Origin of the sequence: Streptomyces sp. NPDC002018, from assembly GCF_042890865.1 — a bacterium.
Taxonomy (GTDB): Bacteria; Actinomycetota; Actinomycetes; order Streptomycetales; family Streptomycetaceae; genus Streptomyces.
On the sequence record NZ_JBIASO010000023.1, the window covers coordinates 71,674 to 129,344 of the forward strand.

A 57,671-nucleotide genomic window follows, 5' to 3' on the forward strand; every position below is an offset into this window, starting at 1 on the left:
GGACCGCCCGGCCTTCGCCGGACCGCCCGGCCTTCGCCGGACCGCCCGGCCTTCGCCGGACCGCCCGGCCTTCGCCGGACCGCCCGGCCTTCGCCGGACCGCCCGGCCTTCGCCGGACCGCCCGGCCTTCGCCGGACCGCCCGGCCTTCGCCGGACCGCCCGGCCTTCGCCGGTCGGGTCGGCCCTTGCTGGGCCGCTCGGCCCTCGCCGGTCGGGTCGGTCGCGGGCGCTCGTTCACCGGGACCGCTCGGCCTCGCCGCTCAGCCCTTGCTGACCGCCGTCAGGATCTCCGGGAGCCTGGCCGCCGTGCGCGGGGCCGCCAGCCGCAGACCCCCGGCCGCCGTCAGCGCTCCGTACACCGTGCCCACGGGGAGCAGCAGCCAGGTCCACCCGTCGGCACCCGCGACATGGAGCCAGATCGTCGTCGCGATCACGGGCGCGCAGAGCAGGGCCGCGCCGAGCATCCCGCCGAAGACGGAGATCCAGGCCAGGCCGGCCTGGCCCGGCGCGACATTCTTGAAGCCGCCGTCCTGCGGGATCGAGTACGGGAAGCGGGCCGACGCCACCGCGCCGGTCGCCAGCATCGCGCCGAGCAGCGCGAACGACAGACCGAGCGCCTCGGGCAGGGACTGCCAGTCGCCCAGCAGGGCGGCCGTCGACACGGTCACCAGCGCCGAGTACGGCAGGGTGATCACCAGCAGCGCCAGGGCCCGCGCGCGCAGTTCGAGATAGGCGTCCCGCTTCGAGGAGATCGTCAGCGCCACCATCCAGAAGGCCGAGGTGTCCTGGCCGAACTGGTTGTACATCTGGATGCCGAGCATCCCGGCCGCGAAGCACGCGAAGTAGATCGTGCCCCGGCCCTGGAGCGCGTTGAACAGCGGCACGATCAGACCGATGGCCAGCGAGGTCACCCAGGCCGCCTTGGTCTTCGGGTCGCGCCACACATAGAGCAGACTGCGCTTCATCACCGTGCCCGTACGCCCCTCGGGCAGCAGCCCTCCCAGCCGCCCGGGCGCCGACGCCGACTCCTTGCGGGACGGTTCGGCCGCCGCCAGTGTCGAGCCGTCCGGGGCCGTCATCAGCTTCGCGAGCGAGCCCTGCCACAGATACAGCAGCGCCGCCAGCGCGCCCGCGGAGAGCAGCAGTTGCGCCCCGGCCGCTCCGTACGCGCCCTCGCTCGCCGAGTCCACCGCGCCGATCGCCGACGCGGGCGGCACCCACCGGAGGATCTCCGCCGAGGGGTCGAGCGCCGAGAGCCCGCCCGCCTCACTGAGCCGCTGCGCGCCGAAGTTGACGATCTGGATGCCCACCGCGATCACCAGACCGCTCAGCACCGCCAGATCGCGGCCCTTGCGCGAGGTCAGCAGCCTGATGTTGGCGGTCGCGAGGGTCCGCGCCAGCGCCACACAGATCAGCAGCGCCAGCGGTACCGCGACGACCGCCACGACGACGGCGACCGCGCCGTGCGCCACCGCGATCACCGAGCCGGCCGCCAGACAGAGCGTGAACAGCGGCCCGATGCCCACCAGTGACGCCACCAGCAGCGCCCTGACCAGCGGTCGCGGGCGCAGCGGGAGCATCACCAGCCGGGTCGGGTCCAGCGTCTCGTCACCGCCGGGGGAGAACAGCGGCATCACGGCCCAGCCCAGCGCGAGCACGGCGGTGAGCAGGACTACGAGCGTGCCCGCGTGCTCGTTCCCGCGCAGCAGCACGAGTCCGAGGAGCTGGCCGGCCGCGACGAGCAGCGCGAAGGCCGCGGAGGCCACATACGCGGCGGTACGGCCCGACGACTGGCGCAGCCCGTTGCGCAGGAGGGAGAGCTTCAGCCGCACGAACACGGGCGTGAGCGGAGCGGCGCCCGGCGGCGGACCGCCCCCGGGGGCTCCGGGGATTCCGGGGGTCCCGGCGGCCGCCGTGGTCCCGGCGGCCGTGGTCCCGACGACCGCGGCTATCGCCCCGCCCGTCGTCTCCGTCGCGCCCGCACCGCGCGAGGCGTGCGTCGCGCCCGTGCCGCTGAGCTGAGCCGAAGCGTCCGTACCGCGCGGCTCGCCCGTGCCGCTCAGCTCAGCCGTACCGCCCGAAGCGTCCGTACGGCCCGGCTCGCCCGGCGCACCGTCCGTCCCGGTCATCGGGAGCCGCCCAGCCAGTCCAGGGTCTCGCCGGAGTCACGGCCCCGCGCCCCGACCAGCTCCAGGAACGCGTCCTGGAGGGACGGCGCGTCGCCCCGTACCTCCGCGAGGGTGCCCCGCGCGCGGATACGCCCCGCCGCCATCACCGCGACCCAGTCGCAGAGCGACTCGACCAGCTCCATCACATGGCTGGAGAAGACGACCGTCGCGCCCGAGTCCGTATAGCGCTCCAGGACACCGCGGATCGTCTGGGCCGAGACCGGGTCGACGCCCTCGAAGGGCTCGTCCAGGAAGAGCACCTGAGGGTTGTGCAGCAGCGCCGCCGCCAGACCGATCTTCTTCCGCATACCCGTCGAGTAGTCGACGACCAGCTTGTGCTGGGCGCCCGCCAGGTCCAGCACGTCGAGAAGCTGGGTGGCGCGCTTGTCGACCTCGGCACCGGGCAGCCCCCGCAGCCGCCCGGTGTAGCCGAGGAGTTCCCGTCCGGAGAGCCGCTCGAAGAGACGGAGTCCCTCCGGCAGGACGCCGATCCGCGCCTTGACCTCGGCGGGATCCCGCCAGACGTCGTGCCCGGCGACCTGGACCCGTCCCTGGTCGGGCCTGAGCAGGCCGGTGATCATCGACAGCGTCGTGGTCTTGCCGGCGCCGTTCGGGCCGACCAGACCGATGAACTGGCCCGCGGGCAGTTCGAGATCGATCCCCGCGACGGCGATCTGCTCGCCGAATCGTTTCCACAGTCCCTCGACCCGGACGGCGGGCGGTGACGCCCCCGCCCCGCCCGTCACCGCGCCCGCCCCGCCCGTCACCGCGCCCGCCCCGCCCGTCACCCCGCCCGTCACCGGGCCCGTCACTCCGTCCGTCCCCGTGGGCCGCTCCGGCGGTCCTTCCGGGGTCTGTTCCCGCGTCTGGTCCGGCATGCGTACAGCCTTTCGGTGTCCGTACAGCTACGGCACCACCCTATGTACGGCGCGTACGCAGCGCGGCGGCCTCCCGTCCGCACGCATATGCCAGCGGACTCATCAGCTCGTCCACATCCGGCAGCCAGCGGTTCGCGAGCGTGGGCCGGCGGGCCCACTGCACCGCGCCCCTGCCGCCGATCCGGGTCGGCGGGGCCGCCACATACTGCCCCTCGCCCCGTGCGACCAGATCGATCGCCTCGGGCGCCCAGCCCTGCCGCCGTACCAGCTCGTCCGTCTTCGGCGCCGCTCCCGGCAGGACGAAGAACACCATGCGCCGGTCGGGGGTGAAGGTCACCGGGCCGAGCGCCAGATTCATCCGCTCCATCCTGGCCAGCGCGAGGAAACCGGCCGACTCCGGCACGTCGAGCGCGTCGAAGGTACGTCCCGTCGGCAGCAGGATCGACGCCTTGGGCTGCGCCGACCACAGGGCGCGCACCGCGGCGGCACTGCCCGTCGCCCGTGCCGCCCACTCCGGTCCGGCCGCGTGCGCCCCCGGCGCGTGGCAGTCGGTCCGGCCGCACGAACACCTCTCCGCGCCGTCCACCGCCTCCAGCCATGTGCCGGGGAACACGTCCCAGTGCCTCTCTTCCGTGTACCGCACCGCGCTGTCCAGCAGCAGGTCTCCCCGCTGCTGGGGGATCTGCGCGGCGTCCCTGACTCCGATCGTCTCTTCCACGCACAGCACAACTCCCGCCACCACCACGGGTTACGGGCGCACCGCGCGGCGCCGCGGAGCGCCGAACCCGCATGTGGGGCGCATCGATGCATGGGCGGGGGCGCGCGTGAAGGGGTGCGGCGGTATCCGGGTAGCCACCCCCGCGGGTCGGACACCATGGGGGAGACGGTGGAAGCACAAGAACGGCCGGACCGTGTTTACCGCTGTTCCTGAAGTTTCGTCGAGTATTTCCGTTATCGCCGAACATGCGCATTCTCAGCAGATCCGCCGGGCAGTGATCACTACCTGATCACTGCGGCCACAGGGGGTATCCAAATTGGCAGCCAGGCCTCTCGTCGCGCGCCAGCCGAACGAACGGCTCCAGGCGCTCATCCAGGAAGCCGGGTGCTCCAACGCCGGGCTCGCCCGCCGAGTCAACATGGTGGGTGCCGAGCGTGCGCTCGACCTGCGGTACGACAAGACATCGGTGGCACGCTGGCTGCGCGGACAGCAGCCACGCGGCCGGGCCCCGGGCATCATCGCCGAGGCACTCGGCCGGAAGCTGGGCCGTACGGTCACGATCGACGAGATCGGTATGGCCAACGGCAAGAATCTCGCCTCGGGCGTCGGCCTCCAGTTCTCGCCGACCGTCCTCGGCGCGATCGAGCAGGTCTGTGAGCTGTGGCGCAGCGATGTGGGCCGCCGTGACTTCCTCTCCGGCTCCGCCGTGGCGTCCTCGGCGCTCGTCGAGCCCAGCAGGGACTGGCTGATCACGGGCGCCGACCCGGCCGTGGCGCGCAACACCGGGGCGCGGGTGGGGGATTCGGATGTCGAGGCGGTGCGGGCCATGACCCGCGCGCTGATCGATCTGGACCACCGCTTCGGCAGCGGCCATGTCCGTCCGGTCGTCGTCCACTATCTGAACAGCGTGGTGGCGGGCCTGCTCTCCGGCTCGTACCGCGAGGCGGTCGGCCGCCGGCTCTTCGCGGCCGTCTCCCGGCTGACCGAACTGGCCGGGTACATGGCCGTGGACACCGGACAGCCGGGGCTCGCGCAGCGGTACTACATCCAGGCGCTGCGGCTGGCCCAGGCGGCGGGGGACCGCGGCTACGGCGGCTATGTGCTGGCCGCGTCCATGAGCCATCTCGCGGCGCAGCTCGGAAACCCGCGGGAGATCGCGCAGTTGGCGCGGGCGGCGCAGGAGGGCGCGCGGGGGCAGGTGACGCCGCGCGCGCAGGCGATGTTCTACGCGGCCGAGGCGCGCGGCCACGCGCTGATGGGCGACGGTCAGACCTGTCGGGTGGTCGCGGGCCGGGCGGTCACCGCGCTGGAGCACGCGGACGCCGCCGGCGGGGACGACCCGGAGTGGATCACCCACTTCGACCAGGCCTATCTCGCCGACGAGTTGGCGCACTGCTACCGCGATCTGGGACAGCCGGAGGCGGCCGGCCGGTATGCCTCGGAGTCCCTGGAGGGCCATCCCGACTCGCGGGCGCGGCGCCGGGCGATCGGACTGGTCCTGCTGGCCACCGCCCAGGTCCAGCAGCGTGAGGTGGAGCAGGCGTGCCACACCGGGACCCGCGCGGTGGAACTGCTCGGTACGCTGCGCTCCAGCCGGGGCGCGGAGTATCTGGACGATCTCCAGCAGCGGCTGGAGCCGTACGCGGACGAGCCCGCGGTACGGGAGTTCGGGGCACGGCTGGAGATCCAGGCGGCGTGAGGGTCCTGTGAGGACGTCCGACGGGCGCGTGTCGCGAAAGGGGCATCCGTGAGGAAGCGGTGCGGACGTCGTGGGCGTTCCGTGTCGAGGGTGTGGCTGTGACCAAGTCCGGGACGGCAGAGGCGAATTCGACCCCTGTATCAGCGTCTTGGGAGGACGGGCCGTTACTGGATCCGGGCGCGTGGCAGAGGCCGCGATTCACCCGGTAGCGTGAACCGACGTTCGGTAGGTCCACACGTTCCACAGTAGGAGTCCCGGTGACGCACAGCGGACAAGGGAACGAGCCGCAGCACCCTGCCGCTCGGCCCGCGCACGAAGGCGTTGTGCTGCCCGGTGACGGCAGTGCGCCCTACATCCCCGGCCAGTCCGTGGACCAGCCCGCGCAGGGCCCGGCGGGCGGGCAGCCGTGGGGACAGCCCTGGGGGCCGCAGGACGGCTCCCAGGAGGGGCCCGGGTACGGCGGGGCCCCGCACGGCGGCCAGCAGTCGTACGGGTCCCAGCCGGGTGCTCAGCCGTACGGTCCCCAGCCGGGCGCTCAGCCGTACGGGACGCAGGAGGACGCGCAGTCGTACGGGCCGCAGCCGGGCGCCGCGTACGGCGGTCAGCTCCCGGGGGCCCAGGGGCAGCCGTTCCCGCAGGAACAGCCGTTCGCGCAGGGCGGGCCGTATCAGCAGCACGGGCAGCCGGTGCACGGGCAGCCGCAGCATGGGCAGCCTCAGCACGGGCAGCCGCAGCACGGGCAGCCGTTGCCGCTGCCCGCGGAGGCGCCCCCGCAGGGCAGCGCGGACGCCACGCAGTATCTGCCGCCCGTGGCGCCCCTGCCGGGGCCGGGGATGCCGGCCGGGGGCGACGCGGACGCCACCCAGTTCATCGCCCCGGTGCCGTCCGGCCCCGGCACGGGCCCCGGCATGCTGCCGCCGGAGAACGCCGCGGAGGCCACCCAGTTCCTGCCGTCGCCCGTCCCGGGCCCGGACGCGGACGCCACGCAGTACATCGCGCCCGTACCGGCCCAGCAGGCCCCCGCGCAGGGCGCTCCGGCCGCGCCCGCCGGCCCTCCGTACGGCATCAGGCCCGGCGCCCCCGGTGACCGTCAGCCGCCCGCGGAGTTCGACAGCCTCTTCCGCAGCGACGCGCCCGCCGGCCCCGTCGCGGACTCGACGCAGCCGCTGCCCCAGTACGAGGCGGGCCGCGCGCCCCAGCCGCCGCACGGCCGCCGGGCCGCCCCGGCCCCGTACCCGCCGCAGCAGCAGACCTCCTACGATCCGCCGGGCCGCGCGGCGCGGGAGCCGCAGGGCCGTTCCGCCGGACGCCGCAAGTCCTCGCCCGTCCCGGTGATCGCCGCCGTCGTGATCGGCTGCGCCGTCCTCGGGCTCGGCGCGGGCGCGCTGATGAGCGGCGGGGACGACAGCCCGGCGCAGGACGACAGCAAGAATGTGGCGGCGGCGAGTTCGCCCCCCGCCGAGTCCCCCGGTCGGAGCGCACCCGACGACCCGGCGAAGCCGCAGGCCGAGGCGCTCGACAAACTGCTCGCGGACAGCGGGAGCAGCCGGGCGACGGTCATCAAGGCGGTCGAGTCCATCAAGTCCTGCGACAACCTGGACCAGGCGGCCACCGATCTGCACGGCGCCGCCGAACAGCGCCGGGACCTGGTGACCCGGCTCAAGGACCTCACGCTCGACAAGCTGCCGGACAACGCCGCGCTGACGTCGTCCCTGACCGACGCCTGGCAGGCGTCCGCCTCGGCGGACGACCACTACGCCAACTGGGCCAGGCAGGCCAAGGGCAAGCGGAACTGCAAGGGCGGCCAGGCCCGCGTGACCCAGCAGACGGCCGAGGGCAACCGCGCGAGCGGCGAGGCCACGGCGGCGAAGCAGAAGGCCGCGAAGCTCTGGAACGGCATCGCGTCCAAGTACAACCTCACCGAGCGCACCCCGACCCAGCTCTAGAGCTGGGCCGCCCGCCGCCCGCCGCCCGCCGCCCGCCGCCCGGCCCACGGCTCCGGCCCGGCCGCCAGGGATGTCGGGGGAGACCGTTTCCGGGGCCGCCCGCACCGTGGCGCCGGTTCGGTGGCCACGGGTGGGCAGGACCGTGCGACGTCGGGGGTGTCCGGGGCTACGGCAGCGGCAGTTCCGCCAGCATGACGGCGTACACCGGGGAGTCCGGGAAGGGGCGGCGCTCACCGACCTTGCGGAAGCCCCAGGACTCGTACAGGGCCTGGACCCTGGGGTGTTCGGTGTCCACCAGGAGGACCGCGAGGTCCTCGTCCCTCTTCTCCAGCAGCGCCCGGGACAGCCGCTCGGCCACCCCCTTCTTGCGCCACTTCGGGCTGACGGCCAGCTCCGAGTAGGAGAACGTACCGGTCTTCTCCGGCGCCGGGTCGAGGTGCTCACGCCACCACTCGCGCCGAGGGGTGGCCGGGGCCCCGTACGCGAAGCCCACGGCCTCCGCACCGTCGAACGCGATCACGCAGGTGAAGTCCGGGCTGCCGCCCCAATGGTCGACGAACCAGGGGAAGCGCTGCTTGAACTCGTCGTCCGTCCGGTCCGCGTAGGCATGGGCATGCACCTCGATCAGCGTCTGCCTGATCCGCGGAAGATCGTCGTGGGCGAAGTGACGGATATCCAGGTCGGTGTCGATCAAAGTCGGCTCCATTCGGATCGGTAGCGGTCTCCCCATTCCTGGGCCACGGTCGTATCGGGCGCGAGGGTGATCAAGTCCCGGTAGAAGTCTCCGAGCCGGGACCGCATGCGGCCGGGAATCGGGCTCCCTGACATCAGCCCGAAGACCGTCTCCGCCGTGGCGCATGCCTGATCGATCTCGCGCTGGTGGAGCTGGGCGAGGGCGAGCTGTGACGTGGCGAGGGCCCTGTTCCTGCGGAACTGGACGGGGATGCCGGACAGCGCCCGGTGAGAGGCCGCCTCGGCTTCGGCGAAGTCCCCCGTGCCATAACGGACGATGGCTGTGATGGCGGTCAGCTCCGCTGTCCCGTAGAAGGCCACCCAGCTCGGCCGGGGCTGGGCCGAAGACGCCTTCGCCAGGGTCTCCTCCGCGTACCCCAGGGACCGCAGGGCGGCCTGCCGGTCGCCGAGATTCGAGTGGCCGATGGCGGTACGGGCGTGGGCGAGCGAGGCGAACAGGGGATCCCGCCGGGTGACGGCGGTCGCCTGTGCCGCGTATCCCGAAGCCACGGCTTGGGTGTGTTCGCCCCGCTGGCGCGCGAGCATGGCGTACGCGTTCCATACACAGATTTCGACCACTGGATCCTTGGCCATGCCCGCCAGATACAGGGCTCGGTCGAGATGCCGCTGAGCCAGGCCGAGCCGGTGGGCGTCGATGGCGGACCAGGCGGCGGTGGCGGTGTAGTCGGCCGCCACGCTGAACAGACGCCGGCGGATGCGCTGGGAGGCGGCCAGTTTCTGCTTGTCCAGGGCGTTCCTGGCCCCGGCCAACGCGGCCTGCTCCAGGCCCTCGTGACCGCCTCGGGAGTTGTCCAGGGTCGTCAGGGCGTGCAGACCGCTCCGGAGCCGGATGACGTCCGACGTGCCGACAACGGTCGGTCGGCTGGAGAGGACGGGTGCCACGACGGCGGCCGTCGTGCCGGTGGTGGCAGTGATGAAATCACGTCGCCGCACGGGTTGCTCCTGGGATGTGGTGGGGGCGCGTCCGGCCGCCGGGGGAACGAAGCCCAGGTCCTCGGCGGTACGTCCGAATACTGCCTCCAAGGCTTCCCGCTGCCGAGGGTGAGGCCACCGCGTTTTTCCGGTGAGCCAGTTGCGGACGGTCCGGTCGCTCACCGTTCCCTCGTGGCCGCGCCTCCGCAGATGACCGTTCACCGCGTCGGCCAGCCCGGTCTGGGTATAGCCGCGCTCGTGCATGGCGCCGCCGAGGCGCCCGCTCCCTTCCATCCACCCACCGTAACCACTCGGTTCCCTTCGGTAGGGCCGGACGGTGAGATTTTCCGGGTGGCCGCGACGCACCTCCGGCCGGCTTTTCCTCACTGCGTCCGGCGGGAGGTCGTTCACTGAATCAAGGCCACTCACTCACACCCCCCGAGGTCCTGATGACCGTGACCGCCATTCCGCACCCCACGGGGCACCCCGGATATTCGGAAATCCTCCCCTGTGAACCGCGGAGCGCCGCGGTCGCCCGAAGGCTCGTACGCACCGCGTTGCGTGCCTGGGGCCAGGAGGGCTTGATCGACGACGGTGCCCTGATCGTCACCGAGCTGGTGGCCAACGCGGCCCGGCACTCGGGCAGTCGCCTGATCCGGGTCGTGATCTCACCGTCCCCCGGAGGCTTCGTCCGGCTGGGAGTCGTGGACAGGTCCCGCACCCTGCCGATGATGCGGGCGGACTCCGACGCGGGGAATACCCGTGGCCGGGGACTCCTGCTGGTCGACGCGCTCACCGACCGCTGGGGAACGGACCTGTACCGCTGGGGCAAGCAGGTATGGGGCGAGCTGAGGTGCGAGGTACGGCCATGACCCATGACCCATGACCCATGACCGCCGGACCGCTGGACCGCGAGGACCGTGACGGCCGCGCCGGAGAAGGTGTGACCGTACCGTTCTCCGCCGGGCCCGCCGTCGGCCGGCGCACGCACCGGTACGGCTGTGCCCGGACAGGGCCCGGGTGCCGGCCCGGCGGCTCCCGGGCGGGTCAGTGGGTGGTGCTGCCCAGGGTTCGGCCCACGTCGGTGAAGCCCTTCTTCTGGGCCACCAGGCGTCCTTCGCGGACCACCTGGAAGGTCACGTCCCCGTTCACGATCCTGGGCCAGCCCGGGGCGCCGAGCATGTCCTCGTACCGCCAGCGCAGGGGCGGGGTGAGGCCGCCGGTGTCCACCTGGACACCGCGGTCGAGGGCGTCCGCGATCTTGCCCGCCGTGACGGTGTCGTCGTTGACCGCCTCGATGACCGCCTTCAGCGCGGTGTACGCGATCCAGGTGGTCTGCGGCCCCGGGTCCGCCGGGTCGATGTCGTTGTCCCCGAAGGCGTACTTGTCGATCACGTCCCGCATCGGCTGCCACGCCCGGTCGGCCGCCACCGGGTACCAGCCCGTCAGGAACGCGCCCTCGAAGGGGCCGTTCTTGCCGCCCGTGCTGTCGATGAGCGGCTGGCCCACGCTGCCCAGGACCGAGGAGACCCTGATCTCCCGGTCGTCCTCGGGCACCCGGCGGTAGGAGTCGAAGAAGGTCTCCGTACGGTCGCCGAGCACCGCCGTCACACAGCCGCCGTCGCCCGCCCGCTCCCGTGCCTGCTCGGCCTGCCGGGTGTAGTCGGTGGCGTCCTCCGCCGCGCGGATGTCACGCGCGGCACTCCGACCGCCCTGCCCCAGACCGGAGTTGAGCAGCTCGGGCAGATCGTCGCCGGTGATGGTGTCGGGCCGTACCAGCGCCGTCCGCTCGCACTCACGGGCCAACTGCCTGCCGTTGCCCGCCATCAGCGTCGCCTGGCCGCCGTTGACGGGATAGGACAGGAAACTCGTGAACTCCTCCTCGGTGAGCCCGTATCCGCCCAGGAACGGGATGGACGCGGCCTCCAGCGGCGCCATGAACTCCCGGCCGTGCTGGCTGTACGAGCCGACGACCGCGACGGCCTTCTCCTTCACCGCCCGGCGGGCACAGGCGGCGGCGCCCGCGGTGTCGTTGTTCTCGTTGCAGGTGAGGACGCGCAGCGAGTGCCCGTCGATACCGCCGGCCGCGTTGACCCAGCGCGCGTACGCCTTGGCCATCGCCGGCATTCCGGGCTGATTGGTGGCGTTCGTGCCGACCGGCGCCCAGGTCATCACCGTGACGGGCTCCCTGGAGCCCCCCGAGCCGCCAGGGAGGACACCGCAGCCGGTGAGCAGTGACGCTCCCACCACCGCGGTACAAACGGCGCGAACCGCACCGGACTGGAAAGGGCGGGAGGAGGATGAGCGTCGCCAACCGGTCATAGTCATGCAGGCTGCCGCCCTCCAGGTAACGGCGGAGTGTGGAAGGTTCAACGTTCGGTGACTCCGGGGTGAATTGCGGGGGCCCTCCGGGCCGCCCCGGGCGGACCGTAGAGTCAAGGACTGTGCAGCAAGGTTCCGAGAACTCTTCCCGTCGTGCCCGTCACTCCCGCACCATGGGCGGCATGCCGCTCAATGACATGCCATGGTGGCGCTGGCGCAGCAATGTGCGTTCGGCGCTGCACATGCTTTCCGATCCCGTCTTCCACCAGGAGTACTGGCTGGCCGGCCGCGAGGGGTACGGCGACGTCACCGACGCCGTGTACCGGCTGGTCGAGGACACCTGGCTGGACAACTGGTCCGCCGAGAAGTACGTCGGCACCATATTCCGCGACTCGGGCGAGGCCGCCCTCGTCGATCTCGCCGTGCTGCGGGTGCTGCGCATCATGCACCAGGTCGGCGCGGACGCGCCCGTCTCGGCCTATCTGGAGCATCATGGCTGGCCGGAGGCGGTACGGGCGGCCCGTGAGGCCCATGTACGGCTGGCGACGAGCGACGGGGACGACCCGGACACGGTGCCGAAATCGCTGGATGTCCTGCGTATCATGACGCGATCCGTTTGACCGCCGCGGGGCCGCGGTGTGCGATCCTCTGAGGTCATGAGCACCGCCCCGCAGCAGTCCTCAGCGACTGCGTCAGCGCCGTCAGCGCCGTCCGAGCCGTCAGCGCCGTCTGCGCCGTCCGTGCCGCCGGCGTCGTCCGTGCCGTCCGTGGCGTCGTCGCCGTCGGCCGATCCGTCCTCGTCGCCCGAGCAGTACGTCCTGACGCTGTCCTGCCCGGACAAGCAGGGGATCGTGCACGCCGTGTCGAGCTATCTCTTCATGACCGGCTGCAACATCGAGGACAGCCAGCAGTTCGGGGACCATGACACCGGTCTCTTCTTCATGCGGGTGCACTTCTCGGCCGGGGCGCCGGTGACCGTGGAGAAGCTGCGGGCCAGCTTCGCCGCCATCGGGGACGCCTTCTGGATGGAGTGGGAGATCCACCGCGCCGAGGAGCGGATGCGGATCGTGCTGATGGTCAGCAGGTTCGGCCACTGCCTCAACGATCTGCTCTTCCGGGCCGGGACCGGCGCACTGCCGGTGGAGATCGCGGCGGTCGTCTCGAACCACACGGACTTCGCGGAGCTGGCGGCCTCGTACGGCATCCCGTTCCACCACATCCCCGTGACCAAGGACACCAAGGCCGCCGCCGAGGCGGAGCTGCTGGAGCTGGTCCGCGCGGAGCGGGTGGAGCTGGTGGTGCTGGCGCGCTACATGCAGGTGATCTCCGACGATCTGTGCAAGCAGCTCAACGGGCGGATCATCAACATCCACCACTCCTTCCTGCCGAGCTTCAAGGGCGCGAAGCCGTACCACCAGGCGCACGCGCGCGGGGTGAAGCTGATCGGCGCGACCGCGCACTATGTGACGGCCGATCTCGACGAGGGCCCGATCATCGAGCAGGAGGTCGAGCGCGTCGGGCATCAGGTCACGCCCGAGCAGCTCGTGGCGATCGGCAGGGACGTGGAGTGCCAGGCGCTCGCGCGCGCGGTGAAGTGGCACGCGGAACACCGGATTCTGCTCAACGGACACCGCACGGTCGTCTTCGGCTGACCCGCTGACCCGCTGACCCGCTGACCGGCCGACCCGTTGGCCCGCTGACCTGTTGGCCCGCTGACCGGCTGACCGGCTGGCCCGCTGACCCGCCGGCCGCCCCGGCCGGGCTCGCCGTTGGCCGCTCAGCGGCCTTACGTGCTCACAGGCGGCTCATCGAGGCCGCCGCGAACAGGACGTCCCTGATTGCCTCGCGGTCGCCGTCCTGTCCGGCCGCCGCTTCCTCCGGCGAGACATGGCCCGCCACGAGCTGGCAGAACTCGACCGCGTCCAGGGCGATCTGGCCCACGGAGCGCTCCGGGCTGCCGAGCGCGGCCGGGGAGTCCAGGGCGATGTACCAGCTCCCGCCGCCCGCGCCCTCGACCTCCAGCCGCAGGGACCGTCCCGGCGCGCCCGCCGCGACCAGGTCCCTGGCCGGTCCCGCGAGTCCGTTGCGGCGCCGGGTGGCGAGGGCGGACGGCAGGACCCGGGCCGCCAGGTCGACCATCCGGTGCAGATGCGCCCCGCTGGGCGGCTCGTACGGATAGTCCACCGCCTCCGCGATGTCCGCGCCGTGCACCCAGCACTCGAAGGCGCGGTCCAGCAGCGCGTCACGCAGCGGGAGGGCGAAGAAGTCCCCGTACGAGACGGAGAGTTCGGCGACCCCGCGGCCGGCGAAGGACACCGTGCGGATGAGGGTGTGGCTCTGCTCGCGCCAGGGTTCGTGGACGGCACGGGTGGGCGGGGCCGGCGCGGTGCGCCAGAAGACCTCGGTCCGGTCGGTGGGGTCGTCGGGGGCGGCGGAGCCGAGCGGGTCGTCGAGGCCGAGCGAGGCGACGACCAGACCGTCCACGGTCATGAGATGGCCGATGACCCCGGCGACGGTCGTTCTGCGGGAGACGGGCCGCTCCTGCTCGAACCATCTGAGCCGTACGGGCGCGTGCCACTCCGCGTCGCCGATGTCCCGCAGCAGCGCGTCGAGCCGCGCGGTCTCGGCGTCGTACGGAGCGGCCCAGGCGGGCACGGGTATCCGCGCGGGCCTGCGGCCGAGACAGCTCTCCAGCACCCGGGAGCGCAGCAGCGGATCGAGGTCCAGGCTCCGGTCGGCGTGCAGCAGTCCGACGGCGTCGCGGAGCCGGAGCGCCTCGTCGGCGCAGGGAGCGCACTCGGTGAGATGGTCCTCGACGAGCGCGGTCTCCTCCGCCGAGCAGGCGGCGAGCGCCCAGGCGCCCAGCAGCGAGGTGAGGACCTTGTGGGGCAGCTTGTCCGTCGGGATCTCGGGCTCCTCGGCCGTTCGCGCTTCCGCCTCGGCTTCCGGTTCCGCTCCGGCTTCGGCTTCCGGTTCCGCTTCCGCCTCCGGCCCGGATGCCGGGTCCGGCGCCGGACCCCTGCCCGCTTCCGGGTCGCGCCGCTGGTGCGCCGGGTCGCGCGCCGGATCGCGCGGCTGGTGCGCCGACGGCGTGAGGTCGTCCGCCGCCGGTCTCGGGCCCGGTATGCGCGGGAACGCCGGGCGGCCCTCACGGCCGTGGTCCTGGGGACCGCCGTCCAGGGGCCCGCTCACAGGGAGCGCCTGTCGCCCGGAGGCCCCGGAGGCCCCGGAGGCAGGGAGCCGTCCGCCGCCTGGGTGTTGGCCGTGGACAGGAGCTGGAGGCCGAGCCGGAGCCGGCGGCGTGCCTCGTCCTCCGAGACCCCGAGATCCGCCGCGGTCTGGCGGTAGTTCCTGCGCTGGAAGTACGCCAGCTCCAGCGCGGCCCACAGCGGCGTCGGCATCGATCTGACGATGTAGTCCGCGCGGGCCGCCGCCGAGGCGCGGCGTATCTTCTGCTCCCGCTCCTCCGCCGTGCCCTCGCCGCTCGCCTCGTAGGCCTCCGCCTCGGTCCGCCGGAATCGTTCCACCGCCGTCTCGCGTGTGATGTCGGCCACCCAGGACCTCATCGAGCCCTGTTTGGGGTCGTACGCACCCGGGTTGTCCCAGACATGGCAGAAGACATCCCGCGTGACACGGTCGGCCGCCTCGTCGTCGTCGAGGACCCGGTGGGCGAGGCTGTGCACCAGCGGCGCGAACCGGTCGTACAGTTCACCGAGCGCGGCGGCCTCGCCCCGCGCGAGCCGCTGCTGCATCCTGCGGTCCCAGCGGGGTGGTGTGTCCTTTGCCATGCGACCCCCAGCCCTGTTCCTGCGCCTGTCCGTCCGCCTGTGCCTGCCACCATCATGTCGAAGCCCGCCTTCCCTTCGAATGTAGTGGGCGGCGCCGAGGACACACGCCCCTTTGTGCCAAGTGCGCTTCCGCAGCGCTCATCACGTTTCGGATGTGCACAGCGGGGCAGCCGCGACAGGGAACGACGACTTCCGGGTCGGGCACGGCACAGCGGGGCCCGGTCGGCAGGCCGGATCAGCCCGAGGAAAGGTCCAGGCACGTGACGCTCACGGTGGACGAGTCCGAGCAGGGTCTGTGGACGGTGCTGCACATCAACGGCGAACTGGACATCGTCACCTCGCCCGAGGTCCGCCAGTGGGTGCATGACGCCGTCGCGGAGGGCCGCCATGAACTGGTGCTCGATCTCTCGCAGGTGTTCTTCTGCGACTCCAGCGGCGTCGGGGTGCTGATCGCCTCCCGCCGGCTGCTCCACTCCTGCCGGGGCCGGCTGCGGCTCATCCTGCCGGCGGGCGGATCCGAGGACGGCTCCCACGTCAACCGTGTTCTGGCGGCCCTCGGTATACGCCGTCTGTTCGAGGTCTTTCCCGATGTGCGCACGGCCGTGGACGACGAGGCACAGCCGCTCTCCGCGTAACGCGACGCACATGAGCGGCCGGTCGTCGTAGTAACGCAACACACAAGAGCGGCCGGTCGTCGTACCCTCCGGGAATGGACAGCGCAGAGTACGAGGCCAAGATCGCCTCCCGGTTCGCAGCCTTCGACCAGGACGGCAGTGGCTATATCGACCGTGAGGACTTCAGCGGGGCGGCGGCGGCCCTGCTCGCCGAGTTCGGCACGACCGCACGTTCCGACAAGGGACAGGCGCTCTACAACGGTGCCGAGGCGTTCTGGCAGGGCATGGCCGGGATCGCGGACGTGGACGGCGATCAGCGGGTCAGCAGGCAGGAGTTCGTGACGGGCGCGGCCAAGCGGCTGCGCGACAACCCCCAGCGGTTCGCCGAGATCGCCCGGCCGTTCCTGCGCGCGGCGATCGCCGTGGCCGACGAGGACGGTACGGGAGTGACCCCCGCGGCGGCCGAACGCGCCCTGCGTGTGCTGGGAGTCGCCGAGGACGCGGCGGCGCGGGTCGCGGTGCGGCTCGACACGGACGGCGACGGCAGGATCCACGAGGAGGAGATCCTGACGGGCTTCGCCGCGTACTACGTCACCCCCGAACCCTGACCGTGCCCGGGGCCGGTGATCCGGCCCCGCTCGTCCGCTCTCGCCGGGAAAGTCCTGGCCTCGGCCTGCTGCTGCGTCACCGTGCGTGGCGGGAGATACCGTCCCGCGGCCGATACCGGGTTGTGTCCTTGCGGCGGGCCGTCACAGGCCGGAGTCGTCTGTGCCCTCCGGTACGCTCCATGAGGTGCGAGAGGGTGTGAGGCGCGAGGGTTGCGGTGTCGCCAGGACGGCGGCTCCGGGACCGGGAATGTGCGCCGCTCGCGCGGTACGGAGGCGCCGTGCGCGCCCGTGTTCGACTCCCCGCGGCGCGCGTCGCACAGTATGCACCACGCGTACTCCTTCGCGCTGGAATATGCCCGAAGCGCTTGTTGCGGTGACTGTACGTCAACCATGCTGTCTCGCAAGGGCATCACGTTCAGTGATCCTGTCGAGGACCTTGTCGAGGCGCGAGGCGATGTGTCCGCCGGTTCGGATGGTGTGAGCGGTGCAGGTGCTTCAGGTTCAGTTGGAGGTCGGAGCCGATCCGGCCGAGGTGGGGCGTGCCAGGCGATGGGCTCGATCCCGGCTCGTCGGCTCCGGTATAGGGGACGACGAACCGGTCGCCGAGACCTTGATCCTGCTCATTTCGGAGCTGGTCACCAACGCCGTGGTGCACACCGGCTGTCCGGCCGTGCTGCGGATGCTCTTCGGAGCCGGGACGGCCGACGCGGGCACCGTACGGGTCGAGGTCACCGACACCAGCGCCGCGCCGCCCCGCCCGCGCCACGCCGACGGTGAGGACACCAACGGCCGCGGTCTGGAACTGGTCGACGGTCTCGCCGACCGATGGGGCTGGCAGCCGGAGGGCGCGGGCAAGCGCATCTGGTGCGAGGTGGACCGGCGTGCGCCAGAGGTCGCGTCGGGCGCGTACGCCCCGGTCTCCTACGAGGCGTCCTGCGTGGTGCCGCGTCCCGCGTGACGCGGGGCCCCTGAAGCGCGGGGCGCGCGCCTGTTTTCCAGGCCCTGTCCGGTCGATCTTCGTGGGCCCGGAGCGCCTGGCACGGCACCTGGGCCTGGGCCCCGTCCTAAGCGCCGGGCGCGAATCCCGCTCCCGCGCGGAACGTACGCCGGTAGACCGTCGGCGGCACACCCAGCGCCGACTGGAGATGCTGGCGCATCGACTGCGCCGTGCCGAACCCCGCGTCCCGCGCCACCTGGTCGACGGAGAGATCGGTCGACTCCAGGAGCTGTCTGGCCCGTTCGACCCGCTGCTGCGTCAGCCACTGACCGGGGCTGACCCCCGCCTCCTCACGGAACCGGCGCGTGAACGTCCGTACGGACATGGACTCCTGCTCGGCCAGGTCACGGAGCTGGATCGGCTCATGGAGCCGGGTGAGCGCCCAGCTCCTGGCGGTGGCGGTGGTCGCGAGCTGCGGCTCCGGCACCGGGCGCTGGATGTACTGCGCCTGGCCGCCGTCCCGGTGCGGGGGAACAACCGTACGGCGGGCGACATCGTTGGCGACCGCCGTGCCGTGGTCGCGGCGGACGATATGGAGACAGAGATCGATCCCGGCGGCGACCCCGGCCGAGGTCAGGACGTCCCCGTCGTCGATGAACAGGACGTCCGCGTCGACCTTGATCCGGGGGAACAGCCCCTGGAAGTGGGCGGCGTGGGCCCAGTGCGTGGTCGCGGGGCGGCCGTCCAGGAAACCGGCGGCGGCCAGCACATAGCCGCCGGTGCAGATGGAGACCATCCGGGTGCCGGGCCGCAGCAGGGTGAAGGCGGCGGCCAGTTCCTCGGTGAGCACGCCCTCGGTGTGGACGGGGCCGATGTCGTGGGAGGCGGGCACGATCACGGTGTCGGCGGTGGCGAGCGCCTCGGGGCCGTTCTCGACGAGGATCGAGAAGTCGGCGTCGGTACGGACGGGGCCCGGCGGCAGGACCGAGCAGGTGACGATCTCGTACAGCGGCCGGCCCTCGGCGTCCCGGGCACGGCCGAAGATCCGCTGGGGGATGCCCAGTTCGAAGGGGATCAGCCCTTCGAGCGCGAGTACGACGATCCGGTGGCGCGGGGGGCGCGGGCCGGGCGGATCCTGCATGGGTGCGCTCCTGTCGGTGTTCCGTGGTGGGTTTCCGTGATCGGATTCGTGATCGGATTCCGGGGCGGGCCGTGCGGTGGGGCCGTGCGGTGGGGCCGTTCGGCGGTGCGGTGCGGTGGGGCGGTGCGGTCGGATTCGTCAGGTGGTCGTCAGGTGGTGGTGCGGCGGTGGTGGCGGGCTCGGCGGTGGTGACGGGACGGGTGACGGTCCGCTCCGTGGATACCCCCTGGTGGTCCAGACCACCACTTGATAGGTGTCGCTCCTGTGACACAGAAGCGCGTGGCGGCACAGCCCATTCCCGGGTCCGGCATCTCCGGTGACCTCCCGGATGGGGATGTCCCGGAGGTGGCGGGACGCACCCTCTGGAATCCCAACTTCCGGCTCTTCTTCCTCGCCCGTACCGTCGCCCGCTTCGGTGACGGCATGGTGCCGGTCGCCCTCGCCGCGGGGCTGCTCGACGCCGGGTACGGCGCCTCGTCCGTCAGCTTCGCGCTGGGCTCGTGGATGGTGTGCTTCGCCGGGTTCGTGCTCGTCGGCGGAGTGCTGGCGGACCGGTTCACCCCGCGCCGGATGATGGTCCTCGCGGACGGTGTACGGCTGGTCGGTACGGCCGTGCTGGCCGCCGCGTTCGTACTGGGGCCGCCCTCGCTCTGGCTGGTGTACGCGCTCAGCGCGCTGAGCGGGCTGGGCGCGGCGATCTTCCAGCCGGGGGTGGCCAGCATGCTGCCGCTGATGGCGCCGGACGTGCAGCGGGGGAACGCCGTGCTGCGGGTGGCCGAGTCGCTGACGGCGATGGCGGGGCCCGCGGTCGCGGGCGCGCTGGTCGGGTTCGGCGGTCCCGGCGTGATCTTCGGGGTCAACGCGGCGACCTTCGCGGCCAGCGGGGTCTGTCTCTTCCTGATCCGGATGCCCTCGCTCGCCCCGGTGGCCGGCGGGTCGATGCTCACCGAACTGATGGGCGGCTGGCGGGAGTTCCGGGCCCGGTCCTGGCTGTGGGGGGTGATCGCGGTCTGGTCGGTGTACGGCATCACGGTCCTCGGCCCGATCACCCCGCTGGAGGCGGTCGTCGTCACCGAGCGGCACGGCTCGGCGATGTTCGGGGTGATGATGACGGTCACCGGCGCGGGCAATGCCGTGGGCGGGCTGCTGGCGATGCGGCTGCGCCCGCGCAGACCGCTGTTCGCGGGGGCGTTCGCGCTGCTCGGGGTGGTCGCGAATGTGCTGGTGCTGGCGTACGACGTACCGGTGACGCTGCTGGCCGGGGGCTTCTTCGTCGGAGGGGTGTCCCTGGCGTTCTGGCTGGTCATGTGGTCCACATCGGTCCAGACGCAGGTGCCGCCCGAGGCGCTGAACCGGCTGCACGCGTATGACGTGGCGGGCTCACTGATCATGCTCGCGGTCGGACGGGCGCTGGCGGGGCCGGTCGCGGAGACGGTGGGGGTGCGCGAGGTGCTGGTGGCCGGGGCGGTGATCAATGTGGCCGTGTGCGGGGTGCTGCTGGCGGTGCCGCCCATCAGGGGGCTGCGCCGGGTGGAGTAGCGGCGCGCGGGACGGCGGCGGGGGGCGCGGCGGGAGCCGCCACGGGGACACCGGAGGAGCGCATGGCCCGATCCTAGCGAACGCTGTCCCTCGGGCCACTCGTAAGGACCGTCCCGCCCATCGATCCTGTCTGACGTGACACAGTCAACCGAACTCCCCGCCGAGGACGACGCGGCGCGGGCCTCCGCCCTCCCCGGTGCTTCCCTGACGCCTGGCACGCCCGGCACACCCGGCATATCTGGCACACCCGGTACGCCCGGTACGCCCGGCACTTCCGGTGCTTCCGGTGGTTCCGGTGGTTCCGCCGTGCCCGGCGTTCTCCCCGCCCCCGGCATGCCTCGGGCGCCTCGCGCACCCGGGCGTATCCACCGGGCCTGGTACGTCGCCGTCGTCACCTTCGTGACGATCATCGGCGCCGCGGCCTTCGCCTCGCTCCCCGGTCTGCTGATCGATCCGCTGCACACGGAGTTCGACTGGTCGCGCGGGACGATCGGCTTCGCGGTCTCGGTCAATCTGGCGCTGTACGGGCTGACGGCGCCGTTCGCGGCGGCGCTGATGGACCGGTTCGGCATCCGCCGGGTCGTCGCGGTGGCGCTGACCGTCATCTCGGTCGGCTCCGTGCTGACGGTCTGGATGACCGCGGCCTGGCAACTGGTGCTGTACTGGGGCGTTCTGGTCGGCCTCGGCAGCGGCTCGATGGCCCTCGCCTTCGCGGCGACCGTGACCAACCGCTGGTTCGTGGCGCGGCGCGGGCTGGTCACCGGGATCCTCACGGCGGCGGGCGCCTCCGGGCAGTTGGTCTTCCTGCCCCTGCTCTCCTGGCTGGTGGAGCACCACGGCTGGCGGCCGGCCGCGGTCACGGTCTCACTGGCCGCGCTGGCGGTGGTCCCGTTCGTCTGGCTGCTGCTGCGGGACCACCCGGCCGACGTGGGCCTGCCCGCCTACGGGGCGACGGAGTTCGTGGCCAAGCCCGCGCCGGTGCCGGGCGCGGCGCGGCGGGCCGTCTCGGTGCTGCTGTCGGCCGCCCGCACGGGGCCGTTCTGGCTGCTGGCCGGTACGTTCGCGATCTGCGGCGCCTCCACCAACGGCCTGGTCAAGACCCACTTCGTACCGGCCGCGCACGACCATGGCATGCCCATCACAGCGGCGGCCTCGCTGCTCGCGGTGATCGGTGTCTTCGACGTGGTCGGCACGATCGCCTCCGGCTGGTTCACCGACCGGTTCGAGGCGCGCCGGCTGCTGGCGGTCTACTACGCCCTGCGCGGTGTCTCGCTGCTCTTCCTGCCGATGCTGCTGGCGCCCTCGGTCCATCCGCCGATGCTCTTCTTCATCGTCTTCTACGGCCTCGACTGGGTCGCGACGGTCCCCCCGACGATCGCCCTGTGCCGTGAGCACTACGGCGAGGACAGCGCGATCGTCTTCGGCTGGGTCCTCGCCTCCCACCAGGTGGGCGCGGCGGTCGTGGCCTTCGCGGGCGGCCTGGCCCGGGACGTCTTCGGCTCCTACGACGTGGTCTGGTACGCCTCGGGCGCCCTCTGCGCGGCGGCGGCCCTGATGGCCCTGATCATCCGACGCTCCCCGGCCCCGGCCCCGGGTCCGGTGGCGGTGTAGCGGCGGCCCGCGAGGAACGGGCCCCGGCCGACCGGCGCGACGTGCCCCCTCCCGGCGGGACGCGGCGGGCGGGAGGGCGGCGAGCGGGCCGGGGGAGCGCGGCGGGCGGCCGGGGAGCGGGCCGGGGGAGCGGGCCGAGGGAGCGCGGCGGGCGGGCGGCGAGGGGTCAGCGGGAGATGGCCTTGGCTATGCGGCGGGCGTCGATCGAGAGTTCGCGGAGCATTCCGCTGATCGGGTTGGTGAAGCCCGTGAAGTAGAGGCCCGGGGCATGGGCCGGGGAGCGGGAGCCGCGGGTGAGGGGGCGGCCGGCGGGAGACAGGACGTCCAGCGAGCCCAGCAGGGGCTCCAGGGCGCGTTCGTAGCCCGTGGCCGCGATCACCACCTCGGGGGCGATCGCGGTGCCGTCCGCCAGCAGGACCTTGTCCTCCTCGAAGGACTCGACCGCCGCCACCGGCTCGACCCGCCCCTTGCGCACCGCGTCGATCAGACCCACGTCCTGCACCGGGATCGCGCCCTCGCGGACCCGGGTGTAGAGGCCCGTGTCCGGGCGCGGCAGCCCATGGGCCGAGAGATCGGGGACCGCGACCCTGGCCAGCACCCGGCCCGCGCCGTCCACCAGCCGGGCCGGCAGCCGGCGGACCAGGATGCCCGTCGACTGGGCCGGCCAGCCCGCCGTGGAGCGGCGCACGATGTGCGGGGCGGTCCTGACGGCGAGGCGTACCCGCGCGGCCCCGCCCTCGGCGAGATCGACGGCGATCTCCGCGCCCGTGTTGCCGACGCCGACGACCAGGACGTCCTTGCCCACGTACGGCCCGGCGTCGCGGTACTCCCGCGCGTGCAGCAGTTCGCCGCCGTAGGTCTCCCGGCCCGGCCAGGCGGGCACCCTCGGTGTGTGGCTGTTGCCGGTGGCCACGACGACCGCGCGCCCGGTCAGCTCCCGCCCGCCCGTCGCGTGCAGCAGCCAGCCTGAGCCGTCCGGGGAGCGCTCGATCCGGGTGACCTCGACACCGGTGACGATCTCCAGCCGGTGGTGCTCCGCGTACCGCTCCAGATAGCGGACCACATCGGCGCGGGCCACCCACCGTCCGAAGGAGCGCGGCATCTTCAGCCCCGGCAGGGAGGACCGGCGCCGGGTCGTATGCAGTCGGAGCCGGTCGTAGTGGCGGCGCCAGGAGGCTCCGACGGCGTCGGACTTCTCCAGGACGACGGCCCGTACGCCCCGTTCACGCAGTGCGGCGGCGACGGCGAGCCCACCCGGGCCGCCGCCGATGACATACACGGGACGGTCCTCGGTGCGGTCGAAATCGTCGGGCATGAAAGCTGAGCGTAATCGGAACATCACTTGGTGGGTCTCGGTCAAGAGGGGAAATCGGTTGCGAATCGATCACGCTCCCCCGGACGGCGGGCCCGGGACGCCGGCCCACGAGATCCGCCGGACAGGGCCTACGGCCAGAGCAACTCCCGCACCCACCCGTCGCCTTCGCGCCGGTAGCGCAGCCGCACATGGCGTCTGCGCGTGTCCCCCTGGAAGAACTCGACCTCGTCCGGCACCAGGACATACGCCGTCCAGGACGCCACCGGCGCCTCCGGTTCACGCCGTGCCCGCTCCCAGGCCGCCTCGCTCGCCCGTGCCAACTCCTCGACCGAGCCGAGCACTTCGCTCTGCCGTCCCACCAGCGCGGAGGCCAGCGCGCCCGTCGAGCGCACCCGCAGATCCGTCTCGCTCTCCTCGCGGCTCGCGCTGTGGACGGCGCCCCTGACCCGTACCGCGCGTGCCTGGGCCGGCCAGTAGAAGCCGAGCGCGGCCTCGGGGCGGGCGGCCAGATGGCGGCCCTTGCGGCTGGTCGCGTGGGTGGCGAAGTGCCAGCCCCTGCTGTCCGCGTCATGCAGGGTCAGGGTCCGCAGATCGGGCCGCCCGCGCTCGTCGGCGGTCGCCAGCGTCATGGTGTGCGGCTCGGGCTGACCGGCCCGCGCCGCCTCGGTGAACCATCGCCGGAACAGCGCCAGCGGCTCCCCGGGCGCGGTGTCCGGGTCGAACACGGGCAGGCGCTCCAGGTCCCAGACCCGCTGGGCGCGCAGCAGGGCCCGGAAGGCCTCCTGCTCGCGGTCCTCCTGCTCGCGGTCCTCCCGTGGACGGTCCGTGTGTCCGTGGGGCCGCCCGGCACCGGTACCGGCACTGTTGTCGCCGTTGCCGTCGCTGTCGTCGCTGTCGCCGTGGGCGTGGTCGTCATCGTGCATGGGGGCCATTCAATCCCTGCTCTCCGCACGTCCGGACCCGAGCGGCGCGCGGCCCGGTGGTGGAGCGGGGTGTTCCTGATACGGGAGCGCCGACAGGGATCGCTGGTGATCCGCCGTCGGCGTGACAGGACAGAGTGGGCACGCCCGTACGTGCCCGCCGGCCGATGCGCCGGCTCGCTCGCCGGGCTACCTCGTGGGCTTCCGGCCGGTGATGCCGAGATGGACCAGGAGCGCGAGGTTCGGCTTCAGTTCGGCCTGCTTCACGCCCCAGCTCTGGAAGTTCTTCTGGTGCGAGGCCACCGAGGTGAGCATGACGACCAGCGAACCCGCCACCGCGGCGGGGCTGATGTCCTTGTCGACCCGGCCCTTGGACTGGAGCTCCTTCACCGCCTCCGTAAGGGAGTTGGTGACGGTGTTGAGGATCTTCATACGGATCTTGTTGAACCGCTTGTCGCCCTCCGCCGCGCCCAGGTCGACGACCCGGAGGATGGCGTCGTGTTTGCGCCAGAAGTCGAGGAAGCCCTCGACCAGTTCCTCCGATGTCTGCCAGCCGGCCTTGCCGGTCCAGGAACGGCCGGAGACCAGCGCGGTCAACCCCGTGCCCTCCTTGGCCATTTCCTCGGCGATTTCGAGGACGGCGCCCTCGACGTCAGGAAAGTACTGGTAGAAGGTCGCGGGTGACGTGCCCGCCTTCCGGGCCACGTCGATGACTTTGACGTCCCGGTACGGCGAGGAGCTGAGCATCTCGCCGAGACAGTCGAGCAGCTTCTGCCGCGTCGCCTGCCCGCGCCGACCAGCCACTCGGCCGTCGACGGTGCGCACTTGTCCTGTCATGCCGTCAGCTTACCGAGGGGGGGTCGGAGCGCGATTTGGCCGAGTGCAAATGGGGAACCGGCCATCGCGCGCACGGCCCGTGCGCGCGGAACGTCATCCCCAGGGGTGGACCGTCCTCCCCAGAAACCACTCCCGGGTGAATAGTGTTATCAACAGCCTGTGGATAACTTCGGTGGACAACTCGGGGTGCCGAGGGGTTCACGCTGCGATTATCGATCAAATGTTCCCATTCTTCCTCTGCGGGCATGGCCCCGGCCCGTTAGTTTGACTGTGACGGGCACCACACAGGAAGGATCCGGGCCATGGCCGCGTTCGCGGAAGGCACGCCGTGCTGGGTGGATGTCTCGCTCCCCGATCTCGCGGCGGGCAGGCGCTTCTACGGGGAGCTGTTCGGCTGGACCTTCGGTGAGGAGGGCGGCGCGGCATCCGGGCACTACACCGAGGCGTTCAGCGACGGCAGGCGCGTGGCCGGTCTCGTCGCCAAACGCGACGGCAGGATGCCCACCGTCTGGGGCGTCTACTTCGCCACCTCCGACGCGGTCGCCCTCGGTGAGCGCATCACGCGCGCGGGCGGGCAGCTCGTACGGGCGCCGACAGCCGTGGGGCCGTTCGGGGTGATGGCGCAGGCCGCGGACCCGGCCGGGGCGGTCTTCGGGTTCTGGCAGGCCGGCGAGGAGTGGGGCTTCGAGAAGAGGGGTCTGCCGGGATCCTTCTGCTGGACCGAGGTCTACACGAGGGACAAGGAGCGCGTGGACCCCTTCTACGAGACCGTCTTCGGCTTCCGGGGGACCGATCTGCCGGACGACTCCGTCGACTTCCGCGTATGGTCCCCGCCCGGCGCGGAGCCCGGTCCGGAGCCCGGCGCGGAATCCGGCGCGGTGTCCGGTCCGGAGTCCGGCGCGGAGTCCGGGACGGCCGGGGCGATCGGCGGACGCAGCGTCATCACGGACGCCTTCCCCGCGGAGATGCCGGCCCACTTCCTCGTCTACTTCTGCGTCGCCGACTGCGACGCGACCGCGGGCACGGCCGTCCGGCTCGGCGGGCGGATCACCGCGCCGCCCTTCGACATCGAGTCCGGGCGGATGGCCGCCCTGATGGACAATCAGGGCGCCGCCTTCGCCGTCCTGGCGGAGACGGGAGGACCGCGTGACCCCGCGTCCGTGGCGGGTTCCGCGCCCGGAGCCATGCCGGGAGCCATGCCCGGATCCGCGCCGGGATCCGCGCCCGGATCCGCGTCGGAGCCGGGCTCGCAAGCGGGTTCGGAAGCAGGTCCGGAAGCAGGTCCGGAGTCGGGGCCCGCGTCCGGATCCGGACCGGGCCAGGAGGCGGCGTCAGGTCCCGCGCGGGACACCGGCCGACACCGGGGACGGCGGTGGATGGGCCGCCGGGGAACGGGAGATCGGTGATAAACGGGCGATGAGCGATGAAGGTGTGACACATGTGGTGTCCGGATCGAGGGGAGACACCCCGATCCGCCCCCGGGTTCGCAACCGTTGCCTCAGGCAGGAAGAATCAGGGGGCACGGGGCCGTACCTTGGTGGCCCGTACGGGGAGGTGGCAGGCAAGTGGAGCAGCTTACGCAGCACGATCCGAGACGCATCGGCCCTTTCGAGGTGCTGGGGCGGCTCGGGGCCGGCGGCATGGGGCTGGTCTATCTCGCGCGCTCGGCGTCGGGCCGCCGGGTGGCGATCAAGACCGTACGTACCGAGCTTGCCGAGGACCAGCTCTTCCGGGTCCGCTTCACGCGTGAGGTGGAGGCCGCGCGGGCCGTCAGCGGGTTCTACACCGCGGCCGTCGTGGACGCCGATCCCCGGGCCGCGGTGCCCTGGCTCGCCACGGCGTACGTGCCCGCTCCCTCGCTGGAGGAGATGGTCAACGAGTGCGGCCCGATGCCCGCCCAGGGCGTGCGCTGGCTGGCCGCCGGCATCGCCGAGGCGCTCCAGTCCATCCACGGCGCCAGTCTCGTCCACCGCGATCTGAAGCCGTCGAACGTCCTGGTGGTGGAGGACGGGCCCCGGGTCATCGACTTCGGTATCGCCTCCGGTGTCTCCAACACCCGGCTGACGATGACCAATGTGGCCGTCGGCACCCCCGCGTACATGTCGCCCGAGCAGGCGCGGGACTCGCGGAGCGTGACGGGCGCGAGCGATGTCTTCTCGCTCGGTTCGACCCTGGTCTTCGCCGCCACCGGCCACGCGCCCTTCCACGGCGCCAACCCGGTCGAGACCGTCTTCATGCTGCTGCGTGAGGGACCGGACCTGGAGGGGCTGCCGGACGAGCTGAGGCCCCTCATCGAGTCGTGTATGCAGATGGAGGCCACCCGGCGCCCGTCGCCCGCCGACCTCCAGGCCCAGCTCGCGCCCCATCTCTTCGCCTCGGGCAGTGACGACAGCGGTACGGCGTCGGCGTGGCTGCCGGATCTCGCCACCGCGATGATCGAGCGGCGCAGGGCCGGCGGCCGGGTCCCTCCGCCGCCCGTACGCCCCGCGGAGCCCGCCCCCGTACCGCCCCCGCCCGCGCATCAGCCGCCCCGGCCCGCGCGGGCCCCGGACTGGGACGCCGCGTGGCGCCCCGACGGCGCGCGGCACGGCGGACAGCGGGACGACGGGCAGCACGGCGGCCACCCCGGCGGCGGCCACCCCGGCGGCGGCCACCCGGGCGGCGGTCGTCACGGCGGACGGCCCGAGTCGGTCCCGTCGGCCGCCCTGCCGGCCGCACCGCCCCGTACGCCCCAGGACGGCCCCGTACGGCTGCCCGGCTCCCCGGTGCCGATCGGCCCGGGGCCCCGGGTCGTGGACGCGCGCGGCACGGTCGCCGCCGGCCGGGGCGCCGCCGCGGGTCCCGCCACCGGCTGGATCCGCCCGCCGGCCGGGCTGAACGGCGGGGAGGCGTCCCCCGGCGGCGCCCAGCCCCCGGCGGGCCCGCCGGCCCTGCCCGCGCCCGCGCAGCCGCCCGACGGGGCCGGCGCTCCGCCCCGCTGGCGGCCCTGGCGGTTCCGGATGTCCAACGACGTCTGGGGCACCCCGGTCGTCGACGGCGATCTGCTCTACGTCACCTCCTTCGAGGTGCACGCGCTGGACGTGGGGACCGGACGCCGCCAGTTCAAGACCCGTGACGTGGCCTGGGCGATGGCCGTCGCCGGGGGCCGGATCCACGCCTCCGACGGGCCGACGCTGTACGCGCTGGACGGCAAGGACGGCAGCGAGCGCTGGCGGCTGAGGACGGACGCCTGGGTGTACTCGCTCAAGGTCGACCGGGGCACGGTGGTCACCGGCACCCGCGGCGGCGGTGTCCAGGCCTGGGAGGCCTCCACCGGCGAGAGGCTCTGGGAGACCGGCGGGGCGCAGACGGACTTCGAGACGCCCGAGGCCGGGCCCGCGATCTTCGACGGCACCGTGTACGTGTGGAAGGAGGCCCGGCTGCTGGCGCTGGACGCGCGCTCGGGCGCCGAACTGTGGTCGTACCCCATCGGCGACGCCGCCTCCTGCGGGGGTGTGCCCGTACGGGTGCGGCCCGCCTCCGACGGCCATCTCTATGTCTCCGCCGGTACCCGCGTCCTGTCGGTGGACATCGGGACCGGCCGGGTGCGCTGGCACTTCGAGGCGCCCGCGGTCTTCCTCTCCCCGCCGGCCTTCGCGCCCGGTCCCGCCGTCACGGGCGGCGGGGTCTATCTCGCCGACTATCTCGGCACGGTGTACGCCCTCGACGCCGCCACCGGCAAGGACCGCTGGCGTATCGCGACGGAGTCCCGTCAGTCGATCGAGCCGGTGCTCGTCGCCGACGGCAATGTGCATGTGGGCAGCGGTAGCGCGCTGTACACCCTGGACGCGGTGACGGGCACGCCCAAGTGGCGCTTCGCGGCGGGCGGCGAGGTCATCGGCGCCCCGGTCGTCGCGGACGGCAGGCTGCACTTCGGCTCGGCCGACCATGTGCTGTACACGCTGGACGCGAGCGGCGGACAGCTCCGCTGGAAGCTGGCGACGGGCGGTGAGATCACGGGCTCGCCGGTGGCGCGGCGGGGCGTGGTGTACGCGTGCAGCAAGGACCGGTGCGTGTACGCGCTGGACGCGGTGAAGGGAACGGCGACGGGCCGCGGCTCGCGGTAGCCGGCGGGGCGGTCGGTGTCGGCGCGGGCGGTCAGCGGCGCGGGGGTTCGTCGTCCCGGGGGGTCCACCCCTCGTCGACGGGCAGGGACTGGGTGTCGCCGTCCTGGGGGTCGCCGGACGGGGGCCGGTCGCGCCGGGGCTCCTCGTACGGCTGCGGGGGCCCGTACTTGTGCGGCCCGTGCTCCGGATGCCCGTACACCGGGGGTGTGTACGGCTCGGCCGCCGGGGGCTGCTCCGCCCCGTACCGCTCACCCTGGTCGTACGGACGCGGGCCCTCGTCGTACGGATACGCCCCGTACGGTCCCCAGTCGTCCTGGGGCGCGGGCTCCGGGGGCGGGGGCGGGGGTTCCCGGGTGACCGGAGGCGGATACGCGTACGGCGCCTCCGGCGGGGCCGGGGAACGCGCGCGACCGCTCATCACCAGCGAGGCCAGCAGGAGTACCAGCCCGCCGCCGACGGCGTACGCGACACCGAGGCCCAGCCCGGAACCGTCGCCGTTGACGCCGATCCCGTCCGACAACTGGCCCTGGCGCACCATCCACAGGACCGTGAACCCCAGGACGATCACCCCGGCCGCCGCCACCAGCAGCCGGGAGCGCAGCACCAGCCCGACCAGGGTGACGAGGGCGGCGAAGGCGAAGGGCAGCAGCAGCGAGACCACGACCGCGGAACTGGCGGAGGTGATGCCGCCGAACAGGTCGGCGACCCGGTAGTCGTGCCCCCTGCGGCCGTCGAACCAGATGAGGAAGGGACTCAGCACGGCCGCCGCCGCGGCGGCCAGAGCGAGGATCGAACCGATGATGTTGCGGACCATCGCCGGCCTCCTGACCACGGGTGTACGGATCCCGCTCCGGTGCACGACGCTACGCCGGGTGCCGGGGGCGCGCCATGCGACGGCGGGGGCGTACGGGACCGCTGTTAAGGTGTCGCGCGCAATTGACAGGTCCATGCGACGGCCCCCGACCGGGCGGCCGTCCCCGGACCGTCCAGGGCACAACGGGGGAAGGATCCGCTTTGCTGCGTCGACGTCTGAGGTTCGCGGCGGTACTGGTCGTGGTGGTCATGGCCCTGACGGGGTTCTCGTCGGGCAAGGGGAAGAGCAAGGGATCGAGCGGCGGGGGTGGTGGCGGTGGCGGCTGCTCCAGCTCGAAGAAGAGCAACGCCGGATATGCGGGGACGGGTTCCGACGACGACTCCGACTACGACTCCAACTACGGCTCCGACGACGGCTCCTACGGCTCGTCGGGCGGTTCGCAGTCCGACCCGTACCCGACGGGACCCACGGCCACGGTGACGTCCGACGGCGTCCAGGTCCGTGTCGTCACCTGCGTACGGAAGGCGAGCGGCAAGCGGAAGGCCGTCACCTACGCGACCGTCCGCGTGGAGGCGGCCCCGGGCGTGACCGGCGTCCACGAGATCGAGGTCGACTTCAAGGACGCCTCCGGCAGGATCGTCGACTCCGCCGACGCGGAAGCCACCCTGTCCGACGGACAGGCGACGACGGTCCGCGTCCCGATGGACTTCCCGAAGCGGGTGACCCGCGTCCGCGCATGCGAGGCGAGGGCGGTGGCCGGCGTCTGACCGTCGCGCGGGACGGGCCCGGCGCGGGAGGGACGGAACGCGGGACGGGCCCGGCGCGGGAGGGACGGAACGCGGGACGGGCCCGACGCGGTACGGACGGAACGCGGGAGGGACGCGACGCGGGACGGACACGACACACGACAGAGGGGCTGGGCGATAGCGCCCGGCCCCTCTGCCGTCCCCCGTTCCCCCAGGGATCCCCCGATCCCCCGTGGGCCCCCGTTTCCCCCCCGTTCCCCCTGTTTCCCCCGTGTCCCCCGTATCCCCCTGTTGCCTTGCGGCCGCGACGGCTCCCCCTCCGCGCCGCCGCGGCCGCTCCCCGTCGGAACCGGTCAGCTCGGGTCAGCTCGGGTCAGGGCTTGGGCGGCGCGGGCGTGTGGTTGTCCATCGTGGTCAGGACTTCCTCCGCCGGCTGCTCGGCCGCCGCGTCCTTGTCCTTGTCGTCCTTGCCCTGCGTGGTGGGGAGTCCGTCCTGCGGAAGGATCGGCGTGTGGTTGTCCATCGTGGTCAGTCCGTTCGCCGGGGTGCTCGGCGTGTGGTTGTCCAAGGTGGTCAGTCCGTTCGCCGGCGTGCTCGGCGTGTGGTTGTCCATCGTCTTGATGTCGTCGTTGTGCTCGACTGTCATGGTGCGACTCCCCTGTTGGGCACTGGCTTTGAGGTCCCCTGCCCGGCGACTCCCCCGGGGGCCGCCGGACAGAGGCTGGGAGGCTCACTCGGATTGCGGTGTCCTCCAGTGATCCGCCTGCCCCCCGACGCGACGGATCGATGCACAGATCATGACGGGTAGGCATAAACATTCGATGAACGCCGCCACACGGGGGGTCACGCGGCGCTGAGCGGTGTGAGGAGCCCTCTCACCTCGGTCGCCTCGGGGGCGTCGACCGTTTCGTACAGTGCCAGTGCCTCGTGCCAGCAGACGCGTGCGCGGTCCGTCTGACCGAGGATTTCCAGCGCCCTCCCGAGCACCGTCAGAACGGCGGCGCGGATACGGTCACCGCCGATGCAACCGTTCGCCAGGGCCTGCTCGGCGTGCTGGGCCGCGTGGGCCGGTCGCTTGGCCGAGAGATGCGCCTCGGCCATACGGAAGAGTGTCGTCCCCTCCCAGAGGCGCTGCCGGTTCTTCCCGAAGTTCGCCAACGCCTCGTCCAGCTCCGCCAGCGCCTCCGTGTGACGCCCGGCATGGGTGAGGGCGACGCCCAGGGCGTACCGCGCGTTCGCGAGGCGCAGAGTGAGACCCAGCCGGTCGTATATGCCGATGCCCTCCTGGGCGAGGGCGATGGCCCTGGCGGTACGGCCGAGCGAGAGCTGGGTGCGGGAGAGATTGCACAGGGCGCTCGCCTCGCCCGGGACGTTCCCGTCCGCGCGCGAGTCCTCGATCGCCTGGAGCAGATACGACTCGGCGTCCTTGTGACGTCCTTGGTTGAACGCGATGATGCCCCGGTCGTTGTTGGCCCAGAAGATCGGCGCCGGGTCCTCGGACGCCCGTGCCAGCAGTGTGGCCTGCCGGGCCTCCTCGTCCGCCTCCTCGTAACGGCCGGCCACCAGATAGACGTTGGTGAGCGTCGTCCGGGCACGCCCCTCGGCACGGCGGTCGCCCGTCGCGTGCGCGGCCCCGCGCGCGGAGAGCGCCGCGGTTTCGTACTGCTTGGAGTTGGCGCCCGACTCCGCGAGATCCTTCGCCGCCCACAGCAGGTCGACGGCCCGGCGCAGCTGGCGCCCCCGCGACGCCTGCTGCGCACAGGCCAGCAGGCAGTTCGCCTCGGTGTAGAGCCAGTCCAGGGCCGACTGCCGGTCGGTGAACGACACGCCCTCGTACGCCGTCGGCTCCAGATGGTGCACCAGACGGTCGCCCGGCCGTTCCAGCGCGTACACCCGCGCCGCCGTCGCCAGATAGAAGTCCAGCAGCCGGGACATCGCCGACTCCCGCTCCGTGGGCGGCTGTTCGTCGCGTTCCGCGCAGGAGCGCGCGTAGAGACGTACGAGGTCGTGGTAGCGGTAGCGGCCCGCCGCCGCGGACTCCACCAGAGAGGTGTCGACCAGCGACTCCAGCACGTCCTCCGTGTCCTGGAGCGGCAGGTCCAGGACGGCGGCGGCAGCGGCCAGGGAGAGATCCGGGCCGTCCGCCAGGCCCAGCAGCCGGAAGGCACGGGCCTGCGCGGGCTCCAGCGCGCCGTAGCCCAGTTCGAAGGTCGCCTTGACCGCGAGGTCGCCCGCCTGGAGCTCGTCCAGCCGGCGGCGCTCGTCCGCGAGCTTCGCCGCCAGCACCGAGACCGTCCAGGTGCGCCGGGCCGCGAGCCGGGACGCCGCGATACGGATCGCCAGCGGCAGGAAACCGCACGCCGCGACGACGTCCAGCGCCGCCTTGCGCTCCGAGGTGACCCGCTCCTCGCCGACGATACGGGTGAAGAGCTGGAGCGCCTCCTCCGGCGACATCACATCGAGGTCCACCAGATGCGCGCCCGCCAGATCGACCATCCGTACCCGGCTGGTGACCAGCGCCGCGCAGCCCTCCGTACCGGGCAGCAGCGGGCGGACCTGCGCGGCGTCGTGCGCGTTGTCCAGCAGGACGAGGATGCGCCGGCCGTCGAGCGCCGAGCGGTAGAGCGCGGAGCGCTCGTCGAGCGAGTCGGGGATGTCGGCGTCGGGGGTGCCCAGCGCCCGCAGGAACGCGCCCAGGACGGTCTCCGGCTCCGCCGCCCGCGCGCCCGCCCCCTGGAGGTCGACGTACAGCTGACCGTCCGGGAAGTGCGCGCGCGCCGCGTGCGCGACATGCACCGCGAGCGTCGTCTTGCCGACCCCGCCGATGCCCGCGAGCGCGGACACGGCCATCACGGATCCCCCGGCGGCGGCCAGCCGGCCGCCCAGCTCCCGTACGAAGGAGGCGCGGCCGGTGAAGTCCGGCACCGTGGCCGGGAGCTGCGCGGGCCGCCGGACGGTGTGGACGGGCGCGGCCTCCTCCACCGGCCGTGCCAGTTCCGCGTCGGCCTGGAGTATGCGCTGCTGGAGCTGGGCCAGTTCGGGGCGGGGGTCGACGCCCAGTTCGTCGGCGAGCAGCCGGCGGGTGTCGGCGTACGCGGCGAGCGCCTCGGCCTGCCGCCCGCTGCGGTAGAGGGCCAGCATCAGCAGCTCGCGCAGCCGTTCGCGGAGCGGATGCGCGGCGGTGAGCGCGGTCAGTTCGGAGACGGCCTCCGCGTGCCGGCCGACCTCCAGATCCAGATCGAGCCGGGTCTCGGTGAGCTGGAGACGCCACTCCTCAAGCCGGGTGCGCTGGGTGTCGGCGTAGGGGCCGGGTACGGAGGCGAGCGCCTCGCCGTCCCACAGGCCGAGCGACTTGTTGATCAGCGTACGGGCCAGATAGCGGTCACCGGCGGCGCGCGCCTTGTCCGCGTCCGAGGCCAGTTCCTGGGCCACGTTGAGATCGAGGGAGTCGGACCGGGTCCGCAGGGCGTACCCGCCGGCCTCGGTGACCAGTACGCCGGGGCTGAGCACCTTGCGCAGCCGGGAGGCGTACGTCCGTACGGCGGCGAGCGCCTGCGACGGAGGGTCGTCGCCCCAGAGGGCGTCGATGAGCTCACCGGCGGTCGCGGTGCGGCCGTCGCGCATCAGCAGGGCGACGAGCAGGGCGCGTTGCTGGGGTGACCCGGACGGCAGCGCCTCGCCGCCGCGCCAGGCGCGAACGGGTCCGAGCACGCTGAAACGCAGTTCCGCGGTCTCACCCGGCACGCCCGGAGCCCGCTGCTCCGGTACGCGCGGCCCGCCGTCACGGTCCATAGCTCCCCCTGCCCCCGGTGCTGCCGGTATCGCCCTCGACAGTCTGCCTTGTCGGAGGCGATGCGTCAGCAGTGAGTGAGGGTCTGCACAAGGCTTCGACAGGATGGCGACGACCCTCGCGGGGCGGCGGCGGGGCGGAGACGGGACGGAAGCGGTGGTCGCGGAGGGGATGCCACCGGATCGTGGGATTCCGCGATCCGGTGCGCCGGGGCCCGGTATGGCGCGGACCCGACGCACCGGGCCCCGGAGCGGCCCGACGCACGAAGTGACCAAGGACGAGGGAGAGAACCCTCCCCGACCCACCCCCACCCCGGCCCCGTTCCCTCTCACTCGCCCGGGTGAAAGCGGCAACATCGGGACGGCGGGAAGGGGGTGACGTGGTAACGCTCAGCGACAACGCGGTTGAACAACAACGAGGACAGCAGGACCACGGCGCCCGATCTATCTTGGTCACGTGGTGCGAGAGCGGCTACAGCAGACTCGACTGAAGTGGTCGTCTTTCGTTTCCGCCGTCAAGCGCGAGGACTTCCGGCCTGAATGAACACCGTTCCCGTATTTTCTGTGCGGCCCGCCACCTCGGCCGACCGTTCCGCCGTCGCGGAGCTGATCCATGCGCGGTGCACGTGGATGGAGCAGCGCGGGATGCCGAGTTGGCGCGAGAGCGCGGACGATCTCGCGTCCCAGTGCGACAACCCGTACGGCGACGTCTGGCTCCTGGAGATGGACGGCTCACGCATCGTGGGCCGTACGACCGTTCAGGACCAAGGGCCGCCGTGGGGATGGACGGCCGACGAGCGCTCCGAGCCGGCCTTGTATCTGAACACATCGGTCACCGACCCGGCCGTACGCCATCTCCGGCCCGGGACGCTGATGGCCTGGTGGGCCGTGGACCGCGCGGCCCGCGAAGGGCGGGCATGGGTACGCCGCGACTGCCTGTGGCCGGACCTGGTGCGCTACTACGCGACGCAGGGCTTCACCTTGTTCCACGAGGTGGAGCGCAGCAGGTACCGGCTCTACATGCTCGGCCGCCGCGCGGAACGGATCGACGCCCTGGCCGACCGGCTCAGGACAGAAACGCCGCCGCGGCCAGGTGCAGGTCGATGACCTGGAGGAGTTTGGCGTGGAACTCCTCGTCGTAGGGTTCCCTGGCGATTTCATCGAGAGTGTGGCGCAGACCGTCGGGGTCGATGAGGCCCGCCTCGATCAGCGGTGAGCCATCGGCGAGCATGCCGGTGAGCAGCGGTATGCCGTAGGCGATCAGTGAGTGCTGCACGAGCCAGACGAAAGACTCGCGTTCGGCAGGGCGGGTGACGTCGTTGCTCAGCCCGAGCCCGGCGAGTTGGCGGCACTGGAGTGCTTTGAATTCGCGCCAGTGAAGGGGGAGTTCCTCACCGAGCTGAATCATGGCGGGATCGGTGAATGGATGGAGCGGCCAGATTCCTGCTCGGAGCATCGGTGGGGCAGTCGTTTCCAGAGACATCAGCGTCATGGAGTTGACCTGGGCGGGCGGTGCGATGCCGTCGTCGGAGTAATCCAGGGCGGTTCGGGCGTTCGGGCCGAGCCAGGGCAGTTTCTCGGTGATGTGGGCGTTGGCCAGCGCGGACGCGGTGGATTCTTGGGGGGAGAGCGCGACCATCTCGTCTCCTCCGAGGCCGGTGACGACGGTGCGAGCGCCGTGATCGGCCAGGAGGGCGGCCAGCCGGACGAAGGGCAGGTGAAGAGGCTCCTCGTAGGGGCTGATCAGTTGCCCCTGGACGCGGGCGCAGTCGGGATGCAGAGGCGGGCTGGTGCGGCAGTCGATGAGATGGTCATGTGGCCCGAAGGGCAATCGGGTGAGCATCTCCTTGCGGCGGCGTATCTGCTGAGAGCGGCCGGCTCCGGTGACCAGGAGCGCTGCAGTGTTGAGTTGGCGGGGGAGGCGCTGCGCCGTGCGGGTGGCGATGGTTCCGGAGTCGAAGCCGCCGGTGAGATGGAAGACGGTGCTGTCCGCATCGAGCGGGCGCATGTCCAAAGCGTTGTCGATCGCTTCGGCGAACGCCGCCAGGACGTCTGCACTGTCGGCCAGCGGCCGGGGCGATCGGTGCAGGGCGGGCTCCGGGTAGTGCAGGTGCAGGTCGCCGCCGAAGCTCGCGGTGGCGCGCTCCGTGAGTCGGCGGATTCCCGCGAAAAGCGTCTCGGAGCCGTAGCGGGGCCTGTAGATCAGCAGACGCGCTGCCTCCCGCGCGCTGAGCCCGGTGGCGAAGGGTCGAAGGTCGCCCATGTTCCAGGAACCGTGCAGAACGCCACCGTGATGGGCGAGGTAAAGGGGGCTCGTACGGGCGGCACCAGCGGTGACGCGGACTGGTCGGCCCGGATCCGTCTCGACCAGTACAAAGTCGGTGGGCCAGATGAGAGCCGCGGCCCGGACCTGGTCGTAGGTGGCCGGGTCGACGGCGCGGGGCTGGGGCTCGGAGACCGGGCGTCCCGCTACGCGCTCGCGAGTCACCACCAGGGTGCGTGTTCCGTCGGTGACGGCCAGATGCTCCAGCATCGGATGGGCATAGGGGGCGATCTCGCTGGTCTGGTCCGCAGTGATGTAGCGAGCGTCGCTGTAGCCCCATTGGGCTGAGGTGTAGGGGGTCAGGCGCAGGGTGAGCACGAGTACCTCCGTTTCCGGCGTCGGCGGGCCCGGCCCGGTGGCCGGGCCCGTGGGCGTCAGGGGCGTTTGGCCGGTGTCAGGTGATCGGGGTGTCGTAGGTCTGAGCACCGTCGGAGGAGCCCGAGCGCTTCTTGGAGTCGTGGGACTCCATGGGTGTCTGGACCGTGTACCGGGGATCGCCGGTGAACAGGCGGTCGTGAAGGGGCGTCGGGCGGTCGGGTGGAGGCTGAAAGTCACTTGGGACGGCGAGGAGCGGCTGCCGCCCGATAAGAGGACCATGCTGCATGGTGAATACCTCCGGAGCTTCTTGGGGGGAGTCCGTTGGCCCGCGCTCCGCGCGGCAGTTCCGCCCGGTGATCGGTGCCATGTCCACCATGGGCGCGTGCACCGCGATGCTTCGTTGACATCCCGATGTCATCAGGGATGACGTGTCAGCACGTGCGTGATGACGGCCCAAAGCGGCCTGGTCGAGGCGGGATTGAGGCCGGGTCGGGTGGGCTATCGTGGCGCACGTGCCCCGCTCGATTGTTATCCGCGACGACCGATCCGACCGAGAGCTCGGATTTGTCCTGATCTGCTCGGGCTATCTGGTTGAGCGTGGGCGGGTACTGCTCGTTCACCACAATCGATTCAACAAGTGGGTCCCTCCAGGCGGCCATATCGAGCCGGGCGAGACGTTCGCAGCAACGGCCGTGAGGGAGTTCAAAGAGGAGACGGGTCTGCTTGTGGAGGCCATCTCCAGCCAGCCGCAGATCCATCCCGCCGATGGGAACGCCACGCCGGAACCTGTGCCGTTCTACGTTGATGTGGAGCGTGAAGGGTTCGCCGTCCCGGCCCAGGTGCAGTTCTTTTTCGTGCGCAGGCAGCCGGGCACCGCTGACCACCTGGTCCAAGCGCAGATGGAGGAAGTCCACGGGGCCGAGTGGTTCGCCCTGGAACAGCTCGATGAACTGCCCACATTCGATCAGGTGCGCTCGCTGGCGCGTTACGCGCTGCTGAACTATCCGGTGGAAGCCGAGCGAGCGGCCTGACTCGCTTGCCGACTGGTAAGGCCGTAGCCGCTGCACTCGTTGACGGTTCGCGCCGCGATCAGCCGCGTCGGTGCTCCGTCGAAGGCTTCGGAGACAGCGCGGTTCAGGCGCTGGACGTACTTCGGCACTGACGAAGGGGCGACATACAGTGCCCGCGCGATCTCCGCGACCGTCATCGAGTAGTCGGGCTCCTGGACGAGAAGCCTTACGAGTGCGAACAGGCGCTCCGACAAAGTACAGGTCACGACCGTTCCACTCCCCTCCGCTGTGAGCAGCACGCGCCGTTCGCTGCCCAGGGATGCCTTCCGGACGAGGACTTCCGAAGACGCGGTGCCCTCCACATGGGTGTCCTGTCCACCGATCGCTGAACGGGTGATGTGGGCGCGTGCCTCCCCGTACGCCATGATGGTGGAGAAGGCGGCCCGGACCGTGGGCCTGCGGCCGGAGGCTCCCGGTTCGGTCCACAGGCCGCTCTCGGGGTCCCAGAGTGTGTCCATCAGCCGCCACGCCTTCGACAACCGCGGATCACGTGGGCTGGCGCCCGCTCGTACCGCAGCCTGAACACCCAAGGCGTAGGCCATGTGTTCCCATGCTGTGCCCTGCACATCCTTGTCGTCCTCGACGAACTCTTCCCAACGATGGTGGTTGCGCAGCAGCCATTGACCTGCCTCCGCCACCACCAGACCAAGCTGCTTCTTCCGGACGGTTCCCCCTGCGCCGCCGACATCCCACCACTCGTCCTGACCGGTGGGTAAGCCATCGGGCCCCGTCAAGGTCAGAACGGAGGACAGCGCGAGCAGGCACAGCGCGGTCTTGCTTGGACTCGGACTGGTGTCGACATACGTCCGCCAGCCCCACGCGCCACTGGATCTGCGGTGGTAGAGGAGTCCGCGTACGCCGTGGGAAACGAGGGGAGCCACTCGTTCCGCCAAGGTGCTGGTGTTGACGCTGCCTGCCAGCGGCAGGTCGGGACCGAGTGCGTTGAGGGTGCTCTGCAGCCTGGTCAGAGCTTGCACAGCGAGCGCCGTCTGATGCAGAGAAGCGTCATCGACCCTCGCGACCTCCGGCCATCCGTGCTCGACCTGATGGTCCTCCAGCCAGGTGACGCACCACGCGGCTGCCTCAGCGACTCCGGGCCGGTGGAAGAACTGCGGATGGTGCAGTAATCCCGTCAGCCCGAACGCCACGAACCGAGTGTTCTCACCGCGCCCGCCCTTGTGACGTGGTCGGCAGTGCTCGCGGATCGCGCTGGTCAGGAAGTCCAGTGCGTCTCGGACGGGTTTCCCTCCAGTACCGGCGGTACCTAGGACCGCCAACACCTCACTCGTGTTGACGATCGACGAGACGGAGGTGAGGGTGAGCCCCCAGCCGCCGTCGTAACCCTGGTGCCGCAGAAGGGTCTGCGCGGCACGGCCGGTCCTGATATCGAATGCGGCCCAACCCTGCACAGGCTTCATGATTGCCCCCAGCCACATATCAACAGATCGCTGGCGGGACAGTACCCAGGCCTGTCGAGGGGCAAAGCAGCCGAATACAGCCATCCTCCCGGAGGGACCGTGGGGAATGGCCGGCGCGGCTGTTCTTGTGCGAGCGGCGCGGAGGCGGGTTCGCGCTGTCCTTGTTGCCGCCCCGCCTTCGGCCCTCTCGTGCTACCCCCTGAGGAAGACCGGGTTGGTGAAGGCCGCCGGGGGCCCGGCAGGCCCGTGAGGGGCGGGGTGTGCCCTACCTCCGCGCGTACAGAGGTCGCGCCCGTCGTGGCTGCCTCACCGGGGCCGTCCGTGAGCTGTGTCTCGCGCGTCGCCCATCCCCCCGGTGGGCCGGGTGGCCGAACGTATCCTCAAAGGATGACGACGCGCGAGCCCCAGGAATCCGGGACCGGACGACCCACCGCCAACGCCATGCGCCGGGCGCTGAAGCGGGCGCGGGACGGTGTCGCGCTGGATGTCGCCGAGGCCGCCGTGCTGCTCCAGGCGCGCGGCGACGACCTCACCGACCTCACCGCCTCCGCCGCCCGCGTACGGGACGCCGGTCTGGCGGCGGCCGGCCGGCCCGGGATCATCACGTACTCCCGCAAGGTCTTCATCCCGCTGACCCGGCTCTGCCGGGACAAGTGCCACTACTGCACCTTCGTCACCGTGCCCGGCAAGCTGCGCCGGGCCGGCCACGGCATGTTCCTGTCGCCGGACGAGGTCCTGGAGATCGCCCGCCGGGGGGCCGAACTGGGCTGCAAGGAAGCCCTGTTCACCCTGGGCGACAAGCCGGAGGACCGCTGGCCCGAGGCCCGGGAGTGGCTGGAGGCCGAGGGGTACGACGACACCCTCGCCTATGTCCGGGCCATGGCGATCCGGGTGCTGGAGGAGACCGGACTGCTGCCGCACCTCAACCCCGGCGTCCTGTCCTGGACCGACTTCCAGCGGCTCAAGCCCGTCGCGCCCAGCATGGGCATGATGCTGGAGACCACCGCGACCCGGCTCTGGTCCGAGCCCGGCGGCCCGCACCACGGCTCGCCCGACAAGGAGCCCGCCGTACGGCTGCGCGTGCTGGAGGACGCGGGCCGCTCCAACGTCCCGTTCACCACGGGGGTGCTGATCGGTATCGGGGAGTCGTACGAGGAGCGCGCCGACTCCCTCTTCGAACTCCGGCGCGTCCAGCGGGCCTACCACGGGGTCCAGGAGGTCATCGTCCAGAACTTCCGCGCCAAGCCCGACACCGCGATGCGCGGGATGCCGGACGCGGAGCTGGAGGAACTGGCGGCCGCCATCGCCGTGGCGCGGCACATCCTCGGCCCGTCCGCGCGTATCCAGGCCCCGCCCAATCTCGTCGACGCCGAGTACGCCCTGCTGATCGGCGCGGGCATCGACGACTGGGGCGGGGTCTCACCGCTGACGCCGGACCATGTCAACCCCGAGCGTCCCTGGCCCCACATCGACGAACTGGCCGCGAGGACCGCCGAGTCCGGCTTCGCGCTGCGCGAACGGCTCACGATCTACCCCGAGTTCATCCAGCGCGGCGAACCCTGGCTCGACCCCCGGCTGCTGCCGCACGTACGGGCGCTCGCGGACCCCGGGACCGGTCTCGCGCGCGAGGTGAACCCCACCGGACTGCCCTGGCAGGAGCCGGACGAGGGCTTCACCGCCATGGGACGCACGGATCTGCACCGGACCATCGACACCGAGGGCCGTACCGGCGACCGCCGGGACGACTTCGACGAGGTGTACGGCGACTGGGAGGCGCTGCGCGAGGCGGCGGCGCCCGGCATGGTGCCGTCCCGTATCGACACGGACGTACGGTCGGCCCTCAGCCGGGCCGCCGACGATCCGACGAAGCTCACCGACGACGAGGCGCTCGCCCTGCTCCACGCGGACGGCCCGGCGCTGGACGCGCTGACCCGGATCGCCGACGAGCTGCGCCGCGATGTGGTCGGTGACGAGGTCACCTATATCGTCACGCGCAACATCAACTTCACCAATGTCTGCTACACGGGCTGCCGTTTCTGCGCCTTCGCCCAGCGCCGTACGGACGCCGACGCGTACACCCTCTCCCTGGACCAGGTCGCCGACCGGGCCCAGCAGGCGTGGGAGCTGGGCGCCGTCGAGGTCTGCATGCAGGGCGGTATCCACCCGGACCTGCCGGGCACGGCGTACTTCGACATCGCCCGCGCCGTGAAGAAGCGCGTGCCGGGCATGCACATCCACGCCTTCTCCCCGATGGAGGTCGTCAACGGCGCCTCGCGCACCGGTCTGTCGATCCGCGAGTGGCTGACGGCCGCCAAGGAGGCCGGGCTCGACTCGATCCCCGGCACGGCGGCGGAGATCCTCGACGACGAGGTCCGCTGGATCCTCACCAAGGGCAAGCTGCCGACGGCGACCTGGATCGAGGTCGTCAAGACCGCCCATGAACTGGGCATCCGGTCCAGTTCCACGATGATGTACGGCCATGTCGACCAGCCGCGCCACTGGCTCGGCCACTTCCGCACGCTGGCCGGGATCCAGCAGGAGACGGGCGGCTTCACCGAGTTCGTCACCCTCCCCTTCATCCACACCAACGCCCCGGTCTATCTGGCCGGGATCGCCCGTCCGGGACCGACGGACCGCGACAACCGCGCGGTGATGGCGATGGCCCGGCTCCTGCTCCACCCGCACATCACCAATATCCAGACGAGCTGGGTGAAGCTGGGCACGGAGGGCGCCGCCGAGATGCTCCGCTCCGGCGCCAACGATCTCGGCGGCACGCTGATGGAGGAGACCATCTCCCGTATGGCGGGCTCCAGCTACGGCTCGTACCGCTCGGTGAAGGACCTGGTCGCGATCGCCGACGCGGCGGGCCGCCCGGCCAGGCCGCGCACGACGCTGTACGGGGAGGTCCCGGAGGAGCGCGTCCGTACGGCGGAGGCCTCGGACGGCCATCTGCCGCGACTGCTGCCCCTGCTGCCCGCGCCGGCCGACGGGCCGCACGTGCCGGCGGACGAGCTGCCGGTGTCGGCCGACGGGCTGCCGGTGTCGGCCGACGGGCCGCACGTGCCGACGGGCGGGCTGCCGGTGTCGGTCAAGGAGGGCTAGGGTCTTTCGTTCGGATCTGGCTGGGTCGGGGAGCGGGGTCTCGTGCCCGCGAGCCGGCGGGATCCGGAGCCCGGCCCGACCCGAACGAGAGGTCCTCGATGGGAGCCACGCGACCGTCACTCCAGGAGCGGATCCGGCGGCGACGGCGTGCGTCGTTCGTCGGGCGGCGGCGGGAACTGGCGGTGTTCCGGGAGAATCTCGATCTTCCGCTCGACGACGAACGCCACCGGTTCCTGTTCCACGTCCGGGGCAACGCGGGGGTCGGCAAGACCTCACTCGTACGGGAACTGGAGCAACTCGCCCGGGAACGCGGGGCGCTGACCGCGTACACCGACGAGTCCGTGGCCGGGGTGCCGGAGGCGATGGCCGCGATCAGCGAGCAGTTCGGGCGGCAGGGCAGACCGCTCAAGGCGCTGGACCGGTCGCTCGCGACCTATCGGCAGCGGCGGTTCGAGGCGGAGTCGGCCGCCCTGGAGGGAGGCCCGCCGCAGGACGGGCCCTCGGCCGGGGCCCTGGCCGTCACCAGGGCCGGGCTGGCGGGACTCGGACTGGTGCCCGGTGTCGGCGCGTTCGCCGGGGTGGCCGATCCGGGCCAGGTGGCCGAGGGCGCGGACCGGTTACGGGCGGCGGTCGCCGCGCGGCTGCGCGGCCACGAGGACACGGAACTCGTGCTGTCGCCGCTGCGGGTGCTCACCCCCGTACTGGTCTCGGAGATACGCCGGGTCGGGGCCGACGCGCCCTGGATCGCTCTCTTCTTCGACACCTATGAGCGCACCGGACCGTATCTGGATGTCTGGTTGCGCGATCTGATCACCACCGAGCGGTACGGCGCGCTGCCGGACCATGTCGTGATCACCCTCGCCGGACAGCGCCGGCTCGACCCCCTCCGCTGGGGCGACTACACCGACGTGGTGACGGACCTGCCCCTCGAACCCTTCACGGAGAGCGAGGCCCGGCTGCTGCTCGCCGACCGGGGCGTCACCGACGAGCCCGTCGTACGGGATGTGCTGCGCCTCTCCGGCCGGCTGCCCGTCCTTGTCTCCACCCTCGCCAGCAATGTCTCGGCCCTTGCCGGCGACCGGCCGACCGGCTCCGGCGATCTGGACGATCCCAGCGCGACCGCCGTGGACCGCTTCCTCAAGTGGGAGCCCGACCCGGCCCGACGGGCGGTCGCCCTCGCCTGCGCCCTGCCGCGCCGGCTGAACGAGGACATCCTGCGCGCGGCGGTCGGTAAGCGGACGGCGGGCGCGGGCTCCGCCGGCCGGGGGACGGACCCGGACGTTCCGGGCGGTCAGGGCGGTCAGGGCGGTCAGGGCGGTCATCAGCGCGGTCAGGGCGGCGAGAGCGGCGAGAGCGGTGAGGACGGGACGGCCGCGCTCTTCGGCTGGCTCTGTTCCCTGCCCTTCGTCGGCGGCCGTACGGGCGGCCGGGTCCGGTACCACGAGGTCGTACGGGACCCGATGCTGCGGCTGCAACGCACCGCCTCCCCGCAGCGGTGGACGGCGGCGCACATCCGGCTGGCCGAGGCGTTCGCCCGGGAACGCGAGGCGGCCGGGGACGGGCTCGGACCGGGCGAGGGCATCGGCCCCGACCAGCGGTGGGCCCAGGAGAGCTGGCGCGCGTCACGGCTGGAGGAGTCGTACCACCTGCTCTGCGCCCGGCCGGGCACCGCCCTGCCCGGCGTACTGCGCGACGGGATCGCCGTCTGCCGGCTGGGGCCCGTGGAGGTCCGCCGCTGGGCGCGGACCCTCGCCGACGCGGGCCGGGACAGCGGTTCGGAGCCGGTCGGCGCCTGGGGCGCGGACTGCCTGGCGGCGCTCGGGGACGAACGGCGGTACGCCGTCGATGTGCTGGGGCTGCTCCTCACCCGGGCCGGGCTGACGGAACCGGACAGGACCGCCGCGTACACCGCCCGGGGCTGGAACCACTTCCGCGCCGACGCGCACGAGCAGGCCCTCGCCGACTACGGCCGGGCGCTGGCCCTCGATCCCGCCCATGTGGCCGCGTACCACGGCCGCGCGCTCACCTACCGGGCGCTGGACGACTTCACCCGGGCCCTGGCCGATCTCGACCGGGCCGAGGAACTGGCCGGGGGGACCGCCTGGATCCCGCGCGAGCGGGGCGAGACCTACCGCAGGGCGGGCAGACACGAGGAGGCCGTCGCGGCGCTCGACCTCGCGCTCGCCCGCGATCCGCGCGACCCGCTGACCTTGGGCAGCCGGGCCCAGGCCAAGGTCCAGCAGGGCCGGCCGCGGGAGGCGCTCCAGGACTTCGACCGGGCGATCGAGCTGTCGGACGACTACACCTGGGCGCTGAGACGACGCGCCCATGTGCGCGGACGGCTCGGTGATGTCGACGGGGCGCTGGCCGACCTCGGCAGGGCCGAACGCCTGGCGCCCGGCATGGGACAGGTCCCTGCGGGGCGGGGGGAGGTGTACCAGTTCGCGGGACGGTACGAGGAGGCGGTGGCCGAGTACACCCGGGCGCTCGCTCTCGATCCCTCGTACACCTGGGCGCTGGGCAGCCGCGCGATGGCACTCAGGGCGCTGGGCAGGACGGCGGAGGCGCGCGCCGATCTGGACCGGGCGCTGGAGCTGGACCCCGGCTACGGCTGGGCCGCAGCCCGCCGTACGGAGCTGCTGGCGGAGACGGCCGGCGAGGGTACGGGGGGCGTGGGTACGGCCGACGAGGGTACGGGCGGGGAGGACGCGGGCCGCGTGGGTACGGGCGGCGAGGGTACGGGCGGCACGTGACCCCGGATCCGGGGCCCGGAACAGAGCCCGGACCGAGCCCGGATCAGGGCCGGAACAGAGCCCGGATCGGGGCCCGGACCGGGGCCGGGGAAGAAGCCCTGAGGAGAGCCGGAAAAGGAACCGTGGGGGAGCCGGGAACGCCGTCCCGACGCCAAAGGTGATCTCACGGGCGACGTCCCCCATACCGCCCGGGATCCCTCCGCGCGCCCTCAACTCCCTGTTCCCGTTCGACTACAGTGCTGCGCAGTCTGCGCAGTCTGCGGAGTCGCTGCGGGGCTCATGGGGAGGGAGGGACTCGTGAGCACACCGTCCGGGGCCGTCTGGGGCCGTGCCGAGCAGCAGGACTTCCGGAGCAGAGTGCGGGGCTGTCTGCTGGGAGGGGCCATCGGGGACGCCCTCGGCGCGGGGGTCTCGGCCCTCACCCTGGCCCAGATCAGGGCCGCGCACGGGCCCGAGGCCGTCACCGACTTCGTTCCGGCACACGGCCGCCGTGGCGCCGTCACCGCCGCCACCCAGCTCACCCTCTTCACCGTCGACGGACTGATCCGCGCCCAGGTCCGCAGGGACACCGGTGCCTGGCATCCGCCGACCGATGTGCACCGCGCCCATCTGCGCTGGGCGGCGACCCAGCGCGACTGGGGGCCTGACGTGCGCCGCAAGGACAACGGCTGGCTGGCCCAGGAGGAGTGGCTCTACGTACGCCGCGACCCGGCGCGCGCCTGTCTCACCGGGTTCGGCGACGACATCATGGGCACGCTCGACAAGCCCAAGAACCCCACCGCGCGCGACGCGGGCGCGCTGGTACGGTCCGCGCCCTTCGGACTGCTCGTCGGCTGGGAGCCCCAGCTCGTCTGCCAGCTCGCCGTGGAGTGCGCCGCCCAGACACACGGCCATCCGGCCGCGTATCTCGCGGCGGGCGCCTTCGCCGTGATCGTCCACGCGCTGGCGCGCACCGAGACCCTCGACACGGGCGTGCAGCGCGCCCTCGCCCTGCTCGCGCCGCGCCCCGGGCACCAGCCGGTCACGGAGGCACTTCAGCGGGCGCTCGGCACCGTACGGCAGGGGATTCCCGGGCCCGAGCGGATCGCCGCGCTCGGTGAGGGAGAGGCCGCCGAGGACACGCTCGCCGTCGCCGTCTACTGCGCGCTCGTCAGCGAGGACATCCGCCACGGGCTGCGCCTCGCCGTCAACCACGACGGACCCTCCGGCGCCACCGCCACGCTCTGCGGCGCACTGCTGGGCGCGCTCCACGGCGAGACCGCGCTGCCGCCCGCGTGGCTCGCCGAACTGGAGGGCCGCGCCACGCTCCTCGAAATCGCCGACGACTTCGCGATGGAGATGACCCAGGGCCCCGCCCTGCACAGCCCGTCGGTCACCGCCTCGGGCTGGCTGGCCCGCTACCCGCGCGGCTGACACGGGCCCGTCCGGACCCCGGCCGCGCCTGCGTCAGCCCCGTGCCCGCCGTGCCAGCCGTGCCAGCCGTGCCAGAAGTGCCAGAAGTGCCAGCCGTGCCAGCCATGCCAGAAGTGCCCGCCGTGCCGGCCGGGTCAGAAGTGCCAGCCGGGTCAGAAGTGCCCGCCGTGCCCGTCGTGTCCGCCGGAACGGGTACGGGCGTACGGGCACGTCCAGCACCCGTACGCCCGTACGCCCGCCCCCGTACACCCGTCGGATCCGTCAGCTCTCCCGGTCGGGGAACTTCGCGTCGGACGGCTCCTGCTGCGCCGGCACCCGCAGCGACGCCGCCGTCAGACCGGAACCGTCGCCGTCGCCCTCGCCGTTGATCCGCGCGAGCAGCACATCGCGCTCCGAGGTGGGCTCCGGCTTCAGGAAGCCGATCACGATGTACAGCACGAGCGAGACCGCGAGCGGGATCGAGACCTGGTACTGGAGCGGGACGCCGCCCTCGACGTTCCAGCTGATCGGGTAGTTGACCAGCCAGAAGGCCAACAGCCCCAGCGCCCAGCTCACCAGCGCCGCCGTCGGACCCGACCTGCGGAACGGCTTGAGCAGACCGAGCATGAACGGGATGGCGATCGGGCCCATCAGACCGGCGACCCACTTGATGACGACGGTGATGATGTCCTTGAACGTCGGCGAGTTGACCTGGGTGGCGACGGCCATCGACAGCGCCAGGAACGCGATCGTCGACAGCCGCGCCGCCAGCAGACCCGCCCGCTCCGACCAGCCGCGTGCCGCCTTGGACAGGGTGGGCGCGATGTCCCGGGTGAAGACGGCGGCGATGGCGTTGGCGTCGGAGGAGCACATCGCCATGGTGTGGGAGAAGAAGCCGACGATGACCAGGCCGAGCAGACCGTGCGGCAGGAGCTGTTCGGTCATCAGCGCGTACGAGTCGGAGGCGTCCGGCTTCTGCGCGTCGACCAGCAGCGGCGCGCACCACATGGGGAAGAACAGGACCAGCGGCCAGACGAGCCAGAGGATCGCGGAGAGCCGGGCCGAGCGGGTGGCCTCCCGGGCGCTGGCCGTCGCCATGTAGCGCTGGGCCTGGTTCCACATACCGCCGTTGTACTCGAACATCTTGATGAACAGGAAGGCCAGCAGGAAGGTCACGGTGTACGGCCCGGCCGTCGGCTCGGCGTGGCCCTCGGGGAGCTTGTCCCAGACCGTCCACAGCGAGCTGAAGCCGCCCAGCTCGCCCATGACGGCGACCAGCATCGCGATCCCGGCGAAGAGCTGGATGATGAACTGGCCCAGTTCGGTGAGGGCGTCGGCCCACAGTCCGCCGACGGTGCAGTAGATACCGGTGATGACGCCGGTGATCAGGATGCCCTGGTTCAGGGAGATCCCGGTGAAGACGGAGAGCAGGGTGGCGATGGCGGCCCACTTGGCGCCCACGTCCACGATCTTCAGCAGCAGCCCCGACCAGGCGAGCGCCTGCTGGGTCTTCAGGTCGTACCGGTTCTTGAGGTATTCGAGCGGGGACGCCACATGGAGCCGGGAGCGCAGCCGGTTGAGCCGGGGCGCGAAGAGCTGGGCGCCGATCCCGATCCCGATGGCGATCGGCAGCGACCAGGTGACGAACGAGGTGACACCGAAGGTGTAGGCGATGCCCGCGTACCCGGTGAACATCACCGCGCTGTAGCCGGACATGTGGTGGGAGATGCCCGACAGCCACCACGGCATCTTGCCGCCGGCGGTGAAGAAGTCGCTGACATTGTCCACACGCTTGTGCGACCAGAGGCCGATCGCCACCATCACACCGAAGTATGCGATGAGCACGATCCAGTCGAGGCTGTTCATGTGCCCCCTCCAGGGGTCCGCCTTGTGAACGATCGATGCTCTTCGTCAGTACGTCCGGTTCAGCGGGGCCCCGTGCGGGAGCGGGGACTTCGGGGATTGAACCGCCTGGCGCGGCGGCGGGTCAAGGCCTTCTCCGGTCATAGATGTGAACCCAGATCAGAAAGCCGAACGATTTTACTCGTTCTTGACCTTCCGGGGCGTTGTCGTGATCGTGACAGCGGCCACACGATGAGCGAGCACTTCGTCAGGCTCCGGGACGTCGGGACATCGGGACGGCTGGGCGTCGAGACATCGAGACATCGAGACTCCGGGACGTCGAGACACCGGGACAACGGGACATCGGGAGAACGGGACATCGGGACAACGGGACATCGGGACATCGGTGCATCCGGATGTCGGGATACCGGGACATACGGAAATGACCGCACGGGATGCGGGTCCCCTGCGGTCGGGAGAGGAGGCGGACACGGAGTGGGTCCGGGCATGGCCGAGCCCCCTCGGCCAGGACGGCGGACCGGTCGAGAGGGCTCTATCAGTGGTGCGTATGCAGGGCGTTGAGCGACCTCAGCCGAGGTCGAAGGCGCCCTTGTTCATTTCCTGCACGAAGGCATTCCACGACGTCGGGACGAAGGAGATCGAGGGGCCCTCGGGTGCCTTCGAATCCCGGACGGCAATGGACTGGACGATGGGGGACCTGACTTCTACACATGCGCCGTTTCCGCCGGAGTACGAGGACTTGGTCCAGGTGTCCGTGGCGCCCTGAAGAATTGCCATGTTCGCTCCGCATCAGCGAGTGGGGGTGACATCGTGCCAACTTCCTGCTGGCATGATCGACGCTACTCGTCTCACTCGATGGGCGGGACAGGCAATCACTCGTCCTGGTGGCTTCTCCCGGTAGAGCCTTATGCGACAAGGTAGTTGAGGTGTACGGTGCCCTCGCTCAGGCCGGGCGGAGGGACGTACTCCACATACCGTCCGGATTGGGGCGGCGGTCCCGAAGGGGTCTCAGCGGGCGTATTCCTTGGCGATCCCCGCGATGAACTGCCGGGTCTGCTCGACATTCAGGGCCTGGGCGCGCAGATGCTCGTACATCACGCTGTAGCGCTGCACATCATTGGCCTTCTCCAGATAGAGATCGCTGGTCACGCCCTCGATGTAGACCACGCTGGAATCCGAGGCGTCCGGGAATTCGAGAATCGCGTAATGCCCGCTGATCCCGGGGTGCGCGCCCATGTCGAAGGGCAGCACCTGCACGGTGACATGGGGGAGCTGCGACTGCTCGACGAGATGCTCCAACTGCTCCCGCATGAGCTGCCGGTCGCCCACGGTCCGGCGCAGCGCCGCCTCGTCCACCACGGCCCAGAGCCGCAGCGGGTTCTCGGTGGAGTTGATCCGGTCCTGGCGCCTGAGCCGTACCCCCACGCGCTTCTCGACATCGGGCCCCGCGGACTCCGGCAGCGCGCCGTCGATCAGCGCCTCGGCGTAGGGGCGGGTCTGGAGCAGTCCGGGGACGACCTGCGGCTCGAAGACCCGCAGCGAGGCCGCGTCCGTCTCCAGACCGATGTAGACGCTGTACGGGATGTCGCCGAAGGCATGCCACCAGCCCTGCTGGCGGGAGTCCTTGGCCATTTGCATCAGCGAGTCGACGATGCGGTGGTCCTGGACCTCGTACACCCCACAGAGGTCGCGGACATCGCGCTGGCTGATGGAACGGCGGCCGTTCTCCAGGCGGCTGATCTTCGACTGCGAGACCAGCAGGCGTTCCGCCACCTCTTCGGCCGTCATGCCCTTGAGCTCGCGAAGCCGGCGCAACTCCTGTCCCAATCGGCGTCGCCTGACGGTGGGGTTGACGTTGGACGCCACGGAAACTGCACCTCCGGCTGCATCACTGCATAGCTGTACGTATCTACTGCTCAGCAGACTGCCACCAAAGGTCCCAACTGCGCTGGGAAATGGCTACAGAGGCGAATGCGCCGTTGTGCGCCCTCGGTCGCATCCGTCGGGCCGGCGGGACCGACGCCGGGCCGCCCGCCGGACGGTCCGGAGCCGCTCGGAGCCGCTCCGGGCCGGCCGGAGCTGTCACAAGGCTGTCACGGGGGCGCTACGGGCCCGCTACGGATGGCGGCGGGGTCCGCGAGGGGTCCACCGGGGCGCGGAAGGGCGGGAGATGGCCTCCAGGGGTCTGTCAGGGGTCGCCGGGAGCCGCCGGGGGGCACCGGCAGGGCCTTGGCGGCCCGCCGGGGCCGGTCGCGGGGTCGCGGGGCGCCGTGAAGGCGGCAAGGGGCCGGGGGCCGGGGGGCGCGGGCCGGGGGCGCTTGGACGGTGGCCGCGCACGGCGCACGGCCGGAGGACGCGCGCGGGGCGCGGGAGGGGCGCCGGCGGGCCGCTGGCGGACGCGGAAACAGAAACGGGCACGGGAAACGGAAGCGGGCGCGGGCGCGGGCACGGGCGCGGAAACAGGCACGGAAGGCGGCACGGGTACGGGGGCGGAAGGCGGCTGTACGGCCGGGAGCCCGCCGCGGCTGCGCGCGGCCCGGCGCGGCCCGCCAGGACAGCACGCGGGCGGAACAGGGGCCGCGACGAGGGCCGGGGGAGTGCGGGCCCGGGGAGTGCGGGCCGGGGAGTGCGGGCCCGGAGAACCCCCGGGGGGCTCGGGCCGGGACGCGGCGCGCGGCCCCGAACGCGGCGCGCGGGGCAGCCTGTGGAACCAGGCTGCCCCGCGCGTCTCTTGCGGCTCCCGAACCGGCTCTGGGGATGTCTTGACGACGAGGTTCGGTGGTGGTGCTTCTTCAGTTGGCCTTCGACTGCCGTCCGCCGGTGCTCAGTGCGCTGCCACGCGGTCCATGTTCCCGCGGTGCGGCTGCATCGGCACGGCCGACGGCCGGCCGCCCGGAGCGCTGGGTGGGGCGCTCTGAACGGGGTTACGGCGCTGTTGGGCGCCCACGCCGTTCTGGACGTCCATCACGGCGTGCGCCACGAGACCGCCCATCGGGTCGTGCCTGATCAGGTCCCGGAGCCGGGAGCGCGACGAGCGCCCCTCGTTACCGGGGTAGAGGTGCTTGCCGAGTCCGACCGCGTGGGCCAGCGCGGCGAGCGCCGCGGTCCGCGGGTCCGGCGGTACGCCGGTGCGGATCGCACTGTCCAGCCGGGCCCTGATTTCCCGGCTGATCGCCGTGTCCGTCGCCTGATAGCGCGTCGTCGGCAGCACCCCGCACATCTGGCCCGCCACGGCATGAACCATGCCGCACCGCTCCAGATGCGAGAGATAGGTCTGACGCAGCCCCAGTCGGGGCCCGCCAATCCAGTGGACGGCCCGAACCGGGCTGCCGCGTCTGCGCAGCAGTTCCAGCGCGGAGTCCAGAGTCGGATCTCCGGTCGGCCGTGGCATCACCACGGCGATACGATCCCCGTCAGGGGCTATCCGTCCTGCCAGAGCCAGCTCTACTAGCTGTGCTCCGGCCAGGCCCAGGTCGAGCGACTGCGGCTGCGCTGTGGTACCCGTGGCCGGGTCCAGAGCGAGCAACAGAAGCTCCTCCGGAATTGTTCTGCGGCTCCTGCCCATCCATGCCTCCCCGCGTGGATGAATGACAGGGTGACCCCTCTCACATTGGTCTGTCGAGAGCGCCTGGGTGCTTTGTACGGGAACCGTTATGTATGTCGTTCTCGTCTAGCACGGGGGCCGAGGTCCCAGAGCAGGACACTGATAGATGGTTCGGACAGTGCGGTACGTCGGATGAGACATGAAGGAGACACGGTGGCGGGCGAGTCCCCCGGCAAGTCGGATCAGCAGAAGTCGTCGGGGGAGACGGCTCCGGGCGAACGTGACCCACGGCTCGCGGTCTTCAGAGAATCGTCCCAGGAGGCGAGGCCGTCAGCCGTCGCGACCGCAAATCGTACGGAGGACTCCGAGGACCGGGAGACCCCCCGCTCCTCGTCCCCGGACCGCACCCTGACCCTCACCCCCGGAGCCGGGCCCCGGCCCGCCGGGCCGGACTCCGAGGCGCCCGCACGCCCCGCGTCCCCGAAGGCCCTTGAGGGAACCCCCGGGACCGATGACGGGACCGATGACGGGGCGGACGACCGGGCGGACGAGCCGCGCAAGCCGGAGAAGGCCGCCGGGGCCGCCGGGACCACCGGGACCGCCGGGGTCGAGGAGCAGGGCAGGAGCGAGGGCGCGCCCACCAGGACGGGCGGAGGCGCGGGCGTGGGTGCGGCCCCTGCGGCCCCTGCCGTCGACCGGAGGTCCGGGAGCGACGCGGGCCCCGTGGGCACGGCGGACGACGCCTCGACGCCCGACACGCCGGGCCCGTCGGACAAGCCGAGGAAGCCGGGCGAGCCGGAGGAGCCGCGGAACGCGGGCAGGGGCACATCGTCGGACCGGTCGGCGGGTGCCGCCGACGTCGTCGATGCCGTGGATGACGCCCCGTCACGGAGCGGCGGCGACACCAACGGTGACGCAAGCGGCGACGCAAGCGGCGGCGGAGACAGGGACGGTGACGCCCCGTCGGCCGGCAAGACCGGGCGGAAGAGCGAGGGCGCACCCACCGCCGGGACTCCCACCGCCGGCACCCCCGGTACGGATCCCCGGGGCGACACCCCCGCGTCCACGCGCCCCCGTCCCGCCTGGGCCAAGGGCGACGGCGGGGACGCCGAGAGCAGCGGGGACGGCAGGACCGGCGGGGACGGCAGGACCGGCGGCAAGGACAGGAGCGGCGCCGACGACGGACCGGTCGATCAGCCGACCGCCGTCTTCAAGGCGCTCCCGCGCGAGCGGGTCGACCAGCCCACCACCTCGCTCAAGATGCCCCGGGGAGCGACCGCCGAGCCGACCGCGAAGCCGGCGGCTCAGCCGCCCGCCGGGCGGACTGCTGCCGAGCCCTCCGCCGAGCCGTCGGCCGAGCCTTCCGCCGAGCCCTTGGCCGAGCCTTCCGCCGAGCAGGCGAGTACGTTCGTGCCGCTGCGGAGGAACGACGTACCGTCGGCCCCGGCCGAGGCCGAGCGGACCCGGCAGCAGCCCATGCCGCCGCTGCCGCCGCTCGATCTGCTCGCCGAGCTGACGAACACCCCGCCGCCGCCCGAGACCCCTGTCCGTACGGCCGTACGGCGGGTCAAGATCTGGACGCCGCTCGTCCTGCTCCTGCTGATCGTCCTCGGGGTCGTACAGGTCCTGCGGCCCCTGCCCGAGCCCGGACTTGCGCTCTCCGGCGACCCCACGTACACCTTCGAGGGCGGCAAGCTCGATCTGCCGTGGCCCAATGAGGGCCAGGGCGGTGCCGAGGTCGAGGGCGTCGGCACGATCGGTATGTACGGCGAGCAGAAGCCCGCGCCGATCGCCAGCGTCGCCAAGACGATGACCGCCTATGTGATCCTCAAGAACCACCCGATCACCGGCGACCAGGTGGGCCCGAAGATCACGGTCGACAAGCAGGCGGGCGAGGAGTCCGACCGCCCCGACGAGTCGACCGCGCCGATAGAGGAAGGCCAGGAGTTCACCCAGAAGCAGATGCTCCAGCTTCTGATGATCCCGTCGGGCAACAACGCCGCGCGGCTGCTGGCCCGCTGGGACGCCACGTCCGAGGCGGCCTTCGTCGAGAAGATGAACGCCGCCGCCAAGGACCTCGGCATGACGAACACCACGTACACGGACCCGAGCGGCCTGGAGGCCACCACCGTGTCCACCGCCGCCGACCAGCTCAAGCTCGGCAAGGCGGTCATGCAGAACGATGTCTTCCGGGAGATCGTGAACACGCCGCAGATAAAGATCCCGGGCGTGGAGCCGATGATCTACAACAACAACCGGATCCTGCTGGAGCCCGGGGTGAGCGGTATCAAGACCGGTTCCTCGACCCCGGCCGGCGGCAATCTGCTCTGGAGCGCGGACACCATCATCGACGGCGAGAACCGGCGGATCATCGGTACGGTCATGGGCGCCCAGCAGGGCTCCACGCTGAACGACAAGCTTCAGCTCTCGATCGACAACAGCCTCAAGGTGATCAAGGCCGCGCAGGAGGGGGTCACCTCCGCCACCGTCGTCAAGAAGGGCGAGGTCGTCGGATACGTGGACGACGGGCTCGGCGGACGTACCCCGATCGTCGCGACGAAGGACCTCAAGGCGGTCGGCTGGGCCGGTCTCGAGGTGAGGATCGATCTGGGGACGGGCGCCGACCAGCGGGTTCCGCACTCCGCGGCGGCCGGCACGGTGGTCGGTGAGCTGACCGTCGGCTCGGGCTCCGGCAAGGTCTCCACACCGGTCGCGCTCCAGAAGGACCTGGCAGAGCCCGGTTTCGGCGCGAAGCTGACCCGCCTGGGCTGAGCCGCGGCCCGACCCGTACCCCCCGAGGAGGGTGTCCGCACCGGCGCGAGGTGTTCCTTACAGCGCCGGTGGGGGCACCCTCCTCCGCCGTCGTCACGTGCTAGCGTCCCGAAACGGACATCCGGCCGAGCCGACGTGGAGAGCCGCAGTGACCACCACTGAGCCGACGCACGCCGACGGCGACACCCCTCCTGGGAAGCCTCCCGGGGGCCCGCCTCCGGGAGGGCCACGAATAAGGCCGCCCGCGCGCCGACGCGACGCGCGCCCGGAGCCCGGCCCGGAGCCGGGCGCGCCCGGTCCCGAGCCGAGGGAACCCGGCCCCGAGCCGCGGGGGTCCCGCCCCGAGCCGGGGAATCCCCGTCCCCAGTCGCACGGGTCCGGTCCCGAGCCGGGGGCGTCACGCCCCGAACCCGGGGAGTCCGGTCCCGGACCCCGGGAGCCCGGCCCCGGACCCGGGGAGTCCGGGCCTCGCGCGGCACCGAGCACCGGCGTCCGCGCCTGGATCGAACGCCACCCGGTCCTCTCCACCACACTGGTCGCCGCGGCCGTCCATGTGCTGTGGTTCGTCTTCTTCGCGAACAGCGGCGGCGACATCGCCGCCCAGGACGCCTGGGCCGAGTTCGTCGGCCGCTACCCCGACTCCGCGTACAACCTCGCCTGGTACGGCGGGATGCATCCCGTCTCGTACAGCGTGGTCTCGCCCTATCTGATGTCCGTCCTCGGTGTCCGTACGACGATGATGGTCGCCGGGACCGTCTCCGCCGCCCTGACCGCGCTGATCCTGGTCCGCGTCCGCGCCGTGCGCAATCCGGTGGCGTGCTCGGTCGCCGCGGTCTTCGCGTTCCTCTGCAACGCCCTGTCGGGGCGGGTGACCTTCGGCCTCGGCGTGATGTTCGGGCTCGGCGCGGTCGCGGCGGTGTTCTGCTGGCCGCACCGCTGGCGTACGAAACGCTGGGCCAAGGCCGTCGCCGCCGCGCCGCTCGCCGGTCTCGCGACGGCGGCCAGCCCGGTCGCCGGACTCTTCCTCGGGGTCGTCGCGGCGGCGCTGTTCCTCAACAAACGGCGCCCCGGCGCGTACGCCCTCGGTCTGGCGCCCGCCGCCGTCGTGGCGCTCTCCGCCTGGCTGTTCCCGTTCTCCGGCACCCAGCCGATGTCCGTGGGAACGGCGTCCCTGCCCTTCCTGTTCGCCGTGTTCGTGTGCGTGCTGGTGCCCCGGGAGTGGCGTACGGTCCGGGCCGCCGCGGCCGTGTACGGCATCGGCGTGCTGCTGACCTATGTGATCGACTCGCAGATCGGGTCGAACGTGTCCCGGTTCGCCATGATCATCGCCGGGGTGGTGCTGCTCGCGGCCCTGCCGTACACCGTGCCCCGCACCCGGCGCAGATACGCCCTGGTGATCGCCTTCGTCGGGCTCAACGTCTGGATCGGCTTCAAGGGCGTGGACGACATGGTGCGTACGGCGCCCACGGCGTCCTGGACCCGTGAGCTGGCACCGCTGGTCCACCAGTTGCAGCAGGTGGGGGCGGAGAAGGGACGGGTGGAGGTGGTCCCGGCCAGGAGCCACCGCGAGGCCTCGGCGCTCTCCCCGTACGTCAATCTCGCCCGCGGCTGGAACCGGCAGGCGGACATGGAGCGCAACCCCCTCTTCTACGACGACACCCTGACCGCCGACAGCTACCGCGGCTGGCTCGACCGCTGGGCCGTGCACTACGTCGTGCTCCCCAAGGGCAAGCCCGACTCGGGCGCCGGTCTGGAGGCGGAACTCGTCCAGCGGGGCCAGCCCTATCTGGAGCATCTCTGGGGCGACGCCAACTGGCAGCTCTTCGCGGTGAAGGACCCCATGCCGCTGGCCGATCCGCCGGCGACGGTGGACCGCGCGGGCGCCGGCGAGCTGACCATCCATGTGAAGTCGGCGGGACGGGTGCTGATCCGGATCCCGTACTCGCCGTGGCTCGGGCTCGTGGACGAGGACGGCAAGAGCGTCGTACCTCCGCAGGAGACGGAGGCCTCCCAGGCGGACGAGGACGGCCCCAAGGTGTTCACCAACCCCCACGGCTGTCTGATGAAGGCCGAGGAGACGGTGGAGGGCGACGAGTGGACGGAACTGCTGGCGCCCCGCCCCGGGGTGTACCGCCTGGCCGCGCCGTACCAACTGCCCCGGGGAACGGCGTGCCCGGAGGAACTCCAGTAGGGGCGGGGGCCGGGCTCCGGCCAGGTCCGGCCCGGGTCGGGTCGGCCTGATCCGGTTCGTCCCGGGCCCCGTCCAGGCTGCCCCCGTCCAGGCCGGTCCGATCCGGTCCGGGTCGGCCCGGGTCGGTAAGCCTGGCCCGTTCGACCTGGTCTTTGCGGTACCAGCGGTAGCCGGTGACCGTGTCGACCCGGGCCGGGGGCCAGCAGGCCGAGCCGGTCGTACAGACGCAGCGCCTTGGGCGAGAGCCGCGACCGCGCCGCGAACTCGCCGATCGTGAGCAGTTCCACGAGGTCCCATCCTCCGTCACCGGGCCTTTCCCGGCCCGGTGGCCCGACGGTGTGCCCTGACCTTGGGTCAAGGTCAACGAGTTGCGGGCTTCTGCTGCCGGGCGCCCCCGCGATCCCCCATAGTGAGGCGGCATGAGGTGCGAACGGTGCGGGAGTGGCCGGGGAGGTCCGCTGCCGGGCATGGCCTGTTCCGCGTGCGGTGTCCCCACCCGTACGGCTGCGGGCGTCGGCTCCGAGGCGTACACCGGTACCGACTCAGGTATCGACGCCGGTCCCCGTACCGGCAGGGGTACGAGGGAGCCGAGGGAGCCGAGGTCCTCCCTGAGGTTTCCCTCATCCTCCACGAGGCCCCCCAGGTCCTCCGCCAGGCATTCCAGGACGCTCCCGGCCGGTGTCTCCCGCCCGAGGAGGCGTGTGCTCGTCACGGTGGTGCTGCTGGCCCTCGGCTGTGTGGGCGCGACGGTCGCCGTGGTGGCG

General features: G+C 72.0%; 40 protein-coding genes and 3 pseudogenes (1 of these 43 running past the window's edge). 21 read left to right on the forward strand and 22 right to left on the reverse strand.

Translation table 11 applies throughout. From position 1 onward, the window contains the following. Positions 1 to 260: 260 nt before the first annotated feature. The 3 genes from ACFYYH_RS29705 to ACFYYH_RS29715 are packed head-to-tail and all read right to left on the reverse strand — an operon-like array spanning position 261 to position 3,773. Positions 261 to 2,129 (reverse strand): transporter, encoded by a 1,869-nt coding sequence (locus tag ACFYYH_RS29705; RefSeq protein ID WP_388557353.1) that lies wholly within the window; start codon positions 2,127 to 2,129, stop codon positions 261 to 263. Beyond that, the gene (locus ACFYYH_RS29710; protein ID WP_388557355.1) at positions 2,126 to 3,046 is read right to left on the reverse strand and encodes an ABC transporter ATP-binding protein; all 921 of its coding nucleotides are present in this window, start codon (positions 3,044 to 3,046) and stop codon (positions 2,126 to 2,128) included. The genes ACFYYH_RS29705 and ACFYYH_RS29710 overlap by 4 nt, the downstream gene beginning before the upstream one ends. A 40-nt stretch (positions 3,047 to 3,086) precedes the next feature. Next, the gene (locus ACFYYH_RS29715) at positions 3,087 to 3,773 is read right to left on the reverse strand and encodes a bifunctional DNA primase/polymerase (protein ID WP_388557499.1); all 687 of its coding nucleotides are present in this window, start codon (positions 3,771 to 3,773) and stop codon (positions 3,087 to 3,089) included. A gap of 307 nt (positions 3,774 to 4,080) precedes the next feature. Here ACFYYH_RS29715 and ACFYYH_RS29720 point away from each other — a divergent pair, with 307 nt between their 5' ends. Both ACFYYH_RS29720 and ACFYYH_RS29725 read left to right on the forward strand, forming a co-directional pair. Beyond that, the gene (locus tag ACFYYH_RS29720; protein ID WP_388557358.1) at positions 4,081 to 5,463 is read left to right on the forward strand and encodes a transcriptional regulator; all 1,383 of its coding nucleotides are present in this window, start codon (positions 4,081 to 4,083) and stop codon (positions 5,461 to 5,463) included. Positions 5,464 to 5,720: 257 nt separating this feature from the next. Then, a complete protein-coding gene (locus tag ACFYYH_RS29725; protein ID WP_388557360.1) occupies positions 5,721 to 7,409 on the forward strand; it encodes a hypothetical protein in 1,689 nt (562 codons plus the stop codon). A 166-nt stretch (positions 7,410 to 7,575) separates the two neighbouring features. On the opposite strand, the gene ACFYYH_RS29730 is transcribed toward ACFYYH_RS29725, so the two are convergent. Together ACFYYH_RS29730 and ACFYYH_RS29735 are read right to left on the reverse strand one after the other, a co-directional pair. Continuing rightward, positions 7,576 to 8,115, reverse strand: a complete 540-nt coding sequence (locus ACFYYH_RS29730) for a GNAT family N-acetyltransferase (protein ID WP_388557363.1) — start codon at positions 8,113 to 8,115, stop codon at positions 7,576 to 7,578. After that, on the reverse strand, positions 8,100 to 9,095 hold the full coding sequence (locus tag ACFYYH_RS29735; RefSeq protein ID WP_388557365.1) for a hypothetical protein: 996 nt from the start codon (positions 9,093 to 9,095) through the stop codon (positions 8,100 to 8,102). Before ACFYYH_RS29735 ends, ACFYYH_RS29730 begins: the two co-directional genes overlap by 16 nt. A gap of 428 nt (positions 9,096 to 9,523) precedes the next feature. Here ACFYYH_RS29735 and ACFYYH_RS29740 point away from each other — a divergent pair, with 428 nt between their 5' ends. Next, positions 9,524 to 9,946, forward strand: coding sequence for an ATP-binding protein (locus tag ACFYYH_RS29740; protein WP_388557367.1), 423 nt, complete (start codon positions 9,524 to 9,526; stop codon positions 9,944 to 9,946). 175 nt (positions 9,947 to 10,121) lie between these two features. On the opposite strand, the gene ACFYYH_RS29745 is transcribed toward ACFYYH_RS29740, so the two are convergent. Next, positions 10,122 to 11,396, reverse strand: a complete 1,275-nt coding sequence (locus tag ACFYYH_RS29745) for an ABC transporter substrate-binding protein (RefSeq protein WP_388557370.1) — start codon at positions 11,394 to 11,396, stop codon at positions 10,122 to 10,124. Between the two features lie 173 nt (positions 11,397 to 11,569). Here ACFYYH_RS29745 and ACFYYH_RS29750 point away from each other — a divergent pair, with 173 nt between their 5' ends. Further along, positions 11,570 to 12,016, forward strand: a complete 447-nt coding sequence (locus tag ACFYYH_RS29750; RefSeq protein ID WP_388557502.1) for a hypothetical protein — start codon at positions 11,570 to 11,572, stop codon at positions 12,014 to 12,016. Between the two features lie 138 nt (positions 12,017 to 12,154). Beyond that, a complete protein-coding gene (purU, locus tag ACFYYH_RS29755) occupies positions 12,155 to 13,048 on the forward strand; it encodes a formyltetrahydrofolate deformylase (RefSeq protein ID WP_388557373.1) in 894 nt (297 codons plus the stop codon). Between the two features lie 142 nt (positions 13,049 to 13,190). Here purU and ACFYYH_RS29760 read toward each other — a convergent pair whose 3' ends face one another. Both ACFYYH_RS29760 and ACFYYH_RS29765 read right to left on the reverse strand, forming a co-directional pair. Then, positions 13,191 to 14,588: a maleylpyruvate isomerase N-terminal domain-containing protein gene (locus tag ACFYYH_RS29760; protein WP_388557376.1), complete on the reverse strand. Its 1,398-nt coding sequence runs from the start codon at positions 14,586 to 14,588 to the stop codon at positions 13,191 to 13,193. Continuing rightward, the gene (locus ACFYYH_RS29765; protein WP_388557379.1) at positions 14,585 to 15,184 is read right to left on the reverse strand and encodes a sigma-70 family RNA polymerase sigma factor; all 600 of its coding nucleotides are present in this window, start codon (positions 15,182 to 15,184) and stop codon (positions 14,585 to 14,587) included. The genes ACFYYH_RS29760 and ACFYYH_RS29765 overlap by 4 nt, the downstream gene beginning before the upstream one ends. Positions 15,185 to 15,444: 260 nt before the next feature. Here ACFYYH_RS29765 and ACFYYH_RS29770 point away from each other — a divergent pair, with 260 nt between their 5' ends. The 3 genes from ACFYYH_RS29770 to ACFYYH_RS29780 all read left to right on the forward strand — a co-directional run bounded on the left by ACFYYH_RS29770 (position 15,445) and on the right by ACFYYH_RS29780 (position 17,364). Beyond that, entirely contained in the window at positions 15,445 to 15,819 is a 375-nt protein-coding gene (locus ACFYYH_RS29770; RefSeq protein WP_388557382.1) for an STAS domain-containing protein, read from the forward strand. A gap of 74 nt (positions 15,820 to 15,893) precedes the next feature. Further along, positions 15,894 to 16,406: an EF-hand domain-containing protein gene (locus ACFYYH_RS29775; protein WP_388557385.1), complete on the forward strand. Its 513-nt coding sequence runs from the start codon at positions 15,894 to 15,896 to the stop codon at positions 16,404 to 16,406. 484 nt (positions 16,407 to 16,890) lie between these two features. After that, the gene (locus ACFYYH_RS29780) at positions 16,891 to 17,364 is read left to right on the forward strand and encodes an ATP-binding protein (RefSeq protein WP_388557388.1); all 474 of its coding nucleotides are present in this window, start codon (positions 16,891 to 16,893) and stop codon (positions 17,362 to 17,364) included. Between the two features lie 106 nt (positions 17,365 to 17,470). On the opposite strand, the gene ACFYYH_RS29785 is transcribed toward ACFYYH_RS29780, so the two are convergent. Next, positions 17,471 to 18,484 carry a GlxA family transcriptional regulator gene (locus tag ACFYYH_RS29785; RefSeq protein ID WP_388557391.1) on the reverse strand — a complete coding sequence of 338 codons (1,014 nt, stop codon included), beginning with the start codon at positions 18,482 to 18,484 and terminating at the stop codon, positions 17,471 to 17,473. A gap of 264 nt (positions 18,485 to 18,748) precedes the next feature. Between ACFYYH_RS29785 and ACFYYH_RS29790 the strand changes: the two genes are divergently transcribed. Both ACFYYH_RS29790 and ACFYYH_RS29795 read left to right on the forward strand, forming a co-directional pair. Further along, positions 18,749 to 20,023 (forward strand): MFS transporter, encoded by a 1,275-nt coding sequence (locus tag ACFYYH_RS29790; protein WP_388557394.1) that lies wholly within the window; start codon positions 18,749 to 18,751, stop codon positions 20,021 to 20,023. A gap of 333 nt (positions 20,024 to 20,356) precedes the next feature. Then, positions 20,357 to 21,634, forward strand: a complete 1,278-nt coding sequence (locus ACFYYH_RS29795) for an MFS transporter (RefSeq protein WP_388557505.1) — start codon at positions 20,357 to 20,359, stop codon at positions 21,632 to 21,634. A 166-nt stretch (positions 21,635 to 21,800) separates the two neighbouring features. Here the strand turns inward: ACFYYH_RS29795 and ACFYYH_RS29800 are convergent, their stop codons facing one another. From ACFYYH_RS29800 to ACFYYH_RS29810, 3 genes are all read right to left on the reverse strand, one after another. Continuing rightward, positions 21,801 to 22,949: a flavin-containing monooxygenase gene (locus ACFYYH_RS29800; RefSeq protein WP_388557397.1), complete on the reverse strand. Its 1,149-nt coding sequence runs from the start codon at positions 22,947 to 22,949 to the stop codon at positions 21,801 to 21,803. 128 nt (positions 22,950 to 23,077) lie between these two features. Next, the gene (locus ACFYYH_RS29805) at positions 23,078 to 23,872 is read right to left on the reverse strand and encodes a pyridoxal 5'-phosphate synthase (protein ID WP_388557400.1); all 795 of its coding nucleotides are present in this window, start codon (positions 23,870 to 23,872) and stop codon (positions 23,078 to 23,080) included. Between the two features lie 186 nt (positions 23,873 to 24,058). Next, positions 24,059 to 24,706 carry a TetR family transcriptional regulator gene (locus ACFYYH_RS29810; RefSeq protein ID WP_388557403.1) on the reverse strand — a complete coding sequence of 216 codons (648 nt, stop codon included), beginning with the start codon at positions 24,704 to 24,706 and terminating at the stop codon, positions 24,059 to 24,061. Positions 24,707 to 25,008: 302 nt separating this feature from the next. On the opposite strand from ACFYYH_RS29810, the pseudogene ACFYYH_RS29815 reads away from it, so the two are divergent. Further along, positions 25,009 to 25,833: pseudogene (locus ACFYYH_RS29815) on the forward strand (VOC family protein); the annotation flags it as partial. A gap of 438 nt (positions 25,834 to 26,271) precedes the next feature. Then, positions 26,272 to 28,812 carry a PQQ-binding-like beta-propeller repeat protein gene (locus ACFYYH_RS29820; protein WP_388557405.1) on the forward strand — a complete coding sequence of 847 codons (2,541 nt, stop codon included), beginning with the start codon at positions 26,272 to 26,274 and terminating at the stop codon, positions 28,810 to 28,812. A gap of 31 nt (positions 28,813 to 28,843) precedes the next feature. Here ACFYYH_RS29820 and ACFYYH_RS29825 read toward each other — a convergent pair whose 3' ends face one another. Continuing rightward, complete coding sequence (locus tag ACFYYH_RS29825) at positions 28,844 to 29,626, reverse strand: hypothetical protein (RefSeq protein WP_388557407.1); 783 nt, start codon at positions 29,624 to 29,626, stop codon at positions 28,844 to 28,846. A gap of 200 nt (positions 29,627 to 29,826) precedes the next feature. Here ACFYYH_RS29825 and ACFYYH_RS29830 point away from each other — a divergent pair, with 200 nt between their 5' ends. Further along, positions 29,827 to 30,393, forward strand: coding sequence for a hypothetical protein (locus ACFYYH_RS29830; protein WP_388557409.1), 567 nt, complete (start codon positions 29,827 to 29,829; stop codon positions 30,391 to 30,393). Positions 30,394 to 30,745: 352 nt separating this feature from the next. Here the strand turns inward: ACFYYH_RS29830 and ACFYYH_RS29835 are convergent, their stop codons facing one another. Then, on the reverse strand, positions 30,746 to 31,018 hold the full coding sequence (locus tag ACFYYH_RS29835; protein WP_388557412.1) for a hypothetical protein: 273 nt from the start codon (positions 31,016 to 31,018) through the stop codon (positions 30,746 to 30,748). Positions 31,019 to 31,215: 197 nt separating this feature from the next. Further along, positions 31,216 to 34,164, reverse strand: a complete 2,949-nt coding sequence (locus ACFYYH_RS29840) for a BTAD domain-containing putative transcriptional regulator (protein ID WP_388557415.1) — start codon at positions 34,162 to 34,164, stop codon at positions 31,216 to 31,218. A 537-nt stretch (positions 34,165 to 34,701) separates the two neighbouring features. On the opposite strand from ACFYYH_RS29840, the gene ACFYYH_RS29845 reads away from it, so the two are divergent. Continuing rightward, positions 34,702 to 35,268, forward strand: coding sequence for a GNAT family N-acetyltransferase (locus ACFYYH_RS29845; RefSeq protein ID WP_388557418.1), 567 nt, complete (start codon positions 34,702 to 34,704; stop codon positions 35,266 to 35,268). Here the strand turns inward: ACFYYH_RS29845 and ACFYYH_RS29850 are convergent. Beyond that, entirely contained in the window at positions 35,228 to 36,802 is a 1,575-nt protein-coding gene (locus ACFYYH_RS29850) for an asparagine synthase-related protein (protein ID WP_388557420.1), read from the reverse strand. The two genes, ACFYYH_RS29845 and ACFYYH_RS29850, sit on opposite strands and share 41 nt — an antisense overlap. Positions 36,803 to 37,314: 512 nt before the next feature. Between ACFYYH_RS29850 and ACFYYH_RS29855 the strand changes: the two genes are divergently transcribed. Beyond that, positions 37,315 to 37,833 carry an NUDIX hydrolase gene (locus tag ACFYYH_RS29855; protein ID WP_388557423.1) on the forward strand — a complete coding sequence of 173 codons (519 nt, stop codon included), beginning with the start codon at positions 37,315 to 37,317 and terminating at the stop codon, positions 37,831 to 37,833. Here ACFYYH_RS29855 and ACFYYH_RS29860 read toward each other — a convergent pair. Further along, positions 37,803 to 39,290 carry a hypothetical protein gene (locus ACFYYH_RS29860; protein WP_388557425.1) on the reverse strand — a complete coding sequence of 496 codons (1,488 nt, stop codon included), beginning with the start codon at positions 39,288 to 39,290 and terminating at the stop codon, positions 37,803 to 37,805. The two genes, ACFYYH_RS29855 and ACFYYH_RS29860, sit on opposite strands and share 31 nt — an antisense overlap. A gap of 387 nt (positions 39,291 to 39,677) precedes the next feature. On the opposite strand from ACFYYH_RS29860, the pseudogene ACFYYH_RS29865 reads away from it, so the two are divergent. From ACFYYH_RS29865 to ACFYYH_RS29875, 3 genes and pseudogenes are all read left to right on the forward strand, one after another. After that, a pseudogene (locus tag ACFYYH_RS29865) lies at positions 39,678 to 42,266 on the forward strand (bifunctional FO biosynthesis protein CofGH); the annotation flags it as partial. A 224-nt stretch (positions 42,267 to 42,490) separates the two neighbouring features. Beyond that, the gene (locus ACFYYH_RS29870; protein WP_388557427.1) at positions 42,491 to 45,145 is read left to right on the forward strand and encodes a tetratricopeptide repeat protein; all 2,655 of its coding nucleotides are present in this window, start codon (positions 42,491 to 42,493) and stop codon (positions 45,143 to 45,145) included. Positions 45,146 to 45,442: 297 nt separating this feature from the next. Beyond that, positions 45,443 to 46,558: an ADP-ribosylglycohydrolase family protein gene (locus tag ACFYYH_RS29875; RefSeq protein ID WP_388557429.1), complete on the forward strand. Its 1,116-nt coding sequence runs from the start codon at positions 45,443 to 45,445 to the stop codon at positions 46,556 to 46,558. A gap of 261 nt (positions 46,559 to 46,819) precedes the next feature. Here the strand turns inward: ACFYYH_RS29875 and ACFYYH_RS29880 are convergent, their stop codons facing one another. The 4 genes from ACFYYH_RS29880 to ACFYYH_RS29895 form a co-directional block, all read right to left on the reverse strand. Next, the gene (locus ACFYYH_RS29880) at positions 46,820 to 48,403 is read right to left on the reverse strand and encodes a sodium:solute symporter family protein (RefSeq protein ID WP_388557431.1); all 1,584 of its coding nucleotides are present in this window, start codon (positions 48,401 to 48,403) and stop codon (positions 46,820 to 46,822) included. 564 nt (positions 48,404 to 48,967) lie between these two features. Next, positions 48,968 to 49,177 carry a DUF397 domain-containing protein gene (locus ACFYYH_RS29885; protein WP_388557433.1) on the reverse strand — a complete coding sequence of 70 codons (210 nt, stop codon included), beginning with the start codon at positions 49,175 to 49,177 and terminating at the stop codon, positions 48,968 to 48,970. 231 nt (positions 49,178 to 49,408) lie between these two features. Then, positions 49,409 to 50,266, reverse strand: coding sequence for a helix-turn-helix domain-containing protein (locus tag ACFYYH_RS29890; protein WP_388557435.1), 858 nt, complete (start codon positions 50,264 to 50,266; stop codon positions 49,409 to 49,411). A 958-nt stretch (positions 50,267 to 51,224) separates the two neighbouring features. After that, positions 51,225 to 51,965 carry a GPP34 family phosphoprotein gene (locus tag ACFYYH_RS29895; protein WP_388557437.1) on the reverse strand — a complete coding sequence of 247 codons (741 nt, stop codon included), beginning with the start codon at positions 51,963 to 51,965 and terminating at the stop codon, positions 51,225 to 51,227. Positions 51,966 to 52,136: 171 nt separating this feature from the next. Between ACFYYH_RS29895 and ACFYYH_RS29900 the strand changes: the two genes are divergently transcribed. Further along, complete coding sequence (locus ACFYYH_RS29900) at positions 52,137 to 54,716, forward strand: serine hydrolase (protein ID WP_388557439.1); 2,580 nt, start codon at positions 52,137 to 52,139, stop codon at positions 54,714 to 54,716. Between the two features lie 553 nt (positions 54,717 to 55,269). Then, the gene (locus ACFYYH_RS29905; protein WP_388557442.1) at positions 55,270 to 56,907 is read left to right on the forward strand and encodes an MFS transporter; all 1,638 of its coding nucleotides are present in this window, start codon (positions 55,270 to 55,272) and stop codon (positions 56,905 to 56,907) included. Between the two features lie 127 nt (positions 56,908 to 57,034). On the opposite strand, the pseudogene ACFYYH_RS29910 reads toward ACFYYH_RS29905, so the two are convergent. Continuing rightward, positions 57,035 to 57,194, reverse strand: a pseudogene (locus tag ACFYYH_RS29910) (MerR family DNA-binding transcriptional regulator); the annotation flags it as partial. Between the two features lie 414 nt (positions 57,195 to 57,608). Here ACFYYH_RS29910 and ACFYYH_RS29915 point away from each other — a divergent pair. Next, on the forward strand, positions 57,609 to 57,671 hold the start of the coding sequence (locus ACFYYH_RS29915) for an adhesin (RefSeq protein ID WP_388557445.1). The gene runs 618 nt beyond the window's last position; 63 of the gene's 681 nt are visible here — the first part of the coding sequence; it begins with the start codon at positions 57,609 to 57,611; its stop codon lies off the right edge, out of view.

What these genes read in the sequence shown, in the direction of transcription:
- ACFYYH_RS29705 (WP_388557353.1), bottom strand. Translation starts at nt 2,129, where the DNA reads ATGACCGGGACGGACGGTGCGCCGGGCGAGCCGGGCCGTACGGACGCT.
- ACFYYH_RS29710 (WP_388557355.1), bottom strand. Translation starts at nt 3,046, where the DNA reads ATGCCGGACCAGACGCGGGAACAGACCCCGGAAGGACCGCCGGAGCGG.
- ACFYYH_RS29730 (WP_388557363.1), bottom strand. Translation starts at nt 8,115, where the DNA reads ATGGAGCCGACTTTGATCGACACCGACCTGGATATCCGTCACTTCGCC.
- ACFYYH_RS29740 (WP_388557367.1), top strand. Translation starts at nt 9,524, where the DNA reads ATGACCGTGACCGCCATTCCGCACCCCACGGGGCACCCCGGATATTCG.
- ACFYYH_RS29745 (WP_388557370.1), bottom strand. Translation starts at nt 11,396, where the DNA reads ATGACCGGTTGGCGACGCTCATCCTCCTCCCGCCCTTTCCAGTCCGGT.
- ACFYYH_RS29750 (WP_388557502.1), top strand. Translation starts at nt 11,570, where the DNA reads ATGGGCGGCATGCCGCTCAATGACATGCCATGGTGGCGCTGGCGCAGC.
- ACFYYH_RS29765 (WP_388557379.1), bottom strand. Translation starts at nt 15,184, where the DNA reads ATGGCAAAGGACACACCACCCCGCTGGGACCGCAGGATGCAGCAGCGG.
- ACFYYH_RS29775 (WP_388557385.1), top strand. Translation starts at nt 15,894, where the DNA reads ATGGACAGCGCAGAGTACGAGGCCAAGATCGCCTCCCGGTTCGCAGCC.
- ACFYYH_RS29785 (WP_388557391.1), bottom strand. Translation starts at nt 18,484, where the DNA reads ATGCAGGATCCGCCCGGCCCGCGCCCCCCGCGCCACCGGATCGTCGTA.
- ACFYYH_RS29795 (WP_388557505.1), top strand. Translation starts at nt 20,357, where the DNA reads ATGCCTCGGGCGCCTCGCGCACCCGGGCGTATCCACCGGGCCTGGTAC.
- ACFYYH_RS29800 (WP_388557397.1), bottom strand. Translation starts at nt 22,949, where the DNA reads ATGCCCGACGATTTCGACCGCACCGAGGACCGTCCCGTGTATGTCATC.
- ACFYYH_RS29805 (WP_388557400.1), bottom strand. Translation starts at nt 23,872, where the DNA reads ATGCACGATGACGACCACGCCCACGGCGACAGCGACGACAGCGACGGC.
- ACFYYH_RS29810 (WP_388557403.1), bottom strand. Translation starts at nt 24,706, where the DNA reads ATGACAGGACAAGTGCGCACCGTCGACGGCCGAGTGGCTGGTCGGCGC.
- ACFYYH_RS29825 (WP_388557407.1), bottom strand. Translation starts at nt 29,626, where the DNA reads ATGGTCCGCAACATCATCGGTTCGATCCTCGCTCTGGCCGCCGCGGCG.
- ACFYYH_RS29835 (WP_388557412.1), bottom strand. Translation starts at nt 31,018, where the DNA reads ATGACAGTCGAGCACAACGACGACATCAAGACGATGGACAACCACACG.
- ACFYYH_RS29840 (WP_388557415.1), bottom strand. Translation starts at nt 34,164, where the DNA reads ATGGACCGTGACGGCGGGCCGCGCGTACCGGAGCAGCGGGCTCCGGGC.
- ACFYYH_RS29845 (WP_388557418.1), top strand. Translation starts at nt 34,702, where the DNA reads ATGAACACCGTTCCCGTATTTTCTGTGCGGCCCGCCACCTCGGCCGAC.
- ACFYYH_RS29860 (WP_388557425.1), bottom strand. Translation starts at nt 39,290, where the DNA reads ATGAAGCCTGTGCAGGGTTGGGCCGCATTCGATATCAGGACCGGCCGT.
- ACFYYH_RS29870 (WP_388557427.1), top strand. Translation starts at nt 42,491, where the DNA reads ATGGGAGCCACGCGACCGTCACTCCAGGAGCGGATCCGGCGGCGACGG.
- ACFYYH_RS29880 (WP_388557431.1), bottom strand. Translation starts at nt 48,403, where the DNA reads ATGAACAGCCTCGACTGGATCGTGCTCATCGCATACTTCGGTGTGATG.
- ACFYYH_RS29885 (WP_388557433.1), bottom strand. Translation starts at nt 49,177, where the DNA reads ATGGCAATTCTTCAGGGCGCCACGGACACCTGGACCAAGTCCTCGTAC.
- ACFYYH_RS29895 (WP_388557437.1), bottom strand. Translation starts at nt 51,965, where the DNA reads ATGGGCAGGAGCCGCAGAACAATTCCGGAGGAGCTTCTGTTGCTCGCT.
- ACFYYH_RS29900 (WP_388557439.1), top strand. Translation starts at nt 52,137, where the DNA reads ATGAGACATGAAGGAGACACGGTGGCGGGCGAGTCCCCCGGCAAGTCG.